The 57,671-nt window shown below is 59.8% G+C and carries 52 protein-coding genes and 1 pseudogene (1 of these 53 running past the window's edge); 28 read left to right on the top strand and 25 right to left on the bottom strand.

Annotation, left to right across the window (positions count from 1 at the left end; genetic code table 11):
* From ACXRVY_RS01455 to ACXRVY_RS01425, 7 genes are all read right to left on the bottom strand, one after another.
* Nucleotides 1-566: the 5' portion of an ABC transporter permease subunit gene (locus ACXRVY_RS01455; protein WP_223458643.1), read on the bottom strand. Its footprint begins 346 nt before the window's first position; the window shows 566 of its 912 coding nt (coding positions 1-566); the start codon lies at nucleotides 564-566; the stop codon falls past the left edge of the window.
* A gap of 10 nt (nucleotides 567-576) precedes the next feature.
* Nucleotides 577-1,587, bottom strand: coding sequence for an ABC transporter permease subunit (locus ACXRVY_RS01450; protein WP_458236968.1), 1,011 nt, complete (start codon nucleotides 1,585-1,587; stop codon nucleotides 577-579).
* A 72-nt stretch (nucleotides 1,588-1,659) separates the two neighbouring features.
* Nucleotides 1,660-3,255: an ABC transporter substrate-binding protein gene (locus ACXRVY_RS01445; protein WP_458236967.1), complete on the bottom strand. Its 1,596-nt coding sequence runs from the start codon at nucleotides 3,253-3,255 to the stop codon at nucleotides 1,660-1,662.
* Nucleotides 3,256-3,333: 78 nt separating this feature from the next.
* Nucleotides 3,334-4,767, bottom strand: a complete 1,434-nt coding sequence (locus tag ACXRVY_RS01440; protein ID WP_223458650.1) for an OprD family porin — start codon at nucleotides 4,765-4,767, stop codon at nucleotides 3,334-3,336.
* 173 nt (nucleotides 4,768-4,940) lie between these two features.
* Nucleotides 4,941-6,542 carry an ABC transporter substrate-binding protein gene (locus ACXRVY_RS01435; RefSeq protein ID WP_223458653.1) on the bottom strand — a complete coding sequence of 534 codons (1,602 nt, stop codon included), beginning with the start codon at nucleotides 6,540-6,542 and terminating at the stop codon, nucleotides 4,941-4,943.
* A gap of 303 nt (nucleotides 6,543-6,845) precedes the next feature.
* On the bottom strand, nucleotides 6,846-8,471 hold the full coding sequence (locus ACXRVY_RS01430; RefSeq protein ID WP_223458655.1) for an ABC transporter substrate-binding protein: 1,626 nt from the start codon (nucleotides 8,469-8,471) through the stop codon (nucleotides 6,846-6,848).
* A 486-nt stretch (nucleotides 8,472-8,957) separates the two neighbouring features.
* On the bottom strand, nucleotides 8,958-9,674 hold the full coding sequence (locus ACXRVY_RS01425) for an SIMPL domain-containing protein (protein ID WP_223458658.1): 717 nt from the start codon (nucleotides 9,672-9,674) through the stop codon (nucleotides 8,958-8,960).
* Nucleotides 9,675-10,007: 333 nt separating this feature from the next.
* On the opposite strand from ACXRVY_RS01425, the gene ACXRVY_RS01420 reads away from it, so the two are divergent.
* From ACXRVY_RS01420 to ACXRVY_RS01380, 9 genes are all read left to right on the top strand, one after another.
* Nucleotides 10,008-11,270, top strand: a complete 1,263-nt coding sequence (locus ACXRVY_RS01420) for an ATP-binding protein (RefSeq protein WP_223458661.1) — start codon at nucleotides 10,008-10,010, stop codon at nucleotides 11,268-11,270.
* Nucleotides 11,263-11,823, top strand: a complete 561-nt coding sequence (locus ACXRVY_RS01415) for a response regulator transcription factor (protein WP_007981466.1) — start codon at nucleotides 11,263-11,265, stop codon at nucleotides 11,821-11,823. The genes ACXRVY_RS01420 and ACXRVY_RS01415 overlap by 8 nt, the downstream gene beginning before the upstream one ends.
* A gap of 97 nt (nucleotides 11,824-11,920) precedes the next feature.
* On the top strand, nucleotides 11,921-13,648 hold the full coding sequence (locus ACXRVY_RS01410; RefSeq protein ID WP_458236966.1) for an ABC transporter ATP-binding protein/permease: 1,728 nt from the start codon (nucleotides 11,921-11,923) through the stop codon (nucleotides 13,646-13,648).
* Between the two features lie 194 nt (nucleotides 13,649-13,842).
* Nucleotides 13,843-14,592 (top strand): FadR/GntR family transcriptional regulator, encoded by a 750-nt coding sequence (locus tag ACXRVY_RS01405; protein WP_223458665.1) that lies wholly within the window; start codon nucleotides 13,843-13,845, stop codon nucleotides 14,590-14,592.
* A gap of 383 nt (nucleotides 14,593-14,975) precedes the next feature.
* Complete coding sequence (gene kdgD, locus ACXRVY_RS01400) at nucleotides 14,976-15,887, top strand: 5-dehydro-4-deoxyglucarate dehydratase (RefSeq protein WP_007981458.1); 912 nt, start codon at nucleotides 14,976-14,978, stop codon at nucleotides 15,885-15,887.
* A gap of 73 nt (nucleotides 15,888-15,960) precedes the next feature.
* Nucleotides 15,961-17,406, top strand: a complete 1,446-nt coding sequence (locus ACXRVY_RS01395) for an aldehyde dehydrogenase family protein (protein ID WP_223458667.1) — start codon at nucleotides 15,961-15,963, stop codon at nucleotides 17,404-17,406.
* Between the two features lie 162 nt (nucleotides 17,407-17,568).
* Entirely contained in the window at nucleotides 17,569-18,939 is a 1,371-nt protein-coding gene (locus tag ACXRVY_RS01390) for an MFS transporter (RefSeq protein WP_223458670.1), read from the top strand.
* Nucleotides 18,940-18,950: 11 nt separating this feature from the next.
* Nucleotides 18,951-20,504: a galactarate dehydratase gene (gene garD / locus ACXRVY_RS01385; RefSeq protein ID WP_223458672.1), complete on the top strand. Its 1,554-nt coding sequence runs from the start codon at nucleotides 18,951-18,953 to the stop codon at nucleotides 20,502-20,504.
* 183 nt (nucleotides 20,505-20,687) lie between these two features.
* Nucleotides 20,688-21,629 (top strand): AEC family transporter, encoded by a 942-nt coding sequence (locus ACXRVY_RS01380; protein WP_223458674.1) that lies wholly within the window; start codon nucleotides 20,688-20,690, stop codon nucleotides 21,627-21,629.
* Here the strand turns inward: ACXRVY_RS01380 and ACXRVY_RS01375 are convergent.
* The 7 genes and pseudogenes from ACXRVY_RS01375 to gatC all read right to left on the bottom strand — a co-directional run bounded on the left by ACXRVY_RS01375 (nucleotide 21,626) and on the right by gatC (nucleotide 28,742).
* Complete coding sequence (locus ACXRVY_RS01375) at nucleotides 21,626-23,113, bottom strand: PhoPQ-activated pathogenicity-related family protein (protein ID WP_223458676.1); 1,488 nt, start codon at nucleotides 23,111-23,113, stop codon at nucleotides 21,626-21,628. The two genes, ACXRVY_RS01380 and ACXRVY_RS01375, sit on opposite strands and share 4 nt — an antisense overlap.
* A 235-nt stretch (nucleotides 23,114-23,348) precedes the next feature.
* Nucleotides 23,349-23,729, bottom strand: coding sequence for a carboxymuconolactone decarboxylase family protein (locus ACXRVY_RS01370; protein ID WP_223458679.1), 381 nt, complete (start codon nucleotides 23,727-23,729; stop codon nucleotides 23,349-23,351).
* Nucleotides 23,726-24,787 carry a calcium/sodium antiporter gene (locus ACXRVY_RS01365; RefSeq protein ID WP_223458681.1) on the bottom strand — a complete coding sequence of 354 codons (1,062 nt, stop codon included), beginning with the start codon at nucleotides 24,785-24,787 and terminating at the stop codon, nucleotides 23,726-23,728. Before ACXRVY_RS01365 ends, ACXRVY_RS01370 begins: the two co-directional genes overlap by 4 nt.
* 50 nt (nucleotides 24,788-24,837) lie before the next feature.
* Entirely contained in the window at nucleotides 24,838-25,212 is a 375-nt protein-coding gene (locus tag ACXRVY_RS01360) for a septal ring lytic transglycosylase RlpA family protein (protein WP_223458683.1), read from the bottom strand.
* A gap of 179 nt (nucleotides 25,213-25,391) precedes the next feature.
* Nucleotides 25,392-26,840 (bottom strand): annotated as a pseudogene (gatB, locus tag ACXRVY_RS01355) (Asp-tRNA(Asn)/Glu-tRNA(Gln) amidotransferase subunit GatB); the annotation flags it as partial.
* Between the two features lie 146 nt (nucleotides 26,841-26,986).
* On the bottom strand, nucleotides 26,987-28,438 hold the full coding sequence (gatA, locus tag ACXRVY_RS01350; protein ID WP_223458685.1) for an Asp-tRNA(Asn)/Glu-tRNA(Gln) amidotransferase subunit GatA: 1,452 nt from the start codon (nucleotides 28,436-28,438) through the stop codon (nucleotides 26,987-26,989).
* 16 nt (nucleotides 28,439-28,454) lie between these two features.
* Nucleotides 28,455-28,742, bottom strand: coding sequence for an Asp-tRNA(Asn)/Glu-tRNA(Gln) amidotransferase subunit GatC (gene gatC / locus ACXRVY_RS01345; RefSeq protein WP_007901429.1), 288 nt, complete (start codon nucleotides 28,740-28,742; stop codon nucleotides 28,455-28,457).
* Between the two features lie 211 nt (nucleotides 28,743-28,953).
* Between gatC and mreB the strand changes: the two genes are divergently transcribed.
* The 8 genes from mreB (at nucleotide 28,954) to tldD (ending at nucleotide 40,150) form a co-directional block, all read left to right on the top strand.
* On the top strand, nucleotides 28,954-29,991 hold the full coding sequence (gene mreB / locus ACXRVY_RS01340) for a rod shape-determining protein MreB (protein WP_002555108.1): 1,038 nt from the start codon (nucleotides 28,954-28,956) through the stop codon (nucleotides 29,989-29,991).
* A gap of 191 nt (nucleotides 29,992-30,182) precedes the next feature.
* A complete protein-coding gene (gene mreC, locus ACXRVY_RS01335; protein ID WP_458236971.1) occupies nucleotides 30,183-31,256 on the top strand; it encodes a rod shape-determining protein MreC in 1,074 nt (357 codons plus the stop codon).
* Nucleotides 31,256-31,747 carry a rod shape-determining protein MreD gene (gene mreD / locus ACXRVY_RS01330; RefSeq protein WP_103394147.1) on the top strand — a complete coding sequence of 164 codons (492 nt, stop codon included), beginning with the start codon at nucleotides 31,256-31,258 and terminating at the stop codon, nucleotides 31,745-31,747. Before mreC ends, mreD begins: the two co-directional genes overlap by 1 nt.
* 32 nt (nucleotides 31,748-31,779) lie before the next feature.
* Nucleotides 31,780-32,376 (top strand): Maf family protein, encoded by a 597-nt coding sequence (locus ACXRVY_RS01325; RefSeq protein WP_223458687.1) that lies wholly within the window; start codon nucleotides 31,780-31,782, stop codon nucleotides 32,374-32,376.
* A 57-nt stretch (nucleotides 32,377-32,433) separates the two neighbouring features.
* Nucleotides 32,434-33,891, top strand: coding sequence for a ribonuclease G (rng, locus tag ACXRVY_RS01320; RefSeq protein ID WP_007970246.1), 1,458 nt, complete (start codon nucleotides 32,434-32,436; stop codon nucleotides 33,889-33,891).
* A 75-nt stretch (nucleotides 33,892-33,966) separates the two neighbouring features.
* Nucleotides 33,967-37,770 carry a YhdP family protein gene (locus ACXRVY_RS01315; RefSeq protein WP_223458690.1) on the top strand — a complete coding sequence of 1,268 codons (3,804 nt, stop codon included), beginning with the start codon at nucleotides 33,967-33,969 and terminating at the stop codon, nucleotides 37,768-37,770.
* 70 nt (nucleotides 37,771-37,840) lie between these two features.
* Nucleotides 37,841-38,695: a carbon-nitrogen hydrolase family protein gene (locus ACXRVY_RS01310; RefSeq protein WP_458236965.1), complete on the top strand. Its 855-nt coding sequence runs from the start codon at nucleotides 37,841-37,843 to the stop codon at nucleotides 38,693-38,695.
* A 12-nt stretch (nucleotides 38,696-38,707) separates the two neighbouring features.
* Complete coding sequence (gene tldD / locus ACXRVY_RS01305; RefSeq protein ID WP_046040036.1) at nucleotides 38,708-40,150, top strand: metalloprotease TldD; 1,443 nt, start codon at nucleotides 38,708-38,710, stop codon at nucleotides 40,148-40,150.
* 48 nt (nucleotides 40,151-40,198) lie between these two features.
* Here tldD and yjgA read toward each other — a convergent pair whose 3' ends face one another.
* Entirely contained in the window at nucleotides 40,199-40,723 is a 525-nt protein-coding gene (gene yjgA / locus ACXRVY_RS01300; protein ID WP_108218197.1) for a ribosome biogenesis factor YjgA, read from the bottom strand.
* Nucleotides 40,724-40,831: 108 nt separating this feature from the next.
* Here yjgA and pmbA point away from each other — a divergent pair, with 108 nt between their 5' ends.
* Entirely contained in the window at nucleotides 40,832-42,178 is a 1,347-nt protein-coding gene (gene pmbA, locus ACXRVY_RS01295) for a metalloprotease PmbA (RefSeq protein WP_008018721.1), read from the top strand.
* Nucleotides 42,179-42,252: 74 nt separating this feature from the next.
* On the opposite strand, the gene ACXRVY_RS01290 is transcribed toward pmbA, so the two are convergent.
* The 10 genes from ACXRVY_RS01290 to ACXRVY_RS01245 all read right to left on the bottom strand — a co-directional run bounded on the left by ACXRVY_RS01290 (nucleotide 42,253) and on the right by ACXRVY_RS01245 (nucleotide 49,368).
* A complete protein-coding gene (locus ACXRVY_RS01290) occupies nucleotides 42,253-42,528 on the bottom strand; it encodes an HPr family phosphocarrier protein (protein ID WP_223458695.1) in 276 nt (91 codons plus the stop codon).
* A gap of 15 nt (nucleotides 42,529-42,543) precedes the next feature.
* On the bottom strand, nucleotides 42,544-43,401 hold the full coding sequence (rapZ, locus tag ACXRVY_RS01285) for an RNase adapter RapZ (RefSeq protein WP_223458698.1): 858 nt from the start codon (nucleotides 43,399-43,401) through the stop codon (nucleotides 42,544-42,546).
* Nucleotides 43,402-43,403: 2 nt separating this feature from the next.
* On the bottom strand, nucleotides 43,404-43,868 hold the full coding sequence (gene ptsN, locus ACXRVY_RS01280) for a PTS IIA-like nitrogen regulatory protein PtsN (protein WP_223458700.1): 465 nt from the start codon (nucleotides 43,866-43,868) through the stop codon (nucleotides 43,404-43,406).
* 12 nt (nucleotides 43,869-43,880) lie between these two features.
* Nucleotides 43,881-44,189 (bottom strand): ribosome hibernation-promoting factor, HPF/YfiA family, encoded by a 309-nt coding sequence (gene hpf, locus ACXRVY_RS01275; RefSeq protein ID WP_108218201.1) that lies wholly within the window; start codon nucleotides 44,187-44,189, stop codon nucleotides 43,881-43,883.
* A gap of 74 nt (nucleotides 44,190-44,263) precedes the next feature.
* Entirely contained in the window at nucleotides 44,264-45,757 is a 1,494-nt protein-coding gene (locus tag ACXRVY_RS01270) for an RNA polymerase factor sigma-54 (protein WP_458236964.1), read from the bottom strand.
* 272 nt (nucleotides 45,758-46,029) lie between these two features.
* Nucleotides 46,030-46,755, bottom strand: a complete 726-nt coding sequence (gene lptB, locus ACXRVY_RS01265; RefSeq protein WP_008054366.1) for an LPS export ABC transporter ATP-binding protein — start codon at nucleotides 46,753-46,755, stop codon at nucleotides 46,030-46,032.
* Nucleotides 46,755-47,303 carry a lipopolysaccharide transport periplasmic protein LptA gene (gene lptA / locus ACXRVY_RS01260; RefSeq protein ID WP_458236963.1) on the bottom strand — a complete coding sequence of 183 codons (549 nt, stop codon included), beginning with the start codon at nucleotides 47,301-47,303 and terminating at the stop codon, nucleotides 46,755-46,757. Before lptA ends, lptB begins: the two co-directional genes overlap by 1 nt.
* Complete coding sequence (gene lptC / locus ACXRVY_RS01255; protein WP_223458705.1) at nucleotides 47,290-47,862, bottom strand: LPS export ABC transporter periplasmic protein LptC; 573 nt, start codon at nucleotides 47,860-47,862, stop codon at nucleotides 47,290-47,292. The genes lptA and lptC overlap by 14 nt, the downstream gene beginning before the upstream one ends.
* A 7-nt stretch (nucleotides 47,863-47,869) precedes the next feature.
* The gene (locus ACXRVY_RS01250; RefSeq protein ID WP_007970265.1) at nucleotides 47,870-48,394 is read right to left on the bottom strand and encodes a KdsC family phosphatase; all 525 of its coding nucleotides are present in this window, start codon (nucleotides 48,392-48,394) and stop codon (nucleotides 47,870-47,872) included.
* A complete protein-coding gene (locus ACXRVY_RS01245) occupies nucleotides 48,394-49,368 on the bottom strand; it encodes a KpsF/GutQ family sugar-phosphate isomerase (RefSeq protein WP_223458707.1) in 975 nt (324 codons plus the stop codon). The genes ACXRVY_RS01250 and ACXRVY_RS01245 overlap by 1 nt, the downstream gene beginning before the upstream one ends.
* A gap of 276 nt (nucleotides 49,369-49,644) precedes the next feature.
* Here ACXRVY_RS01245 and ACXRVY_RS01240 point away from each other — a divergent pair, with 276 nt between their 5' ends.
* The 10 genes from ACXRVY_RS01240 (at nucleotide 49,645) to hisC (ending at nucleotide 57,595) form a co-directional block, all read left to right on the top strand.
* Entirely contained in the window at nucleotides 49,645-50,454 is an 810-nt protein-coding gene (locus ACXRVY_RS01240) for an ATP-binding cassette domain-containing protein (RefSeq protein WP_108218207.1), read from the top strand.
* Nucleotides 50,454-51,251: a lipid asymmetry maintenance ABC transporter permease subunit MlaE gene (gene mlaE / locus ACXRVY_RS01235; RefSeq protein ID WP_223458710.1), complete on the top strand. Its 798-nt coding sequence runs from the start codon at nucleotides 50,454-50,456 to the stop codon at nucleotides 51,249-51,251. The genes ACXRVY_RS01240 and mlaE overlap by 1 nt, the downstream gene beginning before the upstream one ends.
* Nucleotides 51,251-51,718, top strand: coding sequence for an outer membrane lipid asymmetry maintenance protein MlaD (gene mlaD, locus ACXRVY_RS01230; protein ID WP_007970271.1), 468 nt, complete (start codon nucleotides 51,251-51,253; stop codon nucleotides 51,716-51,718). Before mlaE ends, mlaD begins: the two co-directional genes overlap by 1 nt.
* 11 nt (nucleotides 51,719-51,729) lie before the next feature.
* A complete protein-coding gene (locus ACXRVY_RS01225; protein WP_223458713.1) occupies nucleotides 51,730-52,383 on the top strand; it encodes an MlaC/ttg2D family ABC transporter substrate-binding protein in 654 nt (217 codons plus the stop codon).
* Nucleotides 52,380-52,685, top strand: a complete 306-nt coding sequence (locus tag ACXRVY_RS01220; RefSeq protein ID WP_223458715.1) for an STAS domain-containing protein — start codon at nucleotides 52,380-52,382, stop codon at nucleotides 52,683-52,685. The genes ACXRVY_RS01225 and ACXRVY_RS01220 overlap by 4 nt, the downstream gene beginning before the upstream one ends.
* Nucleotides 52,686-52,799: 114 nt before the next feature.
* Nucleotides 52,800-53,039 carry a BolA family protein gene (locus ACXRVY_RS01215; RefSeq protein ID WP_108218211.1) on the top strand — a complete coding sequence of 80 codons (240 nt, stop codon included), beginning with the start codon at nucleotides 52,800-52,802 and terminating at the stop codon, nucleotides 53,037-53,039.
* Nucleotides 53,040-53,061: 22 nt separating this feature from the next.
* Nucleotides 53,062-54,327: a UDP-N-acetylglucosamine 1-carboxyvinyltransferase gene (gene murA, locus ACXRVY_RS01210; RefSeq protein ID WP_223458718.1), complete on the top strand. Its 1,266-nt coding sequence runs from the start codon at nucleotides 53,062-53,064 to the stop codon at nucleotides 54,325-54,327.
* A 125-nt stretch (nucleotides 54,328-54,452) separates the two neighbouring features.
* Nucleotides 54,453-55,088, top strand: coding sequence for an ATP phosphoribosyltransferase (hisG, locus tag ACXRVY_RS01205; protein WP_008018703.1), 636 nt, complete (start codon nucleotides 54,453-54,455; stop codon nucleotides 55,086-55,088).
* Nucleotides 55,089-55,214: 126 nt separating this feature from the next.
* The gene (hisD, locus tag ACXRVY_RS01200; RefSeq protein WP_223458720.1) at nucleotides 55,215-56,540 is read left to right on the top strand and encodes a histidinol dehydrogenase; all 1,326 of its coding nucleotides are present in this window, start codon (nucleotides 55,215-55,217) and stop codon (nucleotides 56,538-56,540) included.
* A 2-nt stretch (nucleotides 56,541-56,542) separates the two neighbouring features.
* Nucleotides 56,543-57,595, top strand: coding sequence for a histidinol-phosphate transaminase (hisC, locus tag ACXRVY_RS01195; RefSeq protein ID WP_223458722.1), 1,053 nt, complete (start codon nucleotides 56,543-56,545; stop codon nucleotides 57,593-57,595).
* The last annotated feature ends 76 nt before the right edge of the window (nucleotides 57,596-57,671 follow it).

Raw genomic sequence — 57,671 nt, 5'->3', positions numbered from 1 at the left:
AGTTCGCCCATCACCGCAGCGCGGGTCAGACGAACGTAGGACGGCAGGGACACCACGGCGATGGCGATCACGGTATTGATCAGGCCAGGGCCGAGGATGGCGACGATCGCCACGGCCAGCAGCAGGGACGGCAGGGCCAGCATGATGTCCATCAGGCGCATGATGGTCGGGCCGACCACGCGCGGGAAGAACCCGGCGAACAGGCCCAGCAGGATGCCCGGAATCAACGACATCACCACCGATGACAAGCCGATCATCAGTGACAGGCGCGAGCCAGTGATCAGGCGCGACAGCAGGTCGCGGCCCAGTTCGTCGGTACCGAGCAGGAATTGCAGTTGCCCACCTTCCAGCCAGGCCGGCGGGGTCAGCAGGAAATCGCGGTACTGCTCGCTCGGGTCGTGGGGGGCAACCCACGGGGCGAAGATCGCGCAGAAAATCACCAGCAACATGAACATCAGGCCGGCGACGGCACCTTTGTTCTTGGAGAACGCTTGCCAGAATTCTTTGTACGGAGACGGGTACAGCAGGCTTTGATCGACTGCTACCGATGGAATTGGAGTGGTCATGGTCATGATCTCAGCGCTGGTGACGGATGCGTGGGTTGGCAAAGCCGTAGAGGATGTCCACTACGAAGTTGACCACAATCACCAGGCAGGCGATTAACAGGATGCCGTTTTGCACGACGGGGTAATCCCGCGCGCCAATGGCTTCGATCAGCCATTTGCCGATGCCCGGCCACGAGAAGATGGTCTCGGTCAGAACCGCGCCGGCCAGCAGGGTGCCGACTTGCAGGCCGACCACCGTCAGCACCGGAATCAGCGCGTTGCGCAGACCGTGCACGAATACCACGCGCGACGGAGACAGACCCTTGGCCTTGGCAGTGCGAATGTAGTCTTCACGCAGCACTTCGAGCATCGACGAACGGGTCATCCGCGCGATCACCGCCAGCGGGATGGTACCCAGCACGATGGCCGGCAGGATCAGGTGGTGCAGGGCATCGAGGAACGCGCTGACGTCATCGGCCAGCAGTGTATCGATCAGCATGAAGCCGGTGCGTGGCTCGATGTCGTAGAGCAGGTCGATCCGCCCGGACACTGGGGTCCAGCCCAGCGACACCGAGAAGAACATGATCAGGATCAGGCCCCACCAGAAGATCGGCATCGAATATCCCGCCAGGGAGATGCCCATCACCCCATGGTCKAACAGGGATCCTCGCTTGAGTGCCGCGATCACCCCGGCCAAGAGGCCCAGGACACCGGCGAACAACAGCGCGGCCGAGGACAGTTCCAGGGTCGCGGGGAACAGAGAGGTGAATTCGGTCCAGACGCTTTCACGGGTACGCAGGGATTCACCGAGATCGCCGTGGGCCAGTTTGCCGATGTAATCCAGGTATTGGGCATACAGGGGTTTGTTCAGACCTAGGCGTTCCATTGCCTGAGCGTGCATTTCGGGATCGACCCTGCGTTCTCCCATCATGACTTCCACGGGGTCGCCCGGGATCATGCGAATCAACGCGAAAGTCAGCAAGGTGATACCGAAGAACGTGGGGATCAGTAACCCCAGTCGGCGGGCAATAAAACTAAACATCGTGTGTTGTACCTCATCAGCCGGTTAGGCGTGCCCGGCATGCCTGGGTCAGGCATGCCGGGAGTTTTCTTATTACTTCACCTGGGTGGTGGCGAAGTTATTCGTGGTGAGGGGGCTAATGTGATAGCCCTCTACGTTGTTGCGCATTGCGGTAAACATTCGAGTGTGCGCCAGGCTGATCCACGGCTGGTCCTGGTTAAAAATAACCTGGGCCTGCTCGTACAGGGCTGCACGCTCGGCCGGGTCGGTTTTTTCCCGGGCCTGATCGATCAGGGCCTGGAACTTGTCATTGCACCAGCGTGCGTAGTTTTCGCCGTTCTTGGCCGCCTCACAACTGAGCATAGGCGTCAGGAAGTTATCCGGGTCGCCGTTATCGCCCGCCCATCCGGCGGAAACCATGTCGTGCTCGCCGTTTTTGGCGCGCTTGAGCATTTCGCCCCATTCCATCACGCGAATGTCGATCTTGATCCCGACCTTGGCCAGGTCGGCCTGCATCATTTGTGCACCGAGCATCGGGTTCGGGTTGGTTGCACCGCCTCCGTTGCGGGTGAACAGGGTGAAGGTGGTGCCTTGCGGTACGCCGGCTTCCTTGAGCAGGGCACGGGCCTTCTCCAGGTCACGGGCCGGGTTCTTCAGTGTGTGGTTGTAGCCCAGCAGGGTGTCCGGGAACGGGTTGACTGCGGCTGTTGCGTTGCCCTTGCCGAACAGCGTGTTGACAGCAGCTTCCTTGTCGAAGGCGATATCGATGGCTTTACGCACCCGTACATCGCTCAGGTACTTGTGCGTGGTGTTGATGGCGATGTACGCGACAGTCATCGCATTCAGCTCATCGACCTTCAGCTTGTCGTCTTTCTTGATGCTCGGAATGTCATCCGGTTTTGGATACAGCGCGACCTGGCACTCGTTGGCCTTGAGCTTCTGCAGGCGCACGTTGTTGTCGGTGGCGATGGCCAGGATCAACGCATCGGCCGGTGGCTTGCCACGGAAGTACTCCGGGTTGGCCTTGAAGCGAACCTGGGCGTCCTTGTTGTAACGCTGGAAGACGAACGGGCCGGTGCCGACTGGTTTGTTGTTCAGGTCGCCGGTCTTGTTGGCCTTGAGCAACTGGTCGGCGTACTCGGCGGAGTAGATCGAAGAGAAGGCCATGGCAATGTCGGCCAGGAACGGTGCTTCAGGACGGGTCAGGGTGAACTTGACCGTGTTGTCGTCGACTTTCTCGACGCTCTTGAGCAKCTCCTTGAAGCCCATGCTTTCAAAGTACGGGAAGCCCACGCTCGACAGTTTGTGCCACGGATGATTCGGGTCCAGCTGGCGCTGGAAGCTCCAGACCACATCGTCGGCATTCATGTCGCGGGTCGGCTTGAAGTATTCGGTGGTGTGGAACTTGACGCCTTTGCGCAGGTGGAACGTGTAGCTCAGGCCGTCTTCGCTGATATCCCAGGAATCGGCCAGCGCCGGAATCACTTCGGTGGTACCGGGTTTGAAGTCTGCCAGGCGATTGAAGATGGTTTCGGCCACCGCATCGGCTGTGACTGCAGTCGTGTACTGGACCATGTCGAAGCCTTCGGGGCTGTTTTCGGTACAAACCACCAGCGGTTTGGCCGAGACACCGACAGCGACACTGAGCAACGCAGCCGCGATGGCCGCACGTAGGGGAAGCATTTTCATCAAGAACCCTCTGCAATCAGTTAAAGGACAAAAGCCGAACGGCCAATTCGTCAATGAATCAGCCGTTCGGCAGCGGCATTACAGGATGTTGAACGGAACCGTGGTCACGAGACGGAACTCGTTGATGCTGCCGTCAGCCTGGTTTTCGCTGGCACGGTGAGCGGTGTAGGTGCCGCGGATCGTGGTGGCCTTGAGCGGGCCGCTCTGCACGGCGTAGGTTGCGCCGATGCCGTATTCATAGTGGTGTTCGCCATCCTGGGACTGGATGCCGTCGTAACCCTTGCCGGCCACGCCGCCGTTGCCGGTGTAGTGAGTACCGTCGATACCCCAGCCGCGAGCCTGGTAGATGTTGAACTTCAGGCCCGGCACGCCGTATTCGGCCATGTTCAGACCGTAGGCAACCTGGAACGATTTTTCGTTCGGGCCGTTGAAGTCCGACAGCAGGGAGTTGGCCAGGTAGATGCCGTTGGTTTCGTGCAGGTAGTCGAAGTACTCGTTACCGTTCACTTCCTGGTACGAGAAGGTCAGGGTGTGGGCCTGGTGGGTCAGACCGAACGACAGCGAGTAGGTGTCGTTGTCGATATCGCCGATCAGGGCTTTACCGGTTTCCTTGGTTTTGTAGTAGTTCAGGCCGGTGGTCAGGCTCAGTACCTGGCTGTCGCCCAGTACGTGAGAGGCGCCGAAGTAGTACTGGTTCCAGATGTCTTCAGCCTGGGTCGCCCAGAGGCTGGTGGTCAGGCTGGCGAGCGGGTTGTAAGTGATACCGCCGGTGTAGATGTGGTCGGATTCGACGATGCCGTTGGCGTATTCGGTGCGGAATTTGCGCAGGCTTTCTTCGGTACGCGGAGAGTTGCGGTCGAAGGTGGCCAGGTCGAAGGCCAGGTTGTTCAGTTCTTCGCTGTGGATGGCCACGCCCTGGAAGCTCGAAGGCAGTGCACGGTTACCGATCACGTCGACCATCGGGCTGCTGAAGTTCATGCGGCCGGCGGTCAGGGTGCTGTTGGAGACACGGGCCTTGACGTTGGCCAGGCCCAGTTTGCTCCACTGGCCTTGAGCGTCGCCGCCTTCCTTGGTCAGGGTACGGTTGTTGCCCGCGCCTGGACGAGAGCCCGGTGCGCCACCGTTGTTGGACGCCAGGTCTTTGCGGTCCCGGTCCAGGGCAACGGCGTTGTAGGCGGCGACTTCAGTGCTGAAACCGACAGTGCCTTCGGTGAAGCCCGAGTTGTACTTGAGGATGGTGCCCTGGACCCAGTTGATCCGGCGATCGGTCGGGGTCGAAACGCCGTCCTTCTTGTAGGCGAACTTGGCGCCGCGTTGCAGTTGTTCGTTGGCGTACCAGTTACGCGTGGTGCCGGTGATCGACTGGCCTTCGACAAAGCCGGTGGCTTCACTTTGGGCGCTTTTCTCGTTCACGGTAACCGGGGTGAAGGCCTGGCTTTGGGTTTCTGCGTAAGCCGTGGCGGTTACGCTGCTTATGGCCAAGGCCAATAACGCGGTGCTGCTCAGTTTCATGGGTAAAGCTCCTTACTTTCTATTTTTATGCCGGTCTTTTTTTGTGATCCGGCTATTGGTTTAGAACTCATTCACGGCATCGCAAACGTTTGCTGTCGGCCAAATTGGCAAAAGACGGCAAAGCGTCTGCGTGAGGGCGGAAAATCTGCCCCCCGGCATTTCTGGCTAATCGGTTATTTTTCTATGCTGACACCCGAGAAAACGTTGCGACCGAACGGGCTCACTTTGAACCCTTCGATTTTGGCGCTCAGCGGCTGGTTGACCGTTGAGTGGGCGACTGGCGTGATCGGCACTTGCTGCTTGAGCAACTGCTGCGCCTGTTTGTAGAGCAGGGTGCGCTGGTCGCGATCGGTGACGACCTTGGCCTGCTTGATCAGCTTGTCGTAGGCCGGATCACACCACATCGAGTAGTTGTTACCGCCAATGGCGTCGCAACTGTAGAGCGTGCCCAGCCAGTTGTCCGGATCACCATTGTCACCGGTCCAGCCGATCAGGCTGATGTCGTGTTCGCCGTTCTTGGTGCGCTTGATGTACTCGCCCCACTCATAGCTGACGATCTTGACCTTGAGGCCGATCTTCGCCCAGTCAGCCTGGAGCATTTCGGCCATCAACTTGGCGTTGGGGTTGTACGGACGCTGGACCGGCATGGCCCAGAGGGTGATTTCAGTGCCCTCCTTGACGCCGGCAGCCTTGAGCAGCTCCTTGGCTTTTTCCGGGTTGTAGGCGGCGTCCTTGATCGTGTCGTCGTAGGACCATTGGGTCGGCGGCATGGCGTTGACCGCCAGTTGTCCCGCACCCTGATAAACGGCATTGAGAATGCCTTGCTTGTTCACCGCCATGTCCAGCGCCTGGCGTACTTCGAGCTGGTCGAACGGTTTGTGGCGCACGTTGTAGGCGATGTAGCCGAGGTTGAAGCCAGGCTTCTCGATCAGTTGCAGGGCCGGGTCGTTCTTCAGCGCGGTCACATCGGCAGGGCGCGGGTGCAGGGTGATCTGGCACTCGCCGGCCTTGAGTTTCTGCACGCGCACCGAGGCGTCGGTGTTGATGGCGAAAATCAGGTTGTCGAGCTTGACCCGGCTCGGGTCCCAGTAGTGCTGGTTGCCGGTGTAACGGATGTTCGAGTCTTTCTGGTAGCTCTTGAACACGAACGGTCCGGTGCCGATCGGCTTCTGGTTGATGTCGCTCGGCTTGCCTTCGGCGAGCAGCTTGTCGGCGTATTCGGCCGAAAGGATCGCGGCGAAGCTCATGGCGATGTTCTGGATGAACGCGGCGTCCACGCTGTTGAGCGTCATGACCACGGTCAGCGGCCCGTTTTTTTCGACCTTGGCGATGTTCTTGTTCAGGCTCATGCCGTTGAAGTACGGAAACTCTGTCGGATATGCCTTACGGAAAGGCTGTTGCGGATCGAGCATGCGATTGAACGTGAACAGCACGTCATCGGCATTGAGATCGCGGGTCGGCGTGAAGTATTTGGTGGTATGAAACTTCACCCCTTCGCGCAGGTGAAAGGTATATTTGAGGCCGTCCTCGGAAATATCCCAGCTCGTGGCCAGGCCCGGTACGACGTTGGTTGCGCCTTTTTCAAACTCTGCCAACCGGTTGTACAGCGGTTCGGCGGCGTCGTTGTCGGTCGCAGTGGTGTACTGCGCCGTGTCGAAACCGGCGGGGCTGCCTTCGGAGCAGAACACCAGGCTGTTGTTGGCGGCCTGGCTGATGGAAGTGGCGGCCAACAGGCCGGTGCCCAGCAATGCGGATAAAACCAAGGTATGGCGCATAACGCTTCCTTTTCTCTCAAAGTGTTGTCAATGAGCCGCCGTCCCGTCTGCGGACGTAGAGGCATCATTGATTTCAAGCCATGCACGCAGCAGTAACCGATGACCCACGCATGCGCTGGTCGGATCCCGACGGTATGAGCCACGGGTCCGGCAGTAAATGCGTAAAGTCCTAAAGGCTCGTAGGAAATGGCGACGCGTCCTCCCCCGATGCTGTAGTCAGCTGCGGATTTGGATGTAGGCAAATTCCTGCTTGCTCGGTAGATAAAGCAACGGCGACGTCAGAAACGTCGCCGTTGCAATGTCTTACTTGCTGACGCTGACGCCGTAGAAGGAGTTCAAGCCAAATGGGCTGATCTTGAAATCCTGCACGTTGTCGCGCATGGGTTGGAACACCGTCGAGTGAGCGATAGGTGTCATAGGCACAGCATCTTTGAGCACGTGTTGCGCCTGCTTGTACAGTTCGGTGCGTTTGGCCTGATCGGTCGTACGCTTGGCTTCCTTGACGATGCCGTCGAACTTCTTGTCGCACCATTTGGAGAAGTTGTTGCCTTCCAGCGAGTCGCAGCCGAACAGCACGTTCAGCCAGTTGTCCGGATCACCATTGTCACCGCTCCAGCCAATCAGCATCGCCTGGTTCTCGCCACCTTTGGAGCGCTTGATGTACTCGCCCCACTCGTAGCTCTGGATCTTGACCTTGAGGCCGATCTTGGACCAGTCGGACTGCAGCATTTCTGCCATCAGTTTGGCGTTCGGGTTGTACGGACGCTGTACCGGCATCGCCCAGAGAACGATTTCGGTGCCATCTTTCACGCCGGCTTCCTTGAGCAGCTCCTTGGCTTTCTCAGGGTTGTACGGCGCATCCTTGATGGTGGTGTCGTAGGACCATTGGGTCGGCGGCATGGCGTTGACCGCCAGTTGGCCGGCGCCCTGGTACACGGAGTCGATGATCTGTTGCTTGTTGACCGCCATGTCCAGCGCCTGGCGCACCTTCAGCTCGGCCAGCGGGTTCGCATCGGTTTGTCCCTTGACCTTGGGCATCACGTTGTAGGCGATGTAACCGAGGTTGAAGCCAGCCTGGTCAGGCACCTTCAGGGTCTTGTCTTCCTTCAGCGCTTTCAGGTCGGCCGGACGAGGGAACAGGGTGACCTGGCACTCGTTCTTCTTCAGCTTCTGAATACGCACCGACGGGTCGGTAGTGATGGCGAAGATCAGGTTGTCGATCTTCACGTCGTCAGGCTTCCAGTAGTCCTTGTTCCCGGTGTAGCGGATGTTGGAGTCTTTCTGGTAGCTCTTGAACACGAACGGGCCGGTGCCGACCGGCTTCTGGTTGATGTCGGCGGCCTTGCCTTCCTTGAGCAGCTGGGCGGCGTACTCGGCGGACTGCACGGAAGCGAAGCTCATGGCCATGTTCTGGATGAACGCGGCATCAACTTCTTTCAGAGTGAACTTGACCGTGTGGTCATCGACTTTATCGATCTTGGTGATGTTGGTATCCATCCCCATGTCGGTGAAGTACGGGAATTCGGTCGGGTACGCTTTGCGGAACGGGTCATCCTTGTTAATCATGCGATTAAAGGTGAACAGCACGTCGTCGGCGTTGAACTCACGAGTCGGCTTGAAATACGGGGTAGTGTGGAACTTGACGCCTTCACGCAGGTGGAAGGTGTAGGTCAGGCCGTCATCGGAGACGTCCCAACTGGTTGCCAGACCAGGAGTAACGGCGGTGCCGCCGCGCTCGAACTGGGTGAGGCGGTTGAACATGGTTTCTGCAGAGGCGTCGAAGTCGGTTCCGGTGGTGTATTGACCTGGATCGAAACCGGCCGGGCTCCCTTCGGAGCAGAACACCAGGTTAGTCGCTGCTTGGGCGAACGGTGCGCTGGCTAGCAAGCTTGCGCCAACTAAGAACGGAATGACCGCGTGTTTAAGCATGGTGGCCTCATGATTTGTTGTCATTTTTGGAATTTGAGGACGACCTCGTGAGTCGTGCCTGCGGATACTTATGCAGGGGCCATACCCAATGCAAGATCCAGAGTGACTACAAGCCTGAAACGGTGGTACGAACGTACCTTAATGTCGCATTTGTATAAATCCTGCCGCATTTAACCGTTTGCGCGGCATTTTTACGGTGCAAACGACGCACTTTCACGGTGCGTCCTGAGCGCAGGGTGCTCCCGATCAGGGCGGGGTGTTACTTATTCATACCCCGTTTTGTGGGGTGGGTATGGCGTGAATAAGAGTGGTTATTGTTGCACCGATAGTGGCCAGTCAATCTCAGTTGCACCCGGTGCAACTGCCGGCTTTTCCCGGTGGACTCTCCAGTTATAGCTCATGCCTGAAAACAGTCCCCTCCAAAAAAAATAAAAAAACGGCGATCATGTGAGTGAWCGCCGTTTTTTTTTTAAAAAGGCTATCGATTCAAGGCATCAGCACTTCAATCGATCCATCGGCGGTCATGCTGACCTGGCTGGTGCCGGCTTCAACATCTGGCGTCACCGGTGCGGCGTCCATGGCGGCGGCTTTCATCATCATCGGCGCGCGCAGGTAAGGCTGTGGATAACCGTTGCTGTTGAGGTTCAGGTTGACGATTTTGTAGCTCTTGCCGCCCAGAGCATCAGTCGCAAGCTGGGCGCGGGCCTTGAAGGCGGTCACGGCGTCCTTGAGCAGGGCGTCTTCGCTGGCTTTGCGGGTCGGGGTGGCGATGGCGAAGTCCATGCCGCCCATTTTGAGGTCGGTGAGCAGCTCGCCGGTCAGCTTCGACAGCGCGGCGAAGTCCGAGCTTTCCAGGCGCAATTCGGCGCGCTCGCGCCAGCCGGTGATTTTCTGGCCCTTGGTATCGTAGATCGGGTAGCTGTTGCGACTGCCCTGACGCAGGGTGATGTCCTTGACTTTCTTGGCCTGGGCCAGCGCCTTGTTCATTACAGTGCTGACGTCGGCGGCGAGTTTGGCCGGGTCGCTGTTCTGTTCTTCGGTGTAGAGGGTCACGATCATCAAGTCGCGGGCCACTTCCTGACTGACTTCGGCGCGCAGGGAAATCTGGTTGTAATGCAGCTCGTCGGCGGCCAGGGCCGGGAGGCTGGCGACGGTGCCAACACTCAGGGCGAGGAGGGCGGCGCTGCGGCGGAATGTGTGCATGAAGGCTCCTTGGAAGGTGCGCAGGGGTATGGTCCGGGCCTGCGTGAAACCATCAGACTCTAGCTTTTATGCTCCGGTTCGCACAGTTACAACTTCTATACAGATGGGTCGTTAGGGGCCGCTTCGCGGCCAATCGCGAGCAAGCTCGCTCCCACAGGAGTGCGCATTCCAAATGTGGGAGCGAGCTTGGTCCGGGCGGCGTTCCGACGATGGCGGCCTTACAGGCGCAGCGGATCTTCCGGTCCTGTGGCCGTTTGCCGCACTTTTGCCTGTCAGCCCCCGTGCTTGGTTATACTCCCTGCGATCCGCCTGGAGCGCTCATCAGGAGAGCTCATGCTCGCCCCCGTTCAAATCACTTCCGCCACTCGCCAGAATCTCTGGCGGCTGACGTTCATCCGCACCTTGGTGCTGGCCGCACAGGCCGGTTCCGTGGGCCTGGCCTACTGGCTCGAATTGCTGCCACTGCCCTGGTTTCAATTGGCCGCGACCCTCGGTTGTTCGATGCTGTTGTGCGTGTTCACGGCGATTCGCCTGCGTACCTCGTGGCCGGTGACCGAGCTCGAATACGCCGTACAACTGGCCTGTGACCTGTTTATCCACAGCGCCTTGCTGTATTTCTCCGGTGGCTCGACCAACCCCTTCGTCTCCTATTACCTGGTGCCGTTGACCATTGCCGCGGTGACGTTGCCATGGCGTTACTCGGTGATCCTGTCGGGTATCGCGCTGACGATGTACACGCTGTTGCTGGCACAGTTCTACCCACTGCAAACCTTCCCGATCGCTCGGGAAAACCTGCAGGTGTACGGGATGTGGTTGAGCTTCGCCCTCGCCGCCGCGGTGATCACGTTCTTCGCCGCGCGCATGGCCGAAGAGCTGCGCCGTCAGGAAGAGCTGCGCGCCATTCGTCGCGAAGAAGGCCTGCGCGATCAGCAACTGCTGGCCGTCGCCACCCAGGCCGCCGGCGCGGCCCATGAACTGGGCACGCCGCTGGCGACCATGAGTGTGCTACTCAAGGAAATGCGTCAGGACCACCATGACCCGATGTTGCAGGATGACCTGAGCGTGCTGCAGGATCAGGTCAAGTTGTGTAAAGAGACCCTGCAGCATCTGGTGCGCGCCGCCGAGGCCAATCGCCGGTTGGCGGTGGAGATCCAGGACGTCACCGATTGGCTTGATGAAGCCCTCAATCGCTGGCACCTGATGCGCCCGGAAGCCAGTTATCGCTTCCAGCGCCTCGGCCAGGGCCCGGTACCGCGCATGGCGCCGCCGCCGGACTTGACCCAGGCCTTGCTGAATCTGTTGAACAACGCCGCCGATGCCTGCCCCGAAGGGCTGCAAGTGACGCTGGACTGGGATTGGGAAAACCTCACCATCAGCATTCGTGATCATGGCGCCGGTGTGCCGCTGGCCATCGCCGAGCAAATCGGCAAACCGTTTTTTACCACCAAGGGCAAAGGCTTCGGCCTGGGCCTGTTTTTGAGCAAGGCCAGCGTGACACGCGCCGGCGGCTCAGTGAAACTCTACAGTCATGAGGAAGGCGGTACGCTCACCGAGCTGCGCCTGCCCCGTGTCGCCCGAGGAGACGAACATGAGTGAAGAGATCCAAGTCGAAGGCGAAGAACTGCCGCATTTGTTGTTGGTCGATGACGACGCCACATTCACCCGTGTCATGGCCCGCGCCATGGCCCGCCGCGGTTTTCGCGTCAGCACTGCCAGTTCCGCCGAAGAAGGCCTGGAACTGGCCAAGGCCGATCTGCCGGATTACGCCGCCCTGGACTTGAAAATGGACGGCGATTCCGGCCTGGTGCTGCTGCCCAAGTTGCTGGAAATGGACCCGGAAATGCGCGTGGTGATTCTCACTGGTTATTCGAGCATTGCCACCGCTGTCGAGGCGATCAAGCGCGGTGCCTGCAATTACCTGTGCAAACCGGCGGACGCCGACGACGTGCTGGCGGCGCTGCTGTCCGAACACGCCGACCTCGACAGCCTGGTGCCGGAAAACCCGATGTCCGTGGACCGCCTGCAGTGGGAGCACATCCAGCGCGTGCTGACCGAGCACGAAGGCAACATCTCGGCCACCGCCCGTGCCTTGGGCATGCACCGCCGCACTCTGCAGCGCAAACTGCAGAAGCGCCCCGTTCGTCGCTGAACCTGCGCTGAACGAATGCAGGCCGTATCTCACGATAAACCGAACCGATCATCTATGATCGGTTCGTTTGTGTTCTTTTCTCTATCGAGCCTTATCCATGAATCAGAACGCTGAGTATTCCGCGGTCAACGACGCCGTGCGCGGGCAGTTTTTTCGCAAAGTGTGGGCGATGATCACGCCTTACTGGCGCAGTGAAGAGAAGGTCAAGGCCTGGACACTGCTGATCGCGGTGATTGCATTGTCGCTGATCAGCGTGGGGATCTCGGTGTGGTTCAACACCTGGTACAAGGATTTCTATAACGCCCTGCAAAAGAAGGACGAGGCGGCGTTCTGGCAACTGATCCTGTACTTCTGCGCGATTGCGGCGGTGGCGATCGTCGGCGCGGTATACCGGCTCTACCTGACCCAGATGCTGACGATTCGCTGGCGGGCATGGCTTACGGAAAAGCACTTTGCGCGCTGGCTCGCCGACAAGAATTACKACCAGCTGGAGCAGGGCGGTTACACCGATAACCCGGACCAGCGGATTTCCGAAGACCTCAACAACTTCACCTCCAACACCCTTGAGTTGGGGATCGGGTTGCTGCGCAATATCGTCAGCCTGGTGTCGTTCTCGATCATTCTATGGGGCGTGTCGGGCAGCATTGAAGTATTCGGCATCACCATTCCCGGCTACATGTTCTGGTGCGTCCTGGTTTACGCCGTGGTGGGCAGTTGGCTGACGCATTTGATCGGTCGTCGCCTGATCGGCCTGAACAACCAACAACAACGCTTCGAAGCCGATCTGCGTTTCTCCATGGTGCGGATTCGCGAGAATGCCGAAAGCATCGCGTTGTACAACGGCGAGCCGAACGAAAATCGTCGGTTGAGCGGCCGCTTCGGGATGGTCTGGCATAACTTCTGGGACATCATGAAGGTGTCCAAGCGCCTGACGTTCTTCACCGCCGGTTACAGCCAGGCCGCCATCATCTTCCCCTTCATGGTTGCCGCGCCGCGTTACCTCTCCGGAAAGATCGAACTGGGCGAGCTGATGCAAATCAGCTCGGCATTCGGCAATGTGCAGGAGAGTTTCAGCTGGTTCATCAGTGCGTACCAGAGCCTCGCTTCCTGGCGCGCCACCTGCGATCGTCTGCTGAGCTTCCACCAGGCCATGCGTGACAACGAAGAGCGTGCGCCGGCCATCGACGTACAGAATTCGGGCTCGGTGCTGAAGGTGCACAACCTCGGCCTCGACCTGGCTGAAGGTCGTCACCTGCTGACCAACGCCGACATGACCGTGGAGGAGGGCGACCGTGTGATGCTCAGCGGTCGTTCCGGCAGCGGCAAGTCGACCCTGCTGCGGGCGATGGGCCATCTGTGGCCGGCCGGCCACGGCAGTATTCGCCTGCCAGCGGCGCGTTACCTGTTCCTGCCGCAAAAACCGTATTTGCCGATTGGCACCCTGCGCGATGTTCTCAGTTATCCACAGGCTGGCGATATCTATCCGAACGAACGCTACGTGCAGGTCCTGGAAACCTGTCGCTTGCCGCACCTGATTGCCCGTCTCGACGAAGCCAACCACTGGCAGCGCATGTTGTCGCCGGGTGAGCAGCAGCGCCTGGCCTTTGCCCGTGCGCTGCTTTATGCACCGCAATGGCTGTACATGGACGAAGCGACCTCGGCGATGGACGAAGAGGACGAGGCCACGCTGTATCAGGCGCTGATCGACGAGTTGCCGGGGCTGAGCATTGTCAGCGTCGGCCATCGCAGCAGCTTGAAGCGCTTCCACCCACGGCACGTTCGTATCGAGAATGGCCATTTGGTGGACCAGGCCGTGACCGCATAAACACCACTTACCCTGTGGGAGCGAGCTTGCTCGCGATGGCTGACTGACATTCAACGACGATGTTGCCTGACAGATTGTCATCGCGAGCAAGCTCGCTCCCACAGGGGGCAGTGCTCATCTTGACGGTGATCGTACAACTGCGTTGCGCTATGATGTGCTTTCAGCAGCCGAACTTTTCGAGACAGATGTTCACCATGGAAAACCTGAACGACGCACCACGCCTCCCACGCAAGCGCCGCAGCCTCGCTCAGGAACTGGTGACGGTGCTGTCCGAGCAGATCCGCGACGGTCATCTCAAGCGTGGCGACAAGTTGCCTACCGAGTCGGCCATCATGGATGCCCATGGCGTCAGCCGCACCGTGGTGCGCGAAGCGATTTCCCGTTTGCAGGCGGCAGGGCAGGTGGAAACCCGCCACGGTATCGGCACCTTCGTGCTCGACACGCCGAGCCCGAGCGGTTTCCGTATCGATCCGGCGACCGTGGTGACCTTGCGCGATGTGCTGGCGATCCTGGAACTGCGCATCAGCCTGGAAGTGGAGTCCGCCGGGCTGGCAGCGCAACGTCGCAATCCGGAACAACTGGCCAACATGCGCGCCGCCCTCGATGCGTTGAACGAAAGCGCCGCTCATGCCAGTGATGCCGTGGCGTCGGACTTCGCCTTCCACCTCGAAATCGCGCTGTCCACCGGCAACCGCTACTTCACCGACATCATGACCCACCTGGGCACCAGCATCATTCCACGTACACGGTTGAACTCCGCGCGCCTGGCCCATGACGACCAGCAGCACTACATGAGTCGCCTGAGCCGTGAGCACGAGGAAATCTACGACGCCATTGCCCGTCAGGATTCCGATGCGGCGCGGGCCGCCATGCGTTTGCACCTGACCAACAGCCGTGAGCGGTTGCGTCATGCCCATGAAGAGGCTGAGGCGCAGCGGGGGTAAGTAATCTGCCCTTGTCCTCCATCGTCTGAACTACCGCTATCGCGAGCAGGCTCGCTCCTACAGTGGATCTCGCAACACTGAAGATCACTGTAGGAGCGAGCCTGCTCGCGATAGGGCCGTAAGCCATAAAACAAATCCAGCAGCTTTCCCCTATCTTCCGACAACGTATCTCTCAAACGACCGTTTATCACGGTGCTCGCAACTGTCCTTCCTCCGCTGAAACCCGCTAAAACTCAGGCAGACAGCCTTTCTTGTCGAACAATTTTCACCCCCAGCGATGAAATGCAGTTGACGGTTGTATTTTAAGTTGTACGATGACCTACAACTTCAGCGCGGGCTGAACGGTTTTCTCACATAACGTCGCTATCCAGGGTGTTCGAATAATGAATCCACAAGAACTGAAGTCCATCCTCTCTGCCGGTCTGCTGTCCTTCCCGGTCACCGATTTCAATGCTCAGGGCGACTTCAATCGCGCGGGTTACATCAAGCGTCTCGAATGGCTGGCCCCATACGGCGCCTCGGCTTTGTTCGCCGCGGGCGGCACCGGTGAGTTCTTCTCTCTGGCGGCCAGCGAATATTCGGAAATCATCAAGACCGCCGTCGACACTTGCGCCACCAGCGTGCCGATCCTGGCCGGCGTGGGCGGTTCGACCCGTCAAGCCATCGAATACGCTCAGGAAGCCGAGCGCCTGGGCGCCAAAGGCCTGTTGCTGCTGCCGCACTACCTGACCGAAGCCAGCCAGGACGGCGTTGCCGCCCACGTCGAAGCCGTGTGCAAATCGGTCAACATCGGCGTGGTGGTCTACAACCGTAACGTCTGCCGCCTGACCGCGCCGCTGCTGGAACGTCTGGCCGAGCGCTGCCCGAACCTGATCGGTTACAAGGATGGCCTGGGTGATATCGAGTTGATGGTGTCGATCCGTCGCCGCCTCGGTGATCGCTTCAGCTATCTGGGTGGCTTGCCGACCGCCGAAGTCTACGCCGCGGCCTACAAGGCCCTGGGCGTACCGGTCTACTCCTCGGCGGTGTTCAACTTCATCCCGAAAACCGCGATGGACTTCTACCACGCGATCGCTCGCGAAGATCACGCCACCGTCGGCAAGATCATCGACGACTTCTTCCTGCCGTACCTGGACATCCGTAACCGCAAGGCCGGTTATGCCGTGAGCATCGTCAAGGCCGGGGCAAAAATTGCCGGCTACGACGCAGGTCCTGTGCGCGCGCCGCTGACCGATCTGACCGGTGAAGAGTACGAAATGCTCGCCGCGCTGATCGACAAGCAGGGCGCGCAGTAACACCCGATAAAACCAGGGCCGCTGAGCAATCGGCGGCTTTTTGCGTTAGGACTTCTTGTAAAAGGGGCAAGCCGTGGCTGATTCAAAGCGTTTCGATAACTACATCAACGGCGAATGGGTTGCCGGTGGCGACTATTCGACCAACATCAACCCGTCCGAACTGACCGACGCCATCGGCGACTACGCCAAGGCTGATCTGGCTCAGGTCCACGCCGCCATCGACGCCGCCCGTGCCGCGTTTGCGGCCTGGTCCACTTCCGGCATTCAGGCGCGACATGATTCCCTGGACAAAGTCGGTACTGAAATCCTCGCCCGTCGTGAAGAGCTCGGCACCCTGCTGGCCCGGGAAGAGGGCAAGACCCTGCCTGAAGCCATCGGCGAAGTGACCCGCGCCGGCAACATCTTCAAATTCTTCGCCGGTGAATGCCTGCGCCTGTCCGGCGACTACTTGCCGTCGGTGCGTCCGGGCGTCAACGTTGAAGTCACTCGCGAAGCCCTGGGCGTGGTCGGTCTGATCACCCCATGGAACTTCCCGATTGCCATCCCTGCATGGAAAATCGCTCCGGCCCTGGCCTATGGCAACTGCGTCGTGCTCAAGCCGGCGGACCTGGTTCCGGGTTGCGCCTGGGCCCTGGCCGAAATCATCTCCCGCGCAGGCTTCCCGGCCGGTGTGTTCAACCTGGTGATGGGTAGCGGTCGCGTGGTCGGCGATGCGCTGGTCAACAGCCCGAAAGTCGATGGCATCAGCTTCACCGGTTCCGTGGGCGTGGGTCGTCAGATCGCCGTCAACTGCGTGTCGCGCCAGGCCAAGGTTCAGCTGGAAATGGGTGGCAAGAACCCGCAGATCATTCTTGACGACGCCGACCTCAAGCAAGCGGTCGAATTGTCAGTACAGAGCGCGTTCTACTCCACCGGCCAGCGTTGCACCGCTTCCAGCCGCTTTATTGTCACCGCTGGCATCCACGACCAGTTCGTCGAAGCCATGGCCGAGCGCATGAAGTCGATCAAGGTCGGCCATGCATTGAAGGCAGGCACCGACATCGGTCCGGTGGTCTCGCAAGCACAACTCGAACAGGACATGAGGTACATCGATATCGGCCAGTCCGAAGGTGCGCGCCTRGTCAGCGGCGGTGGTCTGGTGACGTGCGACACCGAGGGCTACTTCCTCGCGCCAACCCTGTTTGCCGACAGCACAGCTGCGATGCGCATCAGCCGTGAAGAGATCTTCGGCCCGGTGGCCAACATCGTCCGCGTCGCCGATTACGAAGCAGCCCTGGCCATGGCCAACGACACCGAGTTCGGGCTGTCGGCGGGCATCGCTACCACCTCGCTGAAGTACGCCAACCACTTCAAGCGCCACTCCCAGGCCGGGATGGTGATGGTCAACCTGCCGACCGCCGGTGTGGATTACCACGTTCCGTTCGGTGGACGTAAAGGTTCATCCTATGGATCACGTGAGCAAGGTCGCTATGCGCAAGAGTTTTACACGGTCGTGAAGACCAGCTACATCGGTTCGTAAACGCAACACCTGTAGGAGCGAGCCTGCTCGCGATGGTCTCGAGGTCGCGGCTGTACACCTGATGCCCCGCGTCATCGTTGACCACCATCGCGAGCAAGCTCGCTCCTACAGGGCACAAAAGATTCACCCGCGCATAAAAATAATCAGTGGGAGTACATCTACATGCAATCGACCCAAAAGCCGACTCACGTCCGCTATTTGATCCTGCTCATGCTGTTTCTGGTGACCACGATCAACTACGCCGACCGGGCTACCATCGCAATCGCCGGCTCCAGCCTGCAGAAAGACCTGGGCATCGACGCCGTTACCCTTGGCTACATCTTCTCCGCATTCGGTTGGGCCTACGTGGCCGGGCAAATCCCCGGTGGCTGGCTGCTGGACCGTTTCGGTTCGAAAAAAATCTACGCGTTGAGTATCTTCACCTGGTCACTGTTCACCGTGCTGCAGGGTTATGTCGGCGAGTTCGGCATGTCCACGGCAGTGGTTGCGCTGTTCATGCTGCGCTTCCTGGTAGGCCTGGCTGAAGCGCCATCCTTCCCCGGCAACGCACGTATCGTAGCGGCCTGGTTCCCGACCGCTGAGCGCGGCACTGCCTCGGCGATCTTCAACTCGGCGCAATACTTCGCCACGGTACTGTTCGCACCGCTGATGGGCTGGATCGTCTACAGCTTCGGCTGGCAGCACGTGTTTATCGTCATGGGCGTGATYGGCATCATCTTCTCCGGGATCTGGCTGAAGGTTATCCACAGCCCGCGTCAGCACCCGATGATCAATGATGCCGAGTTCAAGCACATCGCCGACAACGGCGGCATGGTCGACATGGACCAGGACAAGGGCAAAGGCAAGAAGACCGATGGTCCGAAGTGGGACTACATCCGGCAGTTGCTGACCAACCGCATGATGCTCGGCGTGTATCTTGGCCAGTACTGCATCAACGGCATCACTTACTTCTTCCTGACCTGGTTCCCGGTGTACCTGGTGCAGGAACGCGGCATGACCATTCTCAAGGCCGGTTTCATTGCGTCCTTGCCGGCGATCTGCGGCTTCATCGGTGGTGTATTGGGCGGGGTGATTTCCGATTACCTGCTGCGCAAAGGCCATTCCCTGACCTTCGCCCGCAAGGCGCCGATCATTGCCGGCCTGCTGGTTTCCAGCAGCATCGTGGCCTGCAACTACGTGGATGTTGAATGGATGGTGGTCGGCTTCATGGCCCTGGCGTTCTTCGGCAAAGGCGTGGGTGCACTGGGTTGGGCGGTGGTGTCCGACACCTCGCCGAAGCAGATCGCCGGCCTGAGCGGTGGCCTGTTCAACACATTCGGTAACCTCGCTTCCATCACCACCCCGATCGTCATTGGCTACATCATCAGTTCCACCGGTTCGTTCAAATGGGCACTGGTGTTCGTCGGTTGCAACGCACTGGTCGCGGTGTTCAGCTATCTGGTGATCGTGGGCCCGATCAAGCGTGTGGTGCTCAAAGAGCCACCAGCGAACGGTTCTCAAGCCCCTGGCAAATTGTCTCAAGCGCATTCCTGAGGAGCGGCGTCATGCAGTTGATTGAACATTCCGACTCGCCGCGCTACATCCGCCTGCACGAGCGGGATAACGTGGTCATCGTGGTCAATGATCAGGGCGTACCAGCCGGTACCGAATTTTCGGACGGCCTGGTCACCGTGGACTTCGTGCCGCAGAGTCACAAGGTCACCCTGGAGGACATTCCCGAAGGTGGCCAGGTGATTCGTTACGGCCAGACCATTGGCTATGCCTTGCAGCCGATTCCCCGCGGCAGTTGGGTCAAGGAAGATCAACTGCGCATGCCGACCGCGCCGCCGCTGGACAGCCTGCCGCTGTCCACCGATGTGCCGGCCGCGCAAGCACCGCTGGAAGGCTTCACCTTCGAGGGTTATCGCAACGCCGACGGCACCGTCGGCACGCGCAATATTCTCGGCATCACCACCACCGTGCAATGCGTGACCGGCGTGCTCGATCATGCGGTCAAACGCATCAAGGACGAGTTGCTGCCCAAGTACCCGCACGTCGATGACGTGGTGGCGCTGACCCACAGCTACGGCTGCGGCGTGGCCATCACCGCCACCGACGCTTACATCCCGATCCGCACCGTGCGCAACCTGGCGCGTAACCCGAACCTGGGCGGGGAAGCCCTGGTGATCAGCCTGGGCTGCGAGAAATTGCAAGCCGGGCAGGTGATGCACGACAACGACAGCTCGGTGGATCTCAGCGAGCCTTGGTTGTACCGCTTGCAGGATTCCAGCCACGGCTTCACCGAGATGATCGAGCAGATCATGGAACTGGCCGAGACGCGCTTGAAGAAGCTCGATCAGCGCCGTCGGGAAACCGTACCGGCGTCCGAGCTGATCCTCGGCATGCAGTGCGGCGGCAGTGATGCGTTCTCCGGTATCACCGCCAACCCGGCACTCGGTTATGCCTCGGACCTGTTGCTGCGGGCCGGCGCGACGGTGATGTTTTCCGAAGTCACCGAAGTGCGCGATGCCATTTACCTGCTGACCTCCCGCGCGGAAAACCAGGGCGTCGCCCAGGAACTGGTGCGGGAAATGGACTGGTACGACCGCTACCTGGCCAAGGGTGAAGCGGATCGTAGCGCCAACACCACGCCGGGCAACAAGAAGGGCGGGTTGTCGAACATTGTCGAGAAGTCCCTGGGCTCGATCGTCAAGTCCGGCAGCAGCGCGATCAATGGCGTGCTTGGCCCTGGCGAGCGTTTCAAGCGCAAAGGCCTGATCTTCTGCGCGACCCCGGCCAGCGACTTTGTCTGCGGGACGTTGCAGCTGGCGGCGGGGATGAACCTGCATGTATTCACCACCGGTCGTGGTACGCCTTACGGGTTGGCCATGGCCCCGGTCATCAAGGTCTCGACCCGGACCGAACTGGCGCAACGCTGGCCGGACCTGATCGACATCGACGCCGGGCGTATTGCCACCGGCCGCGTATCGATCGAGGAACTGGGCTGGGAGCTGTTCCACTACTACCTGGATGTGGCCAGCGGCAAGAAACAGACGTGGGCCGAGCAGCACAAACTGCATAACGACATCACCCTGTTCAACCCGGCGCCGATTACCTGATATCGCGTTATCGTTCATTGCTGGCAAGCCAGCTCCCACAGGGACTTTTGCGTTGCATAAAACGCATGAACACTGAGGATCCTGTGGGAGCGGGCTTGCCCGCGATGACGGTCTACCAGACGCCGATGTCCTTGGTGGCTTATCATTAGCCTCCTAACGACGCCCACCAAGGTTACCCCCGGCATGCTGGCAATTTTCCTCGAAACCCTGAACATCACCGCGCCGGTGTTTGCCATGCTGTTTCTGGGGGTGCTGCTCAAGCGCATCGATTGGATCAACGATAATTTCATCCACACCGCGTCGGCACTGGTGTTCAACGTCACCATGCCGGCGTTGCTGTTTCTGGGCATCCTGCATGCCGACCTGCACGCGGCATTGCAGCCGGCGCTGTTGATCTATTTCTCCGTGGCGACGCTGGTGTGTTTTGCCATTGCCTGGGGCTGGGCGATCTGGAAGTGTCCGCGGGAAGATCGCGGGATCTACACCCAGGGCGCCTTTCGCGGTAACAACGGGGTCATCGGCCTGGCGCTGGCGGCGAGCATGTACGGTGCTTACGGGATTTCCCTCGGGGCGATTCTCGCGGCGCTGGTGATCCTGTTTTACAACACGCTCTCGACCATTGTGCTGGCGGTCTACAGCCCGGTGATCAAGTCCGATCCGTGGAGTATCTGCAAAAGCGTTTTCAGCAATCCGCTGATCATCAGCGTGATTGCGGCCGCACCGTTCGCCTGGTTCAAGATCGGTTTGCCGGGATGGCTGGAGACCTCCGGCCAGTATCTGGCGCAAACCACGCTGCCGCTGGCGCTGATCTGCATTGGCGGCACGCTGTCCCTGGCGGCACTGCGCAAAAGCGGCAACATGGCGCTGAGTTCAAGCCTGATGAAGATGATCGGCCTGCCGGTGCTGGCGACGCTGGGGGCATGGCTGTGGGGCTTTCGTGGGGCGGAACTGGGGATTCTGTTTCTGTACTTCGGCAGCCCGACGGCAGCGGCCAGCTTTGTGATGGCCCGTGCCGCCGAAGGCAATCATGAATTGGCGGCAGCCATCATCGTGATCACCACGTTGATGGCTGCCGTGACCACGAATATCGGGATCTTTTTGTTGCAGTGGGGCGGCTGGATTTAGCGGCTGGCCACATCGGGCAAGGTTTTGCACATGGGCCCGGTCTCTGGAGGTGCTGCATTCGGGTAGCGATCAGGCGTGATCTGCACCGGTGTGGTGGTGACAAAACCATCGGCGAAGGTCGCCTCGACAAAGCTCGCTGCCCAGCCCTGCTCGGGCGTATCAATCTGTACCTGGGCGCTCAAAGGCGAGGAAGGGGTGATGTTTGTCGGCTCGTAGCGAATTGCGCAGGCATCGCGGAAGTCTCGCGCCATCGGATTCACCGCGGTCCACTGAGTGACCTGAACCGGCGCTTCGGTGAACTGCAGCGAAACCGTTTTGCCCGTTGCAAGTGTGGTTGCGTTGGTCGTGATGGTGGGTAGTGGGCGATCCTGCTGCCACCGGTTGACCACTGAAATCAGCGAATTCTCGACAAATTGCCTGATCCCGGTGTGACTGGCATTAGGGGCGACGCGCAAGCTCTTCGGTCCTGGCAACTGGTCAAAATAGAAGTCCGAGTTGTCGGGCGCGAAAAAATCATCGCTGCTGGCGTTCACGATATATTTCGGGATCGACAATCGCTCTGCGTAGGCACTGTCCAGGTAGGTCATCGGATCTTCGATTTTCATCAGTTTTTTGAAGTTTTCACTGTGTCGCTGACTCAGAACGCCTTCGCCATGATAGTCATAGAAGGCCAGCGGCCAGTTTTTTCCAAAGGTTTGATAGGTATGCTCGAGTACTTTGTCTGTACCGAGACCATCAATGACAAACGGCACGACGGCATTGATTCGCTCATCGGCAATTGCCGAAAGCCAGGCTGCCCAGGCGCGTTTCGATGCCCCGGTGGCAATGAATTGGTCAACTTGCCATGGCCCAAGTTCCTTCTGGGCGAGATCCATGGTCTTGACCAGCGATGCCATCATCGGAACATGCACCGACATGTATGGGCGCGCTTCGGGATTGTTCAGAAACAGCTTCCAACTATGGGCAACACTTGAATCTTCTGTACGGGCGCGACCGTCATCGGCATACGTCAAATATTGGTTGGGGATGTTGCTGAGCGAAATGACAATGGTGCCGGTTTTGCGCGCAACTTCCAGTGCCATGGCTTGAGTGAAGTCTGTGGGGTCAGATGCCGCTTTTTTGCCGGCGGGGATGTTGGTTCCGTTATTCGCGACTAACACTGCCTGTCCGCGAGCGGCATTGTGGGGGATATAGATATCCACGTCATGTTTCCATTGTTCCGGGCTGACCAGTCCATCAGGTGACCAGCGCTGGGAGGAGAGCTCAAAGCTGCGCTTTTCGACACCTGGAAAGGTTTCGGTGCCTTTTGCAACGTAGAGTAATGGCTTGGAGGCTTCCTCTTTTTTGTAGCAGTTCAATACTTCACTGAAGTTGTAAGGGCTGCCCAGGCAGGCATTCGCGGAAGTTTCGGCTTGTACGGTAAGACTTGCAAGTGCAAGAGAAATGCAGGTGCTCGAAAGAATGACACAAAGACTGGATCGCATGGATTGGCTCTCGCTTGTTTCAAATTATATTTTATTTATTTTTTTGCGGGGATATCTGCGGTCGGAAAAGTTTGTCTTTGTGGTGTTGATATTGAAAGTGTTTTTTAATGGGTATTGTTTGTCGGGATATTTGTATTTGGAAGTTGCAAGTATAAATGTAAGTTCAATGATTTTTACTGGTTGTGCAGATTCAACGGAGAAACAAAAGTCTCTCCGTTGAATGAATGTTTTTGCGTTATTGAGGCTGCTGGTATTGCTCGATCACTTCCTGCGCCGCCCGAAACGCATCGATCGCCGCCGGCACGCCGGCATACACCGCGCAATGCAGCAGCGCCTCGCGAATTTCTTCCACGGTGCAGCCGTTGTTCAGCGCGCCGCGCACGTGACCTTTCAACTCCTGCGGGCATTTGAGCGCTGTCAGGGCGGCAAGGGTGATCAGGCTGCGGGTTTTCAATGGCAGACCTTCACGGTTCCAGACTGCGCCCCAGGCATGTTCATTGACGAAATCCTGCAACGGCTGGGTGAACTCGGTGGCGTTGCCCAGTGCGCGGTCGACGAAGGCGTCACCCATCACTTGGCGGCGAACTTCAACGCCGGGTTTTTTATTCTCGGTCATGGGACTTCCCTCTTATGGTGTTGGCGACGCCATGCGCGTAGCGACGTGAACAGTAAAAACGCCACCAACGCCGGCAGGACGAAAAGCAGCATCAAGTGTTCCAGCTTGCCGGCCAGTGGCATGCCGGTGGTGAACGACACCACGTGCAGTCCATAGGCCAGGTACAAACCCAGAAACAGCAGGCCTTCGGCGCGGGTCACCCGGTAGCCGGAGTAAAACACCGGCAGGCATAGCGCCGCGACGCCGAGCATCACCGGCAGGTCGAAATCCAGGGCGTTGGGCGACACCGACAGCGGCGACGGCGCCACCAGTGCGGTAATGCCGAGCACGCCCAAGAGGTTGAACAGGTTGCTGCCAATCACGTTGCCCACGGCAATCTCGCGCTCGCCGCGCATTGCGGCGATCAACGAAGTGGCGAGCTCAGGCAGTGACGTGCTGACAGCGACGATGGTCAGGCCGATGATCCGCTCCGACAACCCAAAATCGGTGGCGACCGCAACCGCTGCACCCAGCAACAAGTGCCCGGCGTACACCAGCATCGCCAGTCCGGCGACGATCATCAGCAAGCTGCTCAGCCATGGCGCTTGCGGGTGGTGGTCATGGCTTGATACCGGCCGTGCCGAGTGTCGCGACTGGCGCAGCAACAAGCCCAGGTAAATCGCCAGAGCGGCAAGCAATATCACGCCGTCGGCCCGGGTCAGTTCTTCATTCCAGGCGAGTAGGAAAACCAACAGGCTGGCACCGATCATCAACGGAATATCCAGACGCACCAGTTGTCGGGAAACCCTCAACGGAATGATCAGCGCGGACAATCCGAGGGTGACAAGGATGTTGAAAATGCTGCTGCCGATCACACTGCCGACCGCGATGTCGGCGTTGTGCGCCAGGGTGGCTTGCAGGCTGACCGCCATCTGCGGGGCGCTGCTGCCGAGGGCGACGATGGTCAGGCCGATGATCAGCGGGCGTATGTGCAACCGTGCGGCAATGCGTACGGCGGCGCGCACCATCAATTCGGCGCCGACAATCAGCAGGAGCAATCCGCTGAGCAATTCGATCACGCTGATCAGGGGTAAATCGGCTAATCCGAAAATGGTCGGGGCTCCATCGGTCAGTCGTCGAGGGCTTGTACGCGAACCCGTGCGGTGCCGCTTTTGAGCATGCCCAAACGTTCGGCGGCTTCATGGGACAGGTCGATCAGGCGTCCACGGCTGTACGGGCCGCGATCATTGATGCGGACCACGCAGGACTTGTCGTTGTTCAGATTGGTGATCTTCACCCGCGTGCCAAAAGGCAACTGACGATGGGCGGCGGTCATGGAATTCTTGTTGAAACGTTCGCCGCTGGCGGTACGTTTGCCTTGGTGTTTGGCGCCGTAATACGAAGCCACGCCGGTTTTGTCGTAGCCGTGTGGATCGACAGTGTCGGTGCTGGCGCAACCGGCCAGGAGCGAGAGGAGGGCGCAAAGTCCAAGTAGACGCTTCATTTGAAAGCTTCCGAAAACAAATGTGGGAGCGACGGTGCGGCGGTCCGACTTGGTCGCGATTGACATTCTGACAGTCAACTCATCGTTGAGTGCCGGACCGCAACCGCGAGCAGGTCGAATCGTCGCACCGTCGCTCCCGCAGGGAATGGAGCCAGATTTTAGAGCTGGCTCCATCCTCATCAGCCTTCGAGCTTACTTTTCAGCAGTTCGTTGACCTGTTGCGGGTTGGCCTTGCCTTTGGAGGCTTTCATGGCCTGACCGACGAAGAAGCCGAACATTTTGCCGCGCTTGGCTTCGTCTGCCGCACGGTATTGCTCGACCTGCTCGGCGTTGGCCGCGAGCATTTCGTCCAGTACCGCCGAGATGGCGCCGGTGTCGGTCACTTGCTTGAGGCCGCGCTTGTCGATGATCTCGTCCGCGCTGCCTTCGCCGTTGGCCATCGCTTCGAACACCACCTTGGCGATCTTGCCGGAGATGGTGTTGTCCTTGATGCGCAACAGCATGCCACCCAGAAGCTCGGCGGAAACCGGCGACTCTTCGATGTCCAGGCCTTGCTTGTTGAGCAGGCTACCCAACTCGACCATCACCCAGTTCGCCGCCAGTTTGGCATCGCCGCCAATGCTCGCGACTTTTTCGAAGTAGTCGGCTTGCTCACGGCTGGTGGCCAGGACGCTGGCATCGTAGACCGACAGGCCGAATTGCTCCTGGAAGCGCTCGCGTTTCTGCGGTGGCAATTCCGGCAGGGTGGCGCGCACGTCGTCAAGGAACGAGTTCTCGATGACTACCGGCAGCAGGTCCGGATCGGGGAAGTAACGGTAGTCGTTGGCTTCCTCTTTGCTGCGCATCGGACGGGTTTCGTCCTTGTTCGGATCGTACAGGCGGGTCTGCTGGATCACTTTTCCGCCGTCTTCGATCAGCTCGATCTGACGCTGGATCTCGGAGTTGATCGCCTTCTCGATGAAACGGAACGAGTTGACGTTCTTGATCTCGCAGCGGGTGCCGAATTCGACCTGGCCTTTCGGACGGATCGACACGTTGCAGTCGCAACGCAGCGAACCTTCGGCCATGTTGCCGTCGCAGATACCCAGGTAGCGCACCAGCGCGTGGATCGCCTTGACGTAAGCCACGGCTTCCTTGGCGCTGCGCATGTCCGGCTCGGAGACGATTTCCAGCAACGGCGTGCCGGCACGGTTCAGGTCGATGCCGCTGGCGCCGCTGAATTCTTCGTGCAGGCTCTTGCCGGCGTCTTCTTCCAGATGCGCGCGGGTGATGCCGACGCGTTTGACCGTGCCGTCTTCGAGGGCGATGTCCAGGTGGCCCTTGCCGACGATCGGCAATTCCATCTGGCTGATCTGATAGCCCTTCGGCAGATCCGGGTAGAAATAGTTTTTACGGGCGAACACGTTGTGCTGGCCGATCTCGGCGTCAATCGCCAGACCGAACATCACCGCCATGCGCACCGCTTCCTGGTTCAGCACCGGCAATACGCCAGGCATGCCCAGGTCGATCAGGCTGGCCTGGGTGTTCGGCTCGGAACCGAAAGTAGTTGAACTACCGGAAAAGATTTTCGACCGGGTGGTGAGCTGGGTGTGAATCTCCAGCCCGATCACGACTTCCCATTGCATGTGTGTCTCCTCAGAAGCCTTTGCTGGGGATTTTGAAACGTCGCGAGCGAAGGTAAGGCAAGGCGAAAACTGGCGAGTAAGCGGAGTTGACTTTAGTCAATGAGCATTACGAGCCAGTTTTCAACGCAGCATTACCGAGCGCAGCAGTTTCAAAACCCCTGCGGGGTGCGGGTGTGCCAGTCAGTGTGTAACTGATACTGGTGGGCAACGTTCAACAGGCGGCCTTCCTGGAAATACGGGGCGAGCAACTGCACGCCGACCGGCAGGCCATCGACAAAACCTGCAGGCATGGACAAGCCCGGCAGACCGGCGAGGTTGGCGGTGATGGTGTAGACGTCTTCCAGGTACGCAGCGACCGGGTCGCTGTTTTTGGCGCCGAGCTTCCAGGCCGGGTTCGGCGTGGTTGGGCCGAGGATGATGTCGACCTCATTGAAGGCCGCCATGAAGTCGTTCTTGATCAAGCGACGAATCTTCTGCGCCTTGAGGTAGTAGGCGTCGTAGTAACCGGCGGACAGCGCATAGGCGCCAACCATGATCCGGCGCTGAACTTCCGGGCCGAAGCCTTCGCCACGGGAGCGCTTGTACAGGTCTTCCAGGTTTTTCGGGTCTTCGCAGCGGTAGCCGAAACGCACGCCGTCGAAACGCGACAGGTTGGAAGAGGCTTCCGCCGGGGCGATCACGTAGTACGCAGGGATCGCGTGCTGCATGTTCGGCAGGCTGATTTCCTTGACCACCGCGCCGAGCTTTTTCAATTCTTCAACGCTGGCCATGACCAGATCGGCGATGCGTGGGTCGAGACCGGCGCTGAAGTATTCCTTCGGCACGCCGATGCGCAGGCCTTGCAGCGAACCGTTGAGGCCGGCGCTGTAATCAGGCACGGGTTCGTCGATGCTGGTGGAGTCATTTGGATCGAAGCCAGCCATGCCTTGCAGCAGGATCGCACAGTCTTCGGCGGTGCGGGCCAATGGGCCGCCCTGATCGAGGCTGGACGCGTAGGCAATCATGCCCCAGCGCGAAACGCGACCGTAGGTCGGTTTCAGGCCGGTGAGGTTGGTCAGTGCTGCTGGCTGACGGATCGAACCGCCGGTGTCGGTGCCGGTGGCCGCTGGCAACAGACGAGCGGCAACCGCCGCAGCGGAGCCGCCGGACGAACCGCCAGGCACGTGTTCCAGGTTCCACGGGTTTTTCACCGCGCCGTAGTAGCTCGACTCGTTGGCCGAACCCATGGCGAATTCGTCCATGTTGGTCTTGCCCAGGGTCACGGCCCCGGCAGCGGCCAGTTTGGCGACGACAGTGGCGTCGTACGGTGCCTTGAAGTTGTCGAGCATCTTCGAGCCGCAGCTGGTGCGAATGCCCTGGGTGCAAAACAGGTCCTTGTGGGCGATCGGCGCGCCGAGCAGGGCGCCGCTCTCACCATTGGCCCGGCGGGCGTCAGCGGCTTTCGCCTGCGTCAGCGCCAGGTCCTCGGTGAGGCTGATGAAACTGTTGAGCTGCGGATCGAGCTGGGCGATGCGCGCCAGCAGGACTTTGGTCAGCTCTTCGGAGGAAAACTTTTTATCGGCGAGTCCGCGGGCGATCTCGGCCAGAGTCAATTGATGCATTGCAGGCTCTTTCCCTTTAGTCGATGACTTTCGGAACCAGGTACAGGCCGTTTTCGACCGCTGGTGCGATGGACTGGTAGGCCTCGCGGTGATTGGTCTCGGTCACGACGTCTGCACGCAGGCGCTGGCTGGCTTCCAGTGGGTGGGCCAGCGGTTCGATACCGTCGGTATTGACCGCCTGCATTTCGTCGACCAGCCCGAGAATGCTGTTGAGGGCCGAAGTGATGTGTGGAAGATCGGCATCATTGAGGCCAAGGCAGGCCAGATGAGCGATTTTTTCCACGTCGGAGCGTTCTAGCGCCATTGGGATTCTCCAGTGGAAAACAAAACGGACCGCGTCCGTGTGTTAGATTGTCGGAACACTACCGCACTTCTACGGTCATAAGGCCGCGATTGTGGGGCTTGGTGCACAGAAAAGCGGCCAATTTAACATATTGGCGCCTTGCCCAAAATCCCTGTCGTTGTTAGAGTTTGCCGCACTTTTTTACCCACGCGTTGCCTAGGGTCCCTTTCCCATGTTCAAGAAACTGCGTGGCATGTTTTCCAGCGATCTTTCCATTGACCTGGGCACTGCCAACACCCTTATTTACGTGCGCGAGCGCGGTATCGTCCTGAATGAGCCCTCCGTTGTGGCCATTCGGACACACGGTAACCAGAAAAGTGTCGTTGCTGTCGGCACCGAAGCCAAGCGCATGCTCGGCCGTACACCGGGCAACATCGCTGCCATTCGTCCGATGAAGGACGGCGTGATCGCTGACTTCAGCGTGTGCGAAAAAATGCTGCAGTACTTTATCAACAAGGTTCACGAAAACAGCTTCCTGCAGCCTAGCCCTCGCGTGTTGATCTGCGTTCCATGCAAATCCACCCAGGTTGAGCGTCGTGCCATCCGTGAATCGGCCCTTGGCGCCGGTGCCCGTGAAGTATTCCTGATCGAGGAGCCAATGGCCGCTGCGATCGGTGCCGGCCTGCCGGTTGAAGAAGCTCGCGGTTCGATGGTCGTGGATATCGGTGGCGGTACCACTGAAATCGCGCTGATCTCCCTGAACGGCGTGGTTTACGCCGAATCCGTACGCGTTGGCGGCGACCGTTTCGACGAAGCGATCATCACCTACGTGCGTCGCAACTACGGCAGCCTGATCGGCGAATCCACCGCCGAGCGCATCAAGCAGGAAATCGGTACGGCCTACCCGGGCGGCGAAGTTCGCGAAGTCGATGTTCGTGGCCGTAACCTGGCCGAAGGCGTTCCGCGCGCATTCACCCTGAACTCCAACGAAGTGCTGGAAGCTCTGCAAGAGTCCCTGGCGACCATCGTTCAGGCCGTGAAAAGCGCCCTGGAGCAATCGCCTCCGGAACTGGCTTCCGACATCGCCGAGCGTGGCCTGGTACTGACCGGTGGTGGCGCCTTGCTGCGTGACCTGGACAAATTGCTGGCCCAGGAAACCGGTCTGCCGGTGATCGTTGCCGAAGACCCGCTGACCTGCGTTGCTCGCGGCGGTGGCCGTGCATTGGAAATGATGGATAAACACACCATGGACCTGCTTTCCAGCGAATAAGTCGCCGGATCGCCTCTATGCTGTTGAGCGCGCAGGCGGCACTTTGCAGTGCTGCCTGTTCGCGTTTATCTTCTGTCAGTCTGCATCCAGGCCGGATTGCCGCCGTATGAATAAACAGAACATTTGCCTGGAAGGAGCGGCTTATTAAACCGCTTTTCACCAAGGGCCCTTCACTGGGCGTGCGCCTGTTGGTGCTGGTCGTGCTATCGGTCGCGCTGATGGTGGTCGATGCCCGTTTCAGTCTGCTCAAGCCTGCACGCAGCCAGATGTCGCTGGTGCTGATGGACGCCTACTGGATCACTGACCTGCCTKGACGACTGTGGGAAGGCGTTGCCAGTCAGTTTGGCAGCCGGACCGAACTCGTCGCCGAAAACGAAAAACTCAAAAGCGAAAACCTGCTGTTGCAGGGGCGCATGCAGAAGCTTGCCTCCCTGACTGAGCAGAATGTTCGGCTGCGCGAGTTGCTCAACTCGTCGGCACTGGTCAACGAGAAGGTCGAAGTGGCCGAGTTGATCGGCATGGACCCCAACCCCTTCACCCATCGCATCATCATCAACAAAGGTGAGCGTGACGGCGTGGTCCTCGGCCAGCCAGTGCTCGATGCCCGTGGCCTGATGGGCCAGGTGGTCGAGTTGATGCCCTACACCTCCCGTGTCTTGCTGCTGACCGATACCACCCACAGTATTCCGGTGCAGGTGAACCGTAACGGTTTGCGGGCGATTGCCAGCGGCACCGGTAACCCGGAACGTCTCGAGTTGCGGCATGTGGCCGATACCGCCGACATCAAGGAAGGCGACTTGCTGGTCAGTTCCGGTCTCGGCCAACGTTTCCCGGCCGGTTATCCGGTGGCGACGGTCAAGGAAGTGATTCACGATTCCGGCCAGCCGTTTGCCATTGTCCGCGCCATTCCGACCGCCGCCTTGAACCGTAGCCGTTACCTGCTGTTGGTGTTCAGCGACAACCGGACTGCCGAAGAGCGCGCCAACGACGCCGCCCAGGCTCAGGAAAGCCTGGACGCGCAGGGCGGTGGGCCGATCATTCCGGCGACGGTGCCGAAACTGGTCAATCCGGCAGCCCCGGCTGTGCCGGCCGCTGCACCCGCGGCGCCTGCCACGGCGACCCCGGCAACTGCTGCGCCGGCAAAACCGGCCACCACGCCAGCCAAACCGGCGGCCGCTAAACCGCCGGCCACCAAGCCCGTTGCTGCGAAGCCTGCCGCCAAGCCGCCGGCCTCTGCGCCGGCCACTCCTGTGGGAAGAGAATAATGGCCGGTGTAAAAGCATCCCGAAACGGCTGGATAGTCTGGCTGACGTTCGCCGTCGGTCTGCTGTTGAGCGTTTCGCCTCTGCCGCAATTCATGGAAATCCTGCGCCCGCTGTGGCTGGCCTTGTTGCTGGCATTCTGGGCGTTGAACCTGCCTCAGACCGTCGGGATGGTGACGGCGTTTTGCCTGGGGCTGGCTGAAGACGTGCTCTACGGTACCTTGCTGGGGCAGAACGCCTTGATCCTGACCCTCATCACCTACCTGGTGCTGGCGCTGCAGCAACGTCTGCGGATGTTCCCGATGTGGCAACAGAGCCTGGTGATCCTGGTGATCTTCGGCCTCGCCCAGCTTGTACAACTATGGCTCAGTGCCTTGACCGGCAATCGTCAGCCGACGCTGGCGCTGGTGCTGCCGGCACTGGTCAGTGCATTGCTCTGGCCCTGGATCAGTTTCGGTTTGCGCGGATTGCGTCGACGCTACAAAATCAATTGATTCGCTCAGGCATTAGACAGGGAGAGGTCTTGATGAAACGGTTGTACCTCGCCTCTGGCTCGCCGCGTCGGCGTGAATTGCTCACGCAGATCGGCGTTCCGTTCTCCGCCGTCAGTGCGGACATCGATGAAACCCCTATAGCTCAAGAATCCCCATCGGCCTACGTCGAGCGCCTGGCGCGCGGCAAGGCCGAGGCCGGGCGCGGCGGCGTCGTGTCTGACGAACCGTTCTGCGTGCTCGGCGCCGATACCGCCGTGGTGCTCGATGGAAAAATTCTCGGCAAACCGGTTGATCAAGCGGATGCGTGCGCCATGCTGATGATGTTGTCAGGGTGTGAGCATGAGGTCCTGACCGCGATTGCCGTGCTCGATGGCGAACGTTGCGAGTCCTGGGTTGTCACCAGTCGGGTGCGATTTCGTGCTATCAGTCGCGATGAAGCCGCGGCCTACTGGGCCAGCGGCGAACCACGGGACAAGGCGGGCGGTTATGGCATTCAAGGACTGGGTGCGGTGTTTGTCGCCGGGCTCAATGGAAGTTATTCAGCGGTAGTCGGACTACCGCTTTGCGAAACCGCGGAACTGCTCGGCCATTTCGGCATACCCTGTTGGCAACCCCGGAACGCGCTTTAAGCGTCGTCCTGAACAGATGCGGCCATTATCGTGAACATGCCTGAACGAGACCCTGCCATGAGTGAAGAGATCCTGATCAACATCACGCCGATGGAATCACGCGTGGCGGTGGTCGAAAACGGTGTCCTGCAAGAGGTCCATGTCGAGCGCACGCAAAAGCGCGGGATCGTCGGCAACATCTATAAAGGCAAAGTCGTGCGGGTATTGCCGGGGATGCAGGCAGCATTCGTCGATATCGGCCTGGATCGTGCTGCATTCATTCATGCGTCGGAAATTTCCCTGCGCGAAGGCCCGGCGGTCGAGAGCATCAGTGCACTGGTGCACGAAGGCCAGAGCCTGGTGGTGCAAGTGACCAAGGACCCGATCGGTTCCAAGGGCGCGCGCCTGACCACTCAGCTGTCGATCCCTTCGCGTTACCTGGTGTACATGCCACGCACGGCCCATGTCGGCATTTCCCTGAAGATCGAAGACGAGGCCGAGCGCGAGCGACTCAAGCAAGTGGTCACCGATTGCGTGGCCAAGGAAGGGATCAAGGAAGCTGGCGGTTTCATTCTGCGCACGGCAGCCGAAGGCGCCGGCGCCGATGAAATCCTCATGGACATCCGCTACCTGCGAAGGCTCTGGGATCAGATCAGCGCCCAGATCAAAACCATCAGCGCGCCCAGCGTGATCTACGAAGACCTCGGTTTGGCGCTGCGCACCCTGCGTGATCTGGTGAGCCCGAAAATCGAGAAGATCCGTATCGACTCCCGGGAAACCTTCCAGAAAACCACGCAATTCGTCGCCGAATTGATGCCCGAGATTGCCGACCGTCTGGAGCATTACCCGGGCGAGCGGCCGATTTTTGACCTGTATGGCGTCGAAGACGAAATCCAGAAGGCTCTCGAGCGCAAGGTCCCGCTCAAGTCCGGCGGTTACCTGGTGGTCGACCCGGCGGAAGCCATGAGCACCATCGACGTCAACACCGGGGCGTTCGTCGGCCATCGCAACCTCGAAGAAACCATTTTCAAGACCAACCTCGAAGCCGCGACAGCCATCGCTCGTCAATTGCGCCTGCGCAACCTCGGCGGAATCATCATCATCGACTTCATCGACATGGAAGATGAAGAACACCAGCGCCAGGTGTTGCGCACGCTCGAAAAGCAACTGGAGCGCGATCACGCCAAGACCAACATCATCGGTATCACCGAACTGGGCCTGGTGCAGATGACCCGCAAGCGCACCCGCGAAAGCCTTGAACAAGTGTTGTGCGAGCCGTGCAACGCCTGTCAGGGGCGCGGCAAGCTCAAGACCCCGGAAACCGTTTGCTACGAAATCTTCCGCGAAATCCTGCGTGAAGCACGCGCCTATCAGGCGGAAGGCTATCGTGTATTGGCAAACCAGAAAGTGGTGGACCGCCTGCTCGACGAAGAGTCGGGCAACGTCGCCGAGCTGGAAGGGTTTATCGGGCGCACCATCCGCTTTCAGGTCGAAACCATGTATTCCCAGGAACAATACGACGTGGTGCTGCTCTGAAGCGTATCGTTTTGATTGTTCGAGAATGGCTGGCCTCAGCTTTTTGCAAAAATTTTGCCATGGGGGCCACCTGACATGGACCGTCTGACACGCATTTTGGCCGCACTGACCCGCTGGGGTCTGGGCCTGTGCGCGTTGGTTTTGGTGTTGATGGCGCTCTACGTCAGCCTGGGCCGGGAGCTGACGCCGTTAGTCGCCGAGTACCGTGCCGACATAGAAACCAAAGCCAGCGATGCCTTGGGCATGCCGTTGCAGATCGGCGAGCTCGAAGGCAACTGGAGTGGATTCGCCCCCATACTGATGGCGCATGACGTGACGGTCGGCGAGGGCGCCAATGCCTTGCACCTGGATCAGGTGCGTGCGGTGCCTGACCTTTGGGCCAGCCTGCTGGCCCGTCAGGTACGCATCGCTCATCTGGAGCTCAGCGGCCTGAAGATCAGCGTCAAGGAGGGTAACGACGGTCAATGGGCACTGGAAGGTTTGCCGGTGCAGCAGGACCAGCCAACCGATCCGGAACAGTTGCTCAATCGCATGCAGATGATCCAGCAATTGTCGGTGCTGGACAGCCAGGTGACCTTGCAGCCGTTTGCACAGTCGCCGCTGACCCTGACCTACGTCGGCCTCAATCTGAAAACCGGGGCGTCGCGGCAGCGGCTCGACGCGCGGCTGACGCTGCCCGACGGCCAGCCCGTGGCCATGAGCCTGCGTACCCGCATTCGAGCCAGTCAATGGCAGGACGGTGAAGCCGAGGCCTATCTGAGCCTGCCGCAAAGTGACTGGTCGAAGTGGTTGCCCGAGCGAGTGACCCAAGAGTGGAGTTTCTCTGAGATCAAAGCCGGTGGCGAGCTTTGGCTGACCTGGGGCAAAGGCACCTTGCAAAGCGCTGCGGTGCGTTTGAATGCGCCACAACTCAAGGGTGCCTATGCCGAGCGCAAGCAGATCCAGATCAACAATCTGGCCCTGAACGGCTACTTCCAGCGCAGTGCCGAAGGCGCGTCAGTGACTCTCGATTCCCTGGCGATGAACCTCGGCGAGACCCGCTGGGAAACGCATTTGCAGCTCAAGCAAAACGCGGCCACTGATAAAACCGAAGAGCTCTGGCACCTGCAAGCCGACCGGGTCGATCTCACTCCGCTGACCCCGCTGCTCAACGCTATGGCGCCGTTGCCAGAAGGTTTTGCCACGGTCGTCGAGCGGCTCAAAGTCACGGGCAGCCTGCGTAACGTGCTGGTCGACTTGCGCCCCAATGCCACAGACGACAGCAAGTTCGGCTTTGCCGCCAATCTCGACCAGGTAGGCTTCGATGCCTATCACGGTGCGCCGGCGGCGCGAAATGTCAGCGGCAGCATCAGTGGTGATCTGGGGCGCGGCGAATTGCGCATGGACAGCAAGGATTTCATGCTGCATCTGGACCCTATTTTCGCCAAGCCATGGCAGTACATTCAGGCCAATGCGCGGCTGACCTGGAAGCTCGATAAAGAAGGTTTCACCCTGATTGCGCCGTACCTGAAGGTGCTGGGCGAGGAAGGCAAGATCGCCGGCGACTTCCTGATTCGCCTGCATTTCGATCACACCCAGGAAGACTACATGGACCTGCGGGTTGGCATGGTGGACGGAGACGGTCGCTACACCGCCAAGTACCTGCCGGCAGTCCTCAGCCCGGCGCTGGACGAATGGCTGCGTACCGCGATTCTCAAGGGCGCGGTGGATCAAGGCTTCTTCCAGTATCAAGGGTCGCTCAGCCACGGTGCCGCAGACGAGGATCGCAGCATCAGCCTGTACTTCAAGGTTCACGATGCCGAACTGGCCTTCCAGCCGGGCTGGCCTCATGTCAGCAAGGTCAGCGGCGATGTGTTTGTCGAAGACAGCGGCGTGCGGATTCTGGCCAGCAAGGGCCAGTTGCTCGATACCCAGGTCAACGATGTTTACGTCGACATTCCCCATGTACCTGCCGGGCAGAACGTTCATTTGTTCCTCGATGGAGGATTTGCCGGCGGTTTGGGCGATGGCCTGAAAATCCTCCAGGAAGCGCCGATCGGTACCGGGGCAACCTTTGCCGGGTGGGAAGGCGAGGGTGATCTGCAAGGTAAGTTGAAGCTGGATATTCCGCTGGCGAAAGGCGAGGAGCCGAAGATCCTCGTCGACTTCAAGACCGCCAAGGCGCGCTTGAAACTGGCTGAACCTGTGCTGGAGTTGACCCAGCTCAAAGGTGATTTCCGTTTCGACAGTGCCAAGGGCCTGAGTGGACAGAGCATCAGCGCACGGGCGTTCGACAAGCCGGTCACCGCACAGATTTTTGCCGACGGCAGCCCGGGTAAGCTCAATACCCGGGTGACCGCGTCGGGCCAGGTCGAGGTCAGGAAGCTGACCGACTGGCTGAAGGTGACCCAGCCTCTGCCGGTGACCGGCGTGATCCCGTATCAACTGCAACTGACCCTGGATGGTGCCAATAGCCAGTTGAGGGTCAATTCCAGCCTCAAGGGTGTGGCCGTCGATTTGCCTGCACCGTTCGGCATGACTTCCGAGGCTGGGCGCGACACGACGTTCCGCATGACCTTGCAGGGCGACGAGCGGCGCTATTGGGTCAACTACGGGGACCTGGCGAGTTTCACGTTCGCCGCACCGGCCAGCAATTTCGCCGACGGTCGCGGGGAATTGTCCCTCGGTGGCGGCGAGGCCGTGTTGCCTGACACCAAAGGCCTGCGGATACGGGGCGTATTGTCGGAGCTGGACGTTGGCCCGTGGAAGGATCTGGCGGATAAATACGCCGGAGAGGACCCCGGCGGCAGCGCCAGGCAATTGCTCAGCGGCGCGGACTTCAAGGTGGACAAGCTTAGCGGTATCGGCACCACGCTCGACCAGGCCTCGATTCAGCTGATGCGCAAACCTTCCGCCTGGGCGCTGCAACTCGACAGCCAGCAGATCAAGGGCAGCGCGAGCTTGCCCGATGCGAAAGCCTCGCCGATCACGATCAATCTGCAAACCGTGCGTCTGCCGGCACCGGACCCGGCCGTGCTGGCCGATGAAAACTCGCCGGATCCGCTGGCGTCGGTGGACCCGACGAAAATCCCCGCGATGGACATCACCATCAATCAGTTATTCCAGGGGCAGGATCTGGTAGGGGGCTGGTCGCTGAAGATTCGTCCTACGCCCAAAGGCATCGTGTTCAACTCGCTGGACCTGGGCCTCAAGGGCATACTGTTGGTGGGCAGCGGTGGCTGGGAAGGCATGCCCGGCGCCAGCAACAGCTGGTACAAGGGACGCATCAGCGGCAAGAACCTCGCCGATGTGCTCAAGGGCTGGGGGTTTGCGCCGAGCGTCACCAGCAAGGACTTTTATATGGATGTCGATGGCCGCTGGCCCGGCTCGCCAGCCTGGGTGGCGACCAAGCGTTTCTCCGGCTCGCTCGATGCGACGCTCAATCAGGGCCAGTTCGTCGAAGTCGAAGGCAGTGCCCAGGCGCTGCGGGTATTTGGTTTACTCAACTTCAACTCCATCGGCCGGCGCCTGCGCCTGGACTTCTCCGACCTGTTCGGCAAAGGTCTGAGTTATGACCGGGTCAAAGGGCTGCTGGTTGGGACCAATGGCGTGTATGTCACCCAGGAGCCGATCCGGCTGACCGGCCCTTCGAGCACTATTGAACTGGACGGCACCCTGAACATGGTGGCCGATCAGATCGATGCGAAACTGATGGTGACCTTGCCGGTGACCAATAACCTGCCGATTGCCGCACTGATCGTCGGTGCACCCGCGGTCGGCGGGGCACTGTTCCTGATCGACAAGCTGATCGGCGACCGGGTCTCCCGTTTCGCCAGTGTGAAGTACAGGGTCCAAGGGCCGTGGAAAGAGCCGAAAATCACCTTCGACAAGGCTTTTTGAGGTCCTTTTTCAAAAGGCACTCGGCAAGTCTATGGAGTAGCATGGCCGCATACGATTCCAGGAGTGCGCCATGTCTGTAGCGGTGATTCAAATGGTCAGCCAGAGCGATGTGCTGGCTAATCTGGCCCAGGCCCGTCGACTGCTCGAACAAGCGGCCGCCGGTGGCGCGAAGCTCGCGGTATTGCCGGAAAACTTTGCCGCCATGGGCCGGCGCGACGTTGCCGACATCGGGCGCGCCGAAGCCTTGGGCGAAGGCCCGATCCTGCCCTGGTTGAAACAGACCGCACGCGACCTCAAGTTATGGATTGTGGCCGGCACGTTGCCATTGCCGCCGGTGGATCAGCCAACGGCGAAAGCCCATGCCTGTTCGTTGCTGGTCGATGACCAGGGCGAAACGGTGGCGCGCTACGACAAGCTGCACCTGTTCGATGTGGACGTGGCGGACAATCGTGGCCGTTATCGCGAATCCGATGACTATGCTTATGGCAACGCAGTGGTCGTGGCGGACACGCCCGTCGGCCGGGTTGGCCTGACGGTCTGCTATGACCTGCGCTTTCCCGAGCTGTACAGTGAATTGCGCGCGGCCGGCGCGGAACTGATTACCGCCCCTTCGGCCTTCACCGCGGTGACCGGCGCGGCGCATTGGGATGTGCTGATACGTGCGCGGGCCATCGAGACGCAATGTTATGTGCTCGCCGCGGCCCAGGGCGGGACGCATCCGGGGCCACGGGAAACCTTTGGCCATGCCGCCATCGTCGACCCTTGGGGGCGTGTGCTGGCGCAACAGGATCAAGGCGAGGCCGTACTACTGGCCGAACGCGATAGCAGCGAACAGGCGTCCATCCGGGCGCGGATGCCGGTGTCCAGTCACCGGCGATTTTTCTCGCAGGGCGCCCAGCGACCTGMATCAGAACGACGAATTTAAGGCGTAAAGCATATGAGCGAGTTGTTGTCCTCAGTCAGTGAACACCTGCTGGCGCCCGGTGGCGTCACGATCGAGAGCCTGCAAGGCGTGCTCGGCGACTTGGCCGGGCCAGGCATCGATGCCGCCGACCTGTATTTCCAGGGGCAGATCTCCGAGTCCTGGGCGCTGGAAGACGGCATCGTCAAGGAAGGCAGCTTCAACCTTGACCAAGGTGTAGGTGTGCGTGCGCAATCGGGTGAAAAAACCGGTTTTGCCTACAGCAATGCCATCACACTTGAGGCCTTGGGCGCGGCGGCGCGTGCCGCCCGTTCGATTTCCCGGGCCGGGCAGCACGGCACCGTACAGGCATTCACCAGCCAGGACGTCGCGCAGTTATATGCACCGGACAATCCCCTGGAAGTGCTGACCCGTGCCGAGAAAGTCGATTTGCTCAAGCGAGTTGACGCCGCGACCCGTGCCCTCGACCCACGCATCCAGCAAGTCACCGTGAGCATGGCCGGTGTCTGGGAGCGGATTCTGGTGGCTTCCACCGACGGCGGTCTGGCGGCGGATGTGCGCCCGCTGGTGCGGTTCAACGTCAGTGTGATCGTTGAGCAGAACGGTCGCCGCGAGCGCGGCGGTCATGGCGGTGGCGGGCGGACCGATTACCGTTATTTCCTCGGCGAAGACCGCGCCATGGGCTATGCCCGTGAAGCGTTGCGCCAGGCACTGGTCAACCTAGAAGCCATCCCGGCACCCGCTGGCACCTTGCCGGTAGTGCTCGGTTCCGGCTGGTCAGGCGTGCTGTTGCACGAAGCGGTCGGTCATGGTCTGGAAGGCGACTTCAACCGCAAGGGCAGTTCGGCCTACAGCGGGCGCATGGGCGAGATGGTTGCGTCGAAGCTGTGCACCATTGTCGATGACGGCACCCTGGCCGGTCGCCGCGGCTCGTTGAGCGTCGACGACGAAGGTACGCCGACCGAGTGCACCACGCTGATTGAAAACGGCGTGCTCAAAGGCTACATGCAGGACAAGCTCAACGCCCGCCTGATGGGCGTGGCGCGCACCGGTAACGGCCGTCGCGAATCCTACGCGCACCTGCCGATGCCACGCATGACCAACACCTACATGCTCGCCGGCGAAAGCGACCCGGCGGAAATCATCGCCTCGGTAAAACGCGGCATCTACTGCGCCAACCTGGGTGGCGGTCAGGTGGACATCACCAGCGGCAAGTTCGTGTTCTCCACCAGCGAGGCGTACCTGATCGAGGACGGCAAGATCACCGCTCCGGTCAAGGGTGCGACCCTGATCGGCAACGGGCCGGAAGCCATGAGCAAGGTGTCGATGGTCGGTAATGACCTGTCGCTGGACAGCGGCGTGGGCACGTGTGGCAAGGATGGGCAGTCGGTGCCGGTGGGTGTCGGCCAGCCAACGCTGAAGATTGATGCGATCACCGTGGGTGGCACGGGTTCGTAAGAGGTGAGGCTGCGGGTGAGCTGCGAGGCAGCTCACCCGGTTCGAGAATTAACGCAGACCGCGTTGAGTCTCGTCCAGCTCACGGATGTACTTGAAGATTTTACGGCTGGCAGCAGGAGGCTTGTTTTGCGCCACCTCATGCTGGGCCTGACGGATCAGGGAGCGCAATTGCTGGCGGTCCGCGTCCGGGTAGTCGACGACGAATTTTTCCAGAACGGCATCGTCGCCGGCGATCAGACGATCGCGCCAGCGCTCCAGGTTATGGAAACGTTCGTTGTATTGACGGGTGGAGGCATCGAGTTGATCGAGCAGAACCAGAATGGCGGCAGTGTCCTGATCGCGCATCAGTTTGCCGATGAACTGAAGGTGCCGTTTACGCGCGATGTTCGCGGTGTGCTTGGGCGCATCGGCCAGAGCCCGACGCATTCCGTCGGTCAAGGGCAGTTTTGCCAGCAAGTCAGGCTTGAGTGTTGTAAGGCGCTCGCCAAGGTCAACCAGAGCATGCAGCTCGCGTTTAACCTGGGATTTGCTTTTTTCTCCCGTATCGAGGGAGTCGTCGTAAGAATCAACCATGGTGGCCGTCCGCAAAGAAACGCCGCCATGATAACCAGTCGGGGGCCGCTTGTCCGGCCCGGTCGCTCGATGACCGTTACCGAAAGCAGAATTTGAGTGGAGAACAGCATGAGTGCAGTTGAAAGCGTCGGCCCACAAGCGTTGCCGGCACTGCAGGAACAAGTCGAGCAGATCATCGCTGAAGCCAGGCGCCAGGGGGCCAGCGCCTGTGAAGTGGCGGTGTCACTGGAGCAGGGCTTGTCGACCACGGTGCGTCAGCGTGAAGTCGAAACGGTAGAGTTCAACCGCGATCAGGGTTTTGGCATCACCTTGTACGTCGGTCAGCGCAAAGGCTCGGCCAGCACATCGGCCAGTGGTCCGGAAGCGATTCGCGAAACCGTCGCCGCTGCACTGGCCATCGCCAAACACACTTCGGAAGACGAAGCCTCGGGCCTGGCGGATGCCGCGCTGATGGCGCGGGATATTCAGGATTTCGACCTGTTCCACCAATGGGACATCACTCCGGAACAAGCCATCGAACAGGCCCTGGCCTGCGAAGCCGCGGCGTTTGCTGCCGACAGCCGAATCAAGAATGCCGACGGCACCACCCTCAGTACCCATCAGGGTTGCCGCGTTTATGGCAATAGCCACGGGTTTATCGGCGGTTACGCATCGACTCGTCATAGCCTGAGCTGCGTGATGATCGCCGAGGCCGATGGCCAGATGCAGCGCGATTACTGGTACGACGTGAACCGCCAGGGCAACTTGCTTGCCGATCCGGTGAGCATCGGCCAGCGCGCTGCGCAACGGGCGGCGAGCCGACTGGGCGCGCGGCCGGTGCCGACTTGCGAGGTGCCGGTGCTGTTTTCCGCAGAGTTGGCAGGGGGGCTGTTCGGCAGTTTCCTGTCGGCGATTTCCGGCGGCAGCCTGTATCGAAAGTCTTCGTTCCTTGAGGGCACTCTCGGTCAGAAGCTGTTTCCGGAATGGCTGACCATCGACGAGCGTCCGCACTTGATGCGAGCCTTGGGCAGCGCGGCGTTCGATGGCGATGGCCTGGCAACCTATGCCAAACCGTTCGTCGAAAAAGGCGAGTTGGTGTCGTACATCCTCGGTACCTATTCYGGCCGCAAGCTCGGCATGCCGAGCACGGCCAATGCCGGCGGCGTGCACAACCTGTTCGTCACCCATGGCGATGAAGACCAGGCGGCCTTGCTGCGGCGCATGGGGCGCGGGCTGTTGGTCACCGAGTTGATGGGCCAGGGGCTGAACATGGTCACCGGCGACTATTCCCGTGGCGCGGCGGGTTACTGGGTCGAGAACGGCGAAATCCAGTTCGCGGTCCAGGAAGTGACCATCGCCGGGAACATGCGCGACATGTTCAAGCAGATCGTGGCCGTGGGTAATGATCTGGAGTTGCGCAGCAACATTCGCACAGGTTCGGTGCTGATCGAGCGGATGACGGTGGCGGGTAGCTAAGCCTTCCCGTTACACAAAAAAAAGGCGCGCCACCCATCCGGGTGGCGCGCCTTTTTTTGTGGAACTTTTGATGTTTATTCGCCTTCGTCGAAGTAGTTATTGATCAGGGCTACCAGCGCGTCCATCGCTTCCTGTTCCTGCTCGCCTTCCGTGCTCAGATAGATTTTGGTGCCCTTGCCGGCAGCGAGCATCATCATGGCCATGATGCTTTTGCCATCTACTGTGGATTCAGGTGTGCGTCCTACCCTGATCGTGCAGTCCTTGAACTGGCCGGCGACCCCGACGAATTTTGCAGACGCTCGGGCATGCAGGCCCAGCTTGTTGATGATTTCGATTTCCAGAGCAGGCATCGCGATGTGAATCCTTTAGCTGAGGTCGCGGTGGCGAACCTGGACGTTCTTCAGGGTTTTTTGCAGCGCCTGCCCCAGACGCTCGGTCAGGTAGACGGAACGGTGATGTCCGCCAGTGCAGCCAATGGCAATGGTGACGTAGGCGCGGTTGCTGGCGGCAAAACGAGGCAGCCACTTTAGCAGGTATGTGGAAATGTCCTGGAACATCTCTTCGACATCCGGCTGTGCCGCCAGGTATTCGGCAACCGGTTGATCGAGCCCGGACTGCTCGCGCAATTCCGGTTTCCAGTAAGGGTTGGGCAGGCAACGCACATCGAACACCAGGTCGGCGTCCACCGGCATGCCACGCTTGAACCCGAAGGACTCCACCAGGAACGCAGTGCCCGGCTCGGGCTGATTCAACAGACGCAGTTTGATGGCGTCGCGCAGCTGGTACAGGTTCAGGCTGGTGGTGTTGATCTTGAGATCGGCGAGGTCGGCAATCGGCCCGAGCAGGTCGCTCTCGACGCTGATGGCTTCGGCCAACGAGCGGTTCGCGTTGGTCAGGGGGTGACGTCGGCGGGTTTCCGAGAAGCGCTTGAGCAGGGTTTCTTCGTCGGCATCCAGGTACAGCACATCGCACTGGATATGGCGGTTGCGGACTTCTTCGAGCAGCTCGGGGAAGCGTGACAGGTGGCTGGGCAGGTTGCGCGCGTCAATGGAAACGGCGACCAGCGGCTGTAGCAGCTCGGTATGAATCAAGGCTCGTTCGGCCAGTTCCGGCAGCAGACCGGCAGGCAGATTGTCGATGCAGTAGTAGCCGTTGTCCTCAAGAACGTTGAGGGCGGTGCTTTTACCTGAGCCGGAACGGCCACTGACGATGATCAAGCGCATGATTACTGACCGTTTTGCTCGTCCAGGACAACCTGATACAGGGCTTCGTTGCTTGCAGCATGACGCAGTTTTTCGCGAACTTCCTTGCGGTCGAGCATGCTGGCGATCTGTCGCAGCAGCTCAAGGTGCGCATCGGTGGCAGCTTGCGGGACCAGCAATACGAACAGCAGGTCAACCGGCGCGCCGTCGATGGCGTCGAAGTCGATAGGGGCGTCCAGGTGCATCAAAGCACTGATGGGCGAAACACAGCCCTTGAGACGGCAGTGTGGAATAGCGATGCCGTTGCCAAAACCGGTGGAGCCGAGTTTTTCACGGGCAATCAGCGCCTCGAAGACATCTTGCATCTCCAGGGCCGGCACTTCGCGGGCGATCAGATTGGCAATTTGTTCGAGGGCTTTCTTTTTACTGCCGCCCGGCACGTTCACCAGGGAACGGCCGGGGGTCAGGATACTTTCAAGTCGGATCATGGGTTGGGAGTGTTAACGACCGGTTGCGCCCTGGAGGAGGCTCTGGGTCTTTTCCTTATGCTTTTTGAGTTGTTTATCCAGCTTGTCGGTAAGTGCGTCGATCGCGGCGTACATATCGGTATGTTCCGCGTTGGCGACCACTTCATTCCCGGGAATATGCAACGTGGCTTCGATTTTCTGCTTCAGTTTTTCGACGGTCATCGTGACCTGCACATTAGTGATCCTGTCGAAATGTCGCTCCAATCGTTCGAGTTTTTCGCCGATGTAGGTGCGAAGAGGTTCGGTCACTTCCAGTTGGTGTCCACTGATGTTGACTTGCATACAGCTTCTCCTTCGTTGCCAGTGCATAAAGCGGCAGATCAGATGATCTGCCACTGGAACGCTGTGGCGTGGCCCTACATCAACCGCTTGCGTTCGCTCGAAGGCGCGATCCCGAGGGATTCGCGGTACTTGGCGACGGTGCGGCGAGCCACCTGAATGCCTTGTGCCTCCAGTAAACCAGCGATCTTGCTGTCACTCAATGGCTTTTTCTGATTTTCCGCGGCAACCAGTTTTTTGATGATCGCGCGGATCGCCGTGGACGAGCATTCGCCGCCTTCGGAGGTGCTGACGTGACTGGAGAAAAAGTACTTCAGTTCATAAATGCCCCGGGGGGTATGCATGAACTTCTRGGTGGTCACCCGTGAAATCGTCGACTCATGCATGCCGACCGCTTCGGCGATGTCATGCAGGACCAGCGGCTTCATGGCTTCGTCGCCATATTCGAGGAAACCACGCTGATGCTCGACGATCTGGGTGGCAACCTTCATCAGGGTTTCATTGCGGCTTTGCAGGCTCTTGATGAACCAGCGGGCTTCCTGCAACTGATTGCGCATGAACGTGTTGTCGGCGCTGGTGTCGGCGCGGCGCACGAAACCGGCGTACTGGGCGTTGACCCGCAGCCGTGGCACCGACTCCTGATTCAGCTCCACCAGCCAGCGCTCGTTGTCCTTGCGCACGATAACGTCAGGAACGACGTACTCGGCTTCGGTGGACTCGATCTGCGAACCCGGGCGCGGGTTGAGGCTCTGGACCAGCTCGATGACCTGGCGCAGTTCATCTTCCTTGAGCTTCATGCGGCGCATCAGCTGGCTGTAGTCGCGGCTGCCAAGCAAGTCGATGTAATCGGTGACCAGGCGCTTGGCCTCGGCCAGCCAAGGGGTCTTGGCGGGTAGCTGGCGCAATTGCAGCAGCAGGCATTCGCCCAGGTTACGGGCGCCGATGCCGGCGGGCTCGAATTGCTGGATGCGGTGCAGGACCGCTTCGATTTCGTCCAGTTCGATGTCCAGTTCCGGATCGAAGGCGTCGAGGATTTCCTCGAGGGTTTCGTCCAGGTAGCCCTGATTATTGATGCAGTCGATCAGGGTCACGGCGATCAGGCGATCGGTGTCGGACATCGGGGCCAGGTTCAGTTGCCACAGCAAGTGGCTTTGCAGGCTTTCGCCGGCCGAAGTGCGGGTGGTGAAGTCCCACTCGTCGTCGTCATTGCTGGGCAGGCTGCTGGCGCTGGTCTGGTAAACGTCTTCCCACGCGGTGTCGACGGGGAGTTCGTTGGGGATGCGCTCGTTCCAGTCACCCTCATCGAGGTTATCGACCGTCGGGGCGCTTTCCTGGTAGGAGGGTTCCTGGATGTCGGCGTTGGGCTTCTGTTCGGCGTTGTCGGCCAAGGGGTCGGTGTTATCGAAGTCGTCGCCTTCTTCCTGGCGTTCGAGCATCGGATTGGACTCCAGGGCCTCCTGGATTTCCTGCTGCAGGTCCAGGGTCGACAATTGGAGCAGGCGGATAGCCTGTTGCAGCTGCGGTGTCATCGTCAGCTGCTGGCCCATTCTCAAGACTAGCGATGGTTTCATGGCAGGGGCTTAACACCTTATTCGCCGGCGCACACGCGCCATCCACTACAGGGCGCCGGGGCGCCAAACTTAAGCAAATTATATGCCTGAAACTGAAGGGTTTGCCTAGAGCGCTGTAACAATAAAAGCTGCAAAGTTTTGTTGACAGGTTGCTCCGGCTGGCTCCTGAACATCTTTGAAGCGTCGGGTTTGCCTAGAGCGCTGTAACAATAAAAAAGAGTTGATTTTTTATCGAGACAAGCGCTTGTCGACTGCTCTGGTGCCTCGGTGTCTTACAGGCGGAATTCGTGGCCCAGGTACACTTCCTTCACCAGGTCGTTGGCCAGGATGGTTTCAGCGTCGCCTTCGGCGATCAGTTGGCCGTCGTTGACGATGTAGGCGGTTTCGCAGATATCCAGGGTTTCACGAACGTTGTGGTCGGTGATCAGCACGCCAATGCCTTTGGCCTTGAGGTGGTGAATGATCTGCTTGATGTCCCCGACCGAAATCGGGTCCACGCCGGCGAAGGGTTCGTCGAGGAGGATGAATTTCGGGTTGGTGGCCAGGGCCCGGGCGATTTCCACGCGACGGCGCTCACCACCGGACAGGCTCATGCCGAGGTTGTCGCGGATGTGGCTGATGTGGAATTCCTGCAGCAGGCTTTCCAGCTCCTTGCGACGACCGGCCTTGTCGAGTTCCTTGCGAGTCTCGAGGATGGCCATGATGTTGTCGGCCACCGACAGTTTGCGGAAGATCGATGCTTCTTGCGGCAGGTAGCCGATACCGGCCTTTGCGCGACCGTGCATCGGCTGGTGGCTGACGTCCAGGTCATCGATCAGGACGCGGCCCTGGTCGGCCTGTACCAGACCGACGATCATGTAGAAGCAGGTGGTCTTGCCGGCGCCGTTCGGGCCAAGCAGGCCGACGATCTGACCGCTGTCGATGGACAGGCTGACATCGCGCACGACCTGGCGGCTCTTGTAGCTCTTGGCCAGATGCTGAGCTTTCAGAGTTGCCATTACTGGGCCTTATTCTCGTCGGTTTTCTTCTTCGGCTGGATCACCATGTCGATACGCGGACGTGCCTCGGTGACCTTGCTGCCCGTGGCGCGACCGGCGCTGGCGAGCTTCTTGACCGTGTCGTAGACGATTTTTTCGCCCTGGGTGACGTTGTTGTCCTTGTCGACAACCTTGGCCYTGTCGATCAGTACGACCCGGTTTTGCGCGGCGTGATACTGGATCGTCACGCCCCAGCCCTGAACAGGCTTGGTATCGCCAGCGGTTTGCAGTTGCTCGAAGTACGCCAGGTTGCCCACCGAGGTCACTACGTCGATGTCGCCAGTCGGGGTGCGGGTGATGGTCACGGTGTTGCCGGTCACCTTCATCGAGCCCTGGGTGATGATCACGTCACCCTTATAGGTAGCAATACCTTGCTTGTCGTCCAGTTGGGCATCGTCGGCCTGAATGCGGATAGGCTGCTGTTGATCTTCCGGCAGAGCCCAGGCGCTCACGCTTCCCAGTGCTGCGCCCAGACTGAGCAAAATCGGGAGGGTTTTAACGAGCCTCATACTGTCCTCTTACGTTCGATAGCAGGTGTATCCTGCTTTCTTTCAAATACGCTTTCATTCCCTTGCCAGTCGATACACCGCCAGCGCCGTCGATTCTAACGTCTTGCTCGGTCTGCGCATATTGCTGCTGCGGGAACACGGTCATGCGGGTGCTGGTGATCAGGGTTTTACGGTTTTTCTCGTCGAAGCGCGTGATGCGCACGTCATCGATCAGCTCGACCTGTGTGCCATCAGGGTTGACCTCGCCGTGCAGGCTCTGGACGTGCCATGGGTATTCAGTGCCGCGGAATACATTCAGGTCGGGGTTGGTCAGCAATGTCACCTCGGTGGCTTTCAGGTGCTCGACCTTGTCCGACACCAGATCATATTGCAGCTTGCCGTCCGGCAGGTACTGCACGCTGTGGGCGTTGATGGCGTAATAGTCGATCGCGCTTTCATCGACCGGCGTTACCGGCTTGTCGAGGAAGCGTTCCGGGCTGATGTTCCAGTAGCCAACCGCGGCGAATATCGCTGCGATGCAACTGAACATCAGGGTGTTGCGAAATTTTTTGCTCAGCATAGTGGGCTCACAGGTACGCTGCATTGGCCGCATCGAGGCGGTCCTGGGCGCGCAGGATCAGTTCGCAGAATTCGCGAGCGGCGCCTTCACCACCACGGGCGAGGGTGATGCCGTGAGCGTGTTCACGCACGAAGCTGGCGGCATTGGCCACCGCCATGCCCAGGCCGACGCGGCGAATCACCGGCAGGTCCGGCAGGTCGTCGCCGAGGTAGGCCACCTGTTCATAGCTCAGGTTGAGTTGGGCCAGTAGTTCGTCGAGCACCACCAGTTTGTCCTCGCGCCCCTGATACAGATGCGGGATACCGAGGTTCCTGGCTCGCCGTTCGACCACCGGGGTCTTGCGGCCACTGATGATGGCGGTCTGCACGCCGGCGGCCATCAGCATCTTGATACCCTGACCATCGAGTGTGTTGAACGTCTTGAATTCGCTGCCGTCTTCGAGGAAGTACAGGCGGCCATCGGTCAACACGCCATCGACATCGAACACCGCCAGTTTGATCTGTTTGCCGCGTTGCAACAGGTCCGCACTCATTACATTACTCCTGCACGAAGCAAGTCGTGCATGTTCAGGGCGCCGACCGGGCGGTCTTCGCTGTCGACCACGACCAATGCGTTGATTTTATGGTCTTCCATGATTTTCAGCGCTTCGGCGGCGAGCATCTCGGCGCGCGCGGTCTTGCCATGGGCTGTCATGACCTGGTCGATGATGGCGTTGTGGATGTCGATACCGTGGTCCAGTGTGCGGCGCAAGTCGCCGTCGGTGAAGATTCCGGCCAGTTTGCCGTCGGCTTCCAGAATGACGGTCATGCCCAGGCCCTTGCGGGTCATTTCCATCAGGGCATCCTTGAGCAGGGTGCCGCGCTGGACCTGCGGCAGTTCCTGGCCTGCGTGCATGACATTTTCCACTTTCAGCAGCAGGCGTCGGCCGAGGGCGCCGCCGGGATGGGAAAAGGCGAAGTCTTCGGCGGTAAAGCCACGGGCTTCCAGCAGCGCGACTGCCAGGGCGTCGCCCATGACCAGGGCGGCGGTGGTCGACGAGGTCGGTGCCAGGTTCAGCGGGCAGGCTTCGTGCTCGACGTGAACATTCAAGTTGACCTCGGCGGCCTTGGCCAGCGCGGAGTCAGGATTGCCGGTCACGCTGATCAATTGAATGCCCAGGCGCTTGATCAGCGGCAGCAGGGTCACGATTTCATTGGTGGAGCCGGAGTTCGAGAGCGCCAGAATGATGTCGTCGCGGGTAATCATGCCCATGTCGCCGTGGCTGGCTTCAGCCGGGTGCACAAAAAATGCCGTGGTGCCGGTGCTGGCCAGAGTCGCGGCGATCTTGTTGCCGATGTGCCCCGACTTGCCCATGCCGACCACGACCACGCGGCCTTTGCTGGCCAGAATCATCTCGCAAGCGCGTACGAAATCAGCATCGATATGGGGCAGCAGGCCTTGCACGGCTTCTACCTCGAGGCGGATGGTGCGTTGTGCTGATCGAATCAGGTCGCTGGATTGGCTCATGTCAGAAATCGTATAGCCTGAAGAAAAGTCGGCGATTATAACGGTAATGATCGAATCCCTCACGCAAGTTCGTCGCGCATTGTTATTACCTGTTACGGGAAACCTTCTAAATGGGGCTTTCAACCGGTCATTCAGTTGAACATGCCCCGGCTTTGGCCTTGGGCGCGCAGCCTTTGCAGTGATATAGTTCGCCGCCAGTTCGGCCTGCCCGGGAGGGATGTGCTTTTGTCAGAAAGCCAGGCGTCCGAGTGAGAGGCTGCATCGCAAGGAGTTTAGATGAGTGCCGATAACGCCTACGCGGTCGAGCTGAAGGGACTGTCCTTCAAGCGCGGTGCGCGCAGCATTTTCAATAATGTCGATATCCGTATCCCGCGCGGCAAGGTCACAGGCATCATGGGGCCTTCCGGGTGTGGCAAGACCACGCTTTTGCGTCTGATGGGTGCCCAGTTGCGGCCTACCAGGGGCGAAGTCTGGGTCAACGGTCAGAATCTGCCAAAACTGTCGCGCAGCGACCTGTTCGATGCACGCAAGCATATGGGCGTGCTGTTTCAGAGCGGCGCACTGTTCACCGACCTCGATGTCTTCGAGAACGTCGCCTTTCCGTTGCGGGTCCATACGCAACTGCCGGATGAAATGATCCGCGACATCGTCCTGCTCAAGCTGCAGGCTGTGGGCTTGCGCGGTGCCATCGACCTGATGCCCGACGAGCTTTCCGGCGGCATGAAACGCCGTGTTGCGCTGGCCCGGGCGATTGCGCTCGACCCGCAGATCCTCATGTACGACGAACCCTTTGTCGGCCAGGACCCCATTGCAATGGGCGTTCTGGTGCGCCTGATTCGTTTGCTCAACGATGCTCTGGGCATCACCAGCATCGTGGTGTCCCATGATCTGGCCGAGACCGCGAGCATTGCCGATTACATTTATGTGGTGGGCGATGGTCAGGTGTTGGGGCAGGGGACGCCGGACGAGTTGATGAACTCGGATGAACCGCGCATTCGTCAGTTCATGACCGGCGAACCCGACGGCCCGGTCCCGTACCACTTTCCAGCGACGGATTACCGCGCAGATCTTCTGGGGAAGCGCTGATGCGCAGGATTTCATTGATAGAACGCGTTCGCCGCTTTGGCCAGGCCGGCATCGATGTGTTGGCGGTGTTCGGGCGTTCGAGCTTGTTCCTGTTCCATGCCTTGCTTGGCCGGGGCGGAATCGGTGGCGGTTTCGGGCTGCTGATCAAGCAGTTGCATTCGGTGGGCGTGATGTCCCTGGTGATCATCGTGGTCTCCGGGGTGTTCATCGGCATGGTGCTGGCGCTCCAGGGCTTCAACATTCTTTCCAGCTATGGTTCGGAGCAGGCCGTCGGGCAGATGGTGGCGCTGACGCTGCTGCGTGAGCTGGGGCCGGTGGTGACTGCCTTGCTGTTCGCCGGGCGCGCAGGTTCGGCGTTGACCGCCGAAATCGGCAACATGAAGTCCACCGAGCAGTTGTCCAGCCTGGAAATGATCGGGGTTGACCCGCTCAAGTACATCATCGCGCCACGCTTGTGGGCCGGTTTCATTTCCCTGCCGGTGCTGGCGATGATTTTCAGCGTGGTGGGTATCTGGGGCGGCTCGTGGGTAGCTGTCGACTGGCTGGGAGTCTATGAAGGTTCCTACTGGTCGAACATGCAGAACAGCGTGACGTTCACCGACGATGTGCTCAACGGGATCATCAAAAGTATCGTCTTTGCCTTTGTCGTGACCTGGATCGCCGTATTCCAAGGCTATGACTGCGAACCCACTTCCGAGGGGATCAGTCGTGCCACTACCAAGACCGTTGTATATGCCTCGTTGGCAGTACTCGGCCTGGACTTTATTCTGACCGCCTTGATGTTTGGAGATTTCTGATGCAAAACCGCACCCTGGAAATCGGTGTCGGCCTTTTCTTGCTGGCTGGCATCCTGGCTTTGCTCTTGTTGGCGTTGCGGGTCAGTGGCCTGTCCCCGACTCCGAGCACTGATACCTATAAACTTTACGCCTACTTCGACAATATCGCCGGTTTGACGGTCAGAGCTAAAGTGACCATGGCCGGTGTGACCATCGGCAAGGTCACGGCCATCGATCTGGATCGCGACAGTTTCACCGGTCGGGTGACCATGCAGCTGGAAAAACGCATCGATAATCTTCCGGCGGACTCTACTGCATCTATCCTGACCGCTGGCCTGTTGGGCGAGAAGTACATCGGTATCAGCGTGGGCGGGGAAGACACCCTGCTCAAGGATGGTGGAACCATCCATGACACGCAGTCATCGCTGGTGCTCGAAGACCTGATCGGTAAATTCCTGCTCAATACCGTTAGCAAAGAAGCTAAATGAGGAACTGTTAAATGATCTCTACCTTGCGACGTGGCCTGTTGGTAATACTCGCGGTGTTTCCGTTGGTGTCCCACGCCGTGGCGGCGCCTTCCGCGCACGATCTGGTACAGGACACCACTAATCGGATGCTGGCCGATCTGGCGGCCAACAAAGAAAAGTACAAGCAGGATCCGAAAGACTTTTATGCGGCGCTGAACACCATCGTCGGGCCGGTCGTGGATGCCGAGGGTATTTCCAAGAGCATCATGACGGTCAAATACTCGCGCAAAGCCACGCCTGAGCAAATGAAGGCCTTTGAAGAGAACTTCAAGAAGGGGCTGTTCCAGTTCTATGGCAATGCCTTGCTCGAGTACAACAACCAGGGCATCACCGTTGATCCGGCCAAGGATGAGTCGGGCGACCGTACCAGCGTTGGCATGACCGTCAAGGGCAGCAGCGGCGCGATCTATCCGGTGTCCTATACGCTGGAGAAGATCAACGGCGAGTGGAAACTGCGTAACGTCATCATCAACGGCATCAACATCGGCAAGCTGTTCCGCGATCAGTTCGCCGATGCGATGCAGCGCAATGGCAACGACCTGGACAAGACCATCAATGGTTGGGCCGGGGAAGTCGCCAAGGCCAAGGAAGCCACCGACAAGAAACCAGGGCAGTCAGCCCAATGAGTGAGTCGGCAGTCCAGATGGACGAAGCGGGCGAGCTGCGACTCAGTGGCGTGCTGGATTACCGCACCGGCCCTGGCCTGCGCGAGCAGGGCAAGGCGCTGATCAAGGCCAGCACGGCCGCTGCGCTGGTGCTCGACTGCTCGGCGGTGACCAAGTCCAGCAGTGTCGGTTTGTCGTTGCTGCTGTGCTTTATCCGCGATGCGCAGGCGGCCGGCAAGGCCCTGAGCATCCGCGGGATGCCGGAAGACATGCGTGAAATCGCTCAGGTCAGCGAGATGACCGAGCTGTTGGCGCACCCCTGACACGCATCTATAAAGAAGCCCCCCGTCCGAGTCCTGCTTGGCGGGGTTCGCAGGCGCGGGGCTTTTTTGTATGATGTCCGACCCGCGCGCACAGGGCGCCGAATGAGGTTGAGCATGCAGGCCAACGAAGTTAAGAGCTTTCTTGAAGGAAAGCTGCCCGGAACGAAAGTAGAAGTCGAGGGCGAAGGCTGCAATTTCCAGCTGAACGTGATTAGCGATGAACTGGCGGCATTGAGCCCGGTCAAGCGTCAGCAGCAGGTCTATGCCCATTTGAACCCGTGGATCGTCGATGGCAGCATCCATGCGGTCACTATGAAATTTTTCAGCAGCACGGCCTGGGCCGAGCGCACCTGAGCCCAAGGGCGTCGAGATTCTTATGGATAAATTGATTATTACCGGTGGCGTTCGTCTTGATGGCGAAATCCGCATCTCCGGGGCAAAGAACTCTGCCCTGCCGATCCTGGCTGCCACCTTGCTGTGCGATGGCCCGGTGACCGTGGCCAACCTGCCGCACCTGCACGACATCACCACCATGATCGAGCTGTTCGGCCGCATGGGCATTGAACCGGTGATCGACGAGAAACTCGCCGTCGAAATCGACCCGCGCACCATCAAGACCCTGGTCGCACCGTACGAACTGGTTAAAACCATGCGTGCGTCGATCCTGGTGCTGGGCCCGATGGTTGCCCGTTTCGGTGAAGCCGAAGTCGCCTTGCCTGGCGGTTGCGCCATCGGTTCGCGTCCGGTTGACCTGCACATCCGTGGCCTGGAAGCCATGGGCGCGGTCATTGACGTCGAAGGCGGCTACATCAAGGCCAAGGCACCTGAAGGTGGCCTGCGCGGTGCGCACTTCTTCTTCGATACCGTCAGCGTGACCGGTACCGAAAACATCATGATGGCCGCCGCCCTGGCCAAGGGCCGTAGCGTGCTGGCCAACGCCGCTCGCGAGCCTGAAGTGGTCGACCTGGCGAACTTCCTGAACGCCATGGGCGCCAAGGTTTCCGGCGCCGGTACCGACACCATCACCATCGATGGCGTCGAGCGTCTGCACACCACCACTTATAAAGTGATGCCCGACCGCATCGAAACCGGCACCTACCTGGTGGCGGCGGCGGTGACCGGTGGTCGTGTGAAGGTCAAGGATACGGATCCGACCATCCTCGAAGCCGTTCTGGAAAAACTCCGTGAGTCCGGTGCCGAAATCACCTGCGGCGAAGACTGGATCGAGCTGAACATGCACGGCAAGCGTCCGAAAGCCGTCAACGTGCGGACCGCTCCGTACCCGGCGTTCCCGACCGACATGCAGGCACAGTTCATCTCCCTTAACGCCATTGCCGAAGGCACCGGTGCCGTGATCGAGACGATCTTCGAAAACCGCTTCATGCACGTGTACGAACTGCATCGCATGGGCGCCAAGATTCAGGTCGAAGGCAATACGGCTATCGTTACCGGCACCGAGAAACTCAAAGGCGCGCCAGTCATGGCCACCGACCTGCGCGCTTCGGCCAGCCTGGTCATCTCGGCACTGATCGCTGAAGGCGATACCCTGATCGATCGCATCTACCACATAGACCGTGGCTACGAGTGCATCGAAGAGAAACTGCAGATGCTGGGCGCGAAGATCCGTCGCGTTCCGGGCTAGTACCTGCTGCATGGGCATAAGGATGTGCCCGTTGATTTGTTGAAGTCGAGCCGTTTTCGGCTCGACGTGTGTCCGGCGCCATTTGCGACCGGGCATGAGTACCTTGATAAGGACTGACGTTTCCCATGTTGACCATCGCACTGTCCAAGGGCCGCATCCTTGACGACACCTTGCCGCTTCTGGCTGAAGCGGGCATCGTGCCGACCGAGAATCCGGACAAGAGCCGCAAGCTGATCATTCCCACGACCCAGGAAGATGTACGCCTGCTGATCGTGCGTGCCACCGATGTGCCGACCTATGTCGAACATGGTGCTGCCGACCTCGGCGTCGCTGGTAAAGATGTGCTGATGGAATACGGCGGCCAGGGCCTGTACGAGCCGCTGGACCTGCAAATTGCCCAGTGCAAGCTGATGACTGCAGGCAAGGTCGGCGCGGTCGAGCCCAAGGGCCGCCTGCGTATCGCTACCAAGTTCGTCAACGTTGCCAAGCGCTACTACGCCGAACAGGGCCGTCAGGTCGACATCATCAAGCTCTACGGCTCGATGGAACTGGCACCTCTGATCGGCCTGGCCGACAAGATCATCGACGTGGTCGACACCGGCAACACACTGCGGGCCAACGGCCTGGAGCCACAGGATTTCATCGCGGCCATCAGCTCCCGACTGATCGTCAACAAGGCTTCGATGAAAATGCAGCACGCCCGTATCCAGGCGTTGATCGACACCCTGCGCAAGGCAGTGGAGTCTCGACACCGCGGCTGATTCACCCGCGCGACGTTAAGTCGCGCCCGTCTATCCGCCTCATAGCCAGAATTCTCAGGTGCCCAAGCGGATGGAGTGCTAGCTTCGGGCGCCTGAGTTTTTTGCCAATCCTATGAGGCTCTCGCTATGACCGCACCGACTGCAATTCGCCGACTCAACGCTGCTGACCCGGATTTTGCGCATCATCTGGATCATCTGCTGAGCTGGGAAAGTGTGTCTGACGACTCGGTCAATCAGCGAGTGCTGGACATCATCAAGGCCGTGCGTGAGCGTGGCGACGCGGCACTGGTGGACTTCACCCGTCAGTTCGACGGCCTGGACGTGAAGTCCATGGCCGACCTGATCCTGCCGCGTGAGCGTCTGGAACTGGCGCTCACCCGCATCTCCGTGGCCCAACGCGAAGCCCTGGAAGTCGCCGCGGCTCGTGTGCGCAGCTACCACGAAAAACAGAAGCAGGACTCCTGGAGCTATACCGAAGCCGACGGCACCGTGCTGGGCCAGAAAGTCACGCCGCTGGATCGCGCCGGCCTGTACGTACCGGGCGGCAAGGCATCGTACCCGTCGTCGGTGCTGATGAACGCGATTCCAGCCAAGGTCGCTGGCGTCACTGAAGTGGTCATGGTCGTGCCGACCCCGCGCGGTGAAATCAACGAGCTTGTGCTGGCAGCGGCCTGCATCGCCGGTGTCGACCGCGTGTTCACCATTGGCGGTGCTCAGGCCGTTGCCGCATTGGCTTACGGTACCGAAAGCGTGCCGAAGGTCGACAAGGTGGTCGGTCCGGGCAACATCTATGTCGCCACCGCCAAGCGCCACGTGTTTGGCCAGGTCGGAATCGACATGATCGCCGGCCCTTCGGAAATCCTTGTGGTGTGCGACGGCCAGACCGATCCGGACTGGATCGCCATGGATCTTTTCTCCCAGGCCGAGCACGACGAAGACGCCCAGGCCATTCTGGTCAGCCCCGACGCCGAGTTCCTCGACAAGGTCGCCGCCAGCATCGCCAGGCTGATGCCGACCATGGAGCGCGCCGCGATCATTGAAACCTCGATCAATGGCCGTGGTGCACTGATCAAGGTGCGTGACATGGAGCAAGCCATCGAAGTCGCCAACCGCATCGCGCCGGAGCACCTCGAATTGTCCGTTGCCGATCCTCACGCCTGGCTGCCGCAGATCCGCCACGCTGGCGCGATCTTCATGGGCCGTCACACGTCCGAAGCCCTGGGTGATTACTGCGCAGGCCCGAACCACGTGTTGCCGACCTCCGGCACTGCGCGCTTCTCTTCGCCGCTGGGTGTGTACGACTTCCAGAAACGCTCGTCGATCATCTTCTGCTCCGAGCAGGGCGCGTCCGAGTTGGGCAAAACCGCTTCCGTGCTGGCCCGTGGCGAGTCGCTGACCGCGCACGCCCGTAGTGCCGAATATCGCATCGTTGACGACAAGCAGGGGAACTGAACATGAGTAAATTCTGGAGCCCGTTCGTCAAGAATCTGGTGCCTTACGTCCCGGGTGAGCAGCCGAAGCTGGCAAAGCTGGTGAAGCTCAACACCAACGAAAACCCGTACGGCCCATCGCCAAAAGCCCTTGCGGCGATGCAAACCGAACTGAATGACAACCTGCGTCTGTACCCGGACCCGAACAGCGATCTGCTCAAGCAAGCCGTCGCCAGGTACTACGGCGTACAAGGCAATCAGGTGTTCCTCGGCAACGGTTCAGACGAAGTGCTGGCGCACATCTTCCACGGTTTGCTGCAGCACGATCAGCCGCTGCTGTTCCCGGACATCAGCTACAGCTTCTACCCGGTCTACTGCGGGTTGTACGGCATCAAGTTCGATGCGGTGCCGCTGGACGAGCAGTTCCAGATCAACCCGGCGGACTACGCCAAACCGAACGGCGGGATCATTTTCCCCAACCCGAACGCACCGACCGGTTGCCTGTTGGCACTGGAAGCTGTGGAGCAGATTCTCAAGGCCAGCCCGGATTCGGTGGTGGTGGTCGACGAGGCTTACATCGATTTCGGCGGCGAGACGGCAATCACGCTGGTCGATCGTTATCCGAACCTGCTGGTGACCCAGACCCTGTCCAAGTCCCGTTCCCTGGCCGGTCTGCGGGTTGGCCTGGCGGTCGGGCATCCGGACCTGATCGAGGCGCTGGAGCGGATCAAGAACAGTTTCAACTCCTATCCGCTGGATCGCATGGCCAATGTCGGCGCTGCCGCCGCGTTCGACGATCGCGAGTATTTCGACAAGACCTGCCGGTTGGTGATCGAGAATCGCGAGAAGGTCGTTGCACAGCTAGAGGAGAAGGGTTTTGAAGTGCTGCCATCGGCGGCGAACTTCATCTTCGCTCGCCACTCCCGGCACGATGCGGCGGGGCTTGCGGCGAAGTTGCGTGAGCAAGGCGTGATCGTCCGGCACTTCAAGCAGGAACGGATTGCCCAGTTCCTGCGGATATCCATCGGCACGCCAGAGCAGAATCAGGCGCTGATCGACGGACTAGGCGACCTCTAAACCACCACTGCCCCCTGTAGGAGCGAGCCTGCTCGCGATGGTGTGTCAGATAAATCAACGGTGACTGACACACCAT

This window comes from Pseudomonas sp. P5_A2_2 (genome assembly GCF_054177685.1).
The sequence above is the reverse complement of the archived record's forward strand: the minus strand, read 5'-3'. Positions and strand labels throughout refer to the sequence as shown.

Coding starts and splice junctions, on each gene's coding strand:
- ACXRVY_RS01440 (WP_223458650.1), bottom strand. CDS start 4,767: ATGAAACTGAGCAGCACCGCGTTATTGGCCTTGGCCATAAGCAGCGTA.
- ACXRVY_RS01435 (WP_223458653.1), bottom strand. CDS start 6,542: ATGCGCCATACCTTGGTTTTATCCGCATTGCTGGGCACCGGCCTGTTG.
- ACXRVY_RS01430 (WP_223458655.1), bottom strand. CDS start 8,471: ATGCTTAAACACGCGGTCATTCCGTTCTTAGTTGGCGCAAGCTTGCTA.
- ACXRVY_RS01425 (WP_223458658.1), bottom strand. CDS start 9,674: ATGCACACATTCCGCCGCAGCGCCGCCCTCCTCGCCCTGAGTGTTGGC.
- ACXRVY_RS01420 (WP_223458661.1), top strand. CDS start 10,008: ATGCTCGCCCCCGTTCAAATCACTTCCGCCACTCGCCAGAATCTCTGG.
- ACXRVY_RS01415 (WP_007981466.1), top strand. CDS start 11,263: ATGAGTGAAGAGATCCAAGTCGAAGGCGAAGAACTGCCGCATTTGTTG.
- ACXRVY_RS01405 (WP_223458665.1), top strand. CDS start 13,843: ATGGAAAACCTGAACGACGCACCACGCCTCCCACGCAAGCGCCGCAGC.
- kdgD (WP_007981458.1), top strand. CDS start 14,976: ATGAATCCACAAGAACTGAAGTCCATCCTCTCTGCCGGTCTGCTGTCC.
- garD (WP_223458672.1), top strand. CDS start 18,951: ATGCAGTTGATTGAACATTCCGACTCGCCGCGCTACATCCGCCTGCAC.
- ACXRVY_RS01380 (WP_223458674.1), top strand. CDS start 20,688: ATGCTGGCAATTTTCCTCGAAACCCTGAACATCACCGCGCCGGTGTTT.
- ACXRVY_RS01375 (WP_223458676.1), bottom strand. CDS start 23,113: ATGCGATCCAGTCTTTGTGTCATTCTTTCGAGCACCTGCATTTCTCTT.
- ACXRVY_RS01370 (WP_223458679.1), bottom strand. CDS start 23,729: ATGACCGAGAATAAAAAACCCGGCGTTGAAGTTCGCCGCCAAGTGATG.
- ACXRVY_RS01360 (WP_223458683.1), bottom strand. CDS start 25,212: ATGAAGCGTCTACTTGGACTTTGCGCCCTCCTCTCGCTCCTGGCCGGT.
- gatA (WP_223458685.1), bottom strand. CDS start 28,438: ATGCATCAATTGACTCTGGCCGAGATCGCCCGCGGACTCGCCGATAAA.
- gatC (WP_007901429.1), bottom strand. CDS start 28,742: ATGGCGCTAGAACGCTCCGACGTGGAAAAAATCGCTCATCTGGCCTGC.
- mreB (WP_002555108.1), top strand. CDS start 28,954: ATGTTCAAGAAACTGCGTGGCATGTTTTCCAGCGATCTTTCCATTGAC.
- mreD (WP_103394147.1), top strand. CDS start 31,256: ATGGCCGGTGTAAAAGCATCCCGAAACGGCTGGATAGTCTGGCTGACG.
- ACXRVY_RS01325 (WP_223458687.1), top strand. CDS start 31,780: ATGAAACGGTTGTACCTCGCCTCTGGCTCGCCGCGTCGGCGTGAATTG.
- rng (WP_007970246.1), top strand. CDS start 32,434: ATGAGTGAAGAGATCCTGATCAACATCACGCCGATGGAATCACGCGTG.
- ACXRVY_RS01315 (WP_223458690.1), top strand. CDS start 33,967: ATGGACCGTCTGACACGCATTTTGGCCGCACTGACCCGCTGGGGTCTG.
- tldD (WP_046040036.1), top strand. CDS start 38,708: ATGAGCGAGTTGTTGTCCTCAGTCAGTGAACACCTGCTGGCGCCCGGT.
- yjgA (WP_108218197.1), bottom strand. CDS start 40,723: ATGGTTGATTCTTACGACGACTCCCTCGATACGGGAGAAAAAAGCAAA.
- ACXRVY_RS01290 (WP_223458695.1), bottom strand. CDS start 42,528: ATGCCTGCTCTGGAAATCGAAATCATCAACAAGCTGGGCCTGCATGCC.
- rapZ (WP_223458698.1), bottom strand. CDS start 43,401: ATGCGCTTGATCATCGTCAGTGGCCGTTCCGGCTCAGGTAAAAGCACC.
- ptsN (WP_223458700.1), bottom strand. CDS start 43,868: ATGATCCGACTTGAAAGTATCCTGACCCCCGGCCGTTCCCTGGTGAAC.
- hpf (WP_108218201.1), bottom strand. CDS start 44,189: ATGCAAGTCAACATCAGTGGACACCAACTGGAAGTGACCGAACCTCTT.
- lptB (WP_008054366.1), bottom strand. CDS start 46,755: ATGGCAACTCTGAAAGCTCAGCATCTGGCCAAGAGCTACAAGAGCCGC.
- lptC (WP_223458705.1), bottom strand. CDS start 47,862: ATGCTGAGCAAAAAATTTCGCAACACCCTGATGTTCAGTTGCATCGCA.
- ACXRVY_RS01250 (WP_007970265.1), bottom strand. CDS start 48,394: ATGAGTGCGGACCTGTTGCAACGCGGCAAACAGATCAAACTGGCGGTG.
- ACXRVY_RS01245 (WP_223458707.1), bottom strand. CDS start 49,368: ATGAGCCAATCCAGCGACCTGATTCGATCAGCACAACGCACCATCCGC.
- ACXRVY_RS01240 (WP_108218207.1), top strand. CDS start 49,645: ATGAGTGCCGATAACGCCTACGCGGTCGAGCTGAAGGGACTGTCCTTC.
- mlaE (WP_223458710.1), top strand. CDS start 50,454: ATGCGCAGGATTTCATTGATAGAACGCGTTCGCCGCTTTGGCCAGGCC.
- mlaD (WP_007970271.1), top strand. CDS start 51,251: ATGCAAAACCGCACCCTGGAAATCGGTGTCGGCCTTTTCTTGCTGGCT.
- ACXRVY_RS01225 (WP_223458713.1), top strand. CDS start 51,730: ATGATCTCTACCTTGCGACGTGGCCTGTTGGTAATACTCGCGGTGTTT.
- ACXRVY_RS01220 (WP_223458715.1), top strand. CDS start 52,380: ATGAGTGAGTCGGCAGTCCAGATGGACGAAGCGGGCGAGCTGCGACTC.
- ACXRVY_RS01215 (WP_108218211.1), top strand. CDS start 52,800: ATGCAGGCCAACGAAGTTAAGAGCTTTCTTGAAGGAAAGCTGCCCGGA.
- murA (WP_223458718.1), top strand. CDS start 53,062: ATGGATAAATTGATTATTACCGGTGGCGTTCGTCTTGATGGCGAAATC.
- hisG (WP_008018703.1), top strand. CDS start 54,453: ATGTTGACCATCGCACTGTCCAAGGGCCGCATCCTTGACGACACCTTG.
- hisD (WP_223458720.1), top strand. CDS start 55,215: ATGACCGCACCGACTGCAATTCGCCGACTCAACGCTGCTGACCCGGAT.
- hisC (WP_223458722.1), top strand. CDS start 56,543: ATGAGTAAATTCTGGAGCCCGTTCGTCAAGAATCTGGTGCCTTACGTC.